The following is a 56,304-nucleotide window of genomic DNA, read 5'->3' on the forward strand; positions in this document are numbered from 1 at the left end:
CGAAACGGGCTGCGCGGCCGTCAAGCTGGAGGGCGGCGTGGCGATGGCGGAAACCATCAGCTTCCTAAGCCAGCGCGGCATTCCGGTGATGGCGCATATCGGCCTCACCCCCCAGGCCGTGAATGCGCTGGGCGGCTATGGCGCGCGCGGCAAGAGCCAGGAAGAGCATGCCAAGATCGTCACCGACGCCACCGCCGTCGCGCAAGCCGGCGCCTTCGCCATGGTGATCGAAGGGGTGATGGAGGATATTGCCGTCGCCGTCACCGCCAGCGTGGACATCCCCGTGATCGGCATCGGCGCCTCTGCCCAATGCGACGGGCAAGTCCTGGTGGCGGAGGACATGCTGGGCATGTTCGAGCGCGTGCCCCGCTTCGTGAAGCGCTATGAGAATATCGCCGAAACCATCAGCAAGGCCGCCGCTCAATATGCCGCCGACGTCCGCAACCGCAGCTTCCCCACGGAAGATCAGGTATATCGGCCCAAAAAGTAATTTGCGTAAGGACTTTGCGCCGCTAATGATCCCGGCTTCCGCGTGCCTGCGTAAGACGAATTTCTGGAGACACACTTGGCTCTGACGCCGCAAAACAGCGAAGCTTTCATGCGCGAGGTGGATGAGGCCGTTCGCCAGGATCAGCTGCTGACATTCTGGGAGCGCTTCGGCCGCTGGATCGTCGCGCTGGTGCTGCTGGGCCTCGCGGCCTTCGCCGGCTGGCTCTATTGGCAGCACCATAGCACGACGGCGTCGCAGGCCGTGTCCGAAGACATGGACAAGGTCCTCACCGCCTCGGCCGGTGGCGGCACGCCCGATCCGAAGCAGCTAGAAGCGCTGACCAATGCCAGCCAGCCCGGCTTCCGCGCGTCCGCGCTGCTGGTGAAGGCGGGCGACGCCGCTCGCAAGGGCGACAACGAGGCCGCGATCGCCGCCTATCGGGCCATCGCGAACGATGGCTCGCTCGATCAGCCTTATCGCGATCTGGGGTTGATCCGGCAAACGACGCTGGAATTTGAAAGCCTCAAACCCCAGCAGGTGGTCGACCGGCTGAAGCCGCTCGCGGTGGAGGGTGCGCCCTGGTTCGGCAGCGCCGGCGAACTGGTGGCGATCGCTTATATGAAGATGCGCAAGCCCGATCTTGCCGGACCGCTATTCGCGGCCATGGCGAAGGACAGCAATGTGCCGCAATCAATCCGTTCACGCGCGCGACAGATGGCCGGCCTATTGGATGTTGACGCGGTAGAAACGCCGGCCGAGCCGGCACAGCAGTAATGGGTCGCATGGGGATGCACAGCATGACGAAGTTGGCAGGCGCGCAGCGCGCCGTGACCGTGGCCCTGATGGTCGCGATGCTCGCCGGGTGCGGCATTGTGGGCGGCAAGAAGGGCGGGCCCAAGACGCCCGTCGTAGGCAAGCGCACCTCCATCCTCAGCAATGAGCAGGGCGTGGAGGTCGATCCGACGCTGGCGGACGTGCCCGTCGCGCTGCCGGAACCCTATGCCAACGATCAGTGGTCGCAGCCTGGCGGCAGCCCGGCCAAGACGATGGGCAATCTGGCGCTGAGCGGCTCGCCTTCGCAGGCCTGGTCGACGTCGATCGAAGGCAGCACACCCCGTGCCCGCCTCGCCTCCTCTCCGGTCGTCGCCAATGGCAAGCTCTATGTCATCGACGCGGGCGCCCATGTCGTCGCGTTCGACGCGGCAAGCGGCGCGAAGCTGTGGCAGACCTCGCTTCCTGCCGAGGGCAGCGGCCGCGCCCTGTTCGGCGGCGGCGTCAGCATCGTCGACGACAAACTTTATGCCAGCACCGGTATCGGCGATGTCGCGGCGCTCAACGCTGCGAATGGATCGATCATCTGGAAGAAGCGGCCCGGCGGACCGCTGCGCGGCGCCCCGACCCTCGCCAACGGCCATGTCTATGTGATGGGCCAGGACAATCAGATTTTCGCGCTGAACCAGAGCGATGGCGAGATACAGTGGACCGATAGCGGCACGCTTCAGGTCACCGGGATTTTCGGCGTCGCCGCCCCGGCCGCGGCGCAGGGTACGGTGGTCGCCGGCTACAGTTCGGGCGAACTGACCGCCTATCGTTATGAAAATGGCCGCACACTTTGGGGCGACGCCCTCTCGCGCACCAGCATCTCGACGGCAGTGGCGACGCTGACCGACATCGATGCCAATCCGGTGATCGACCGCGGCCGCGTGTTCGCCATCGGTCAGGGCGGCCGCATGGCCTCCTATGAGTTGGTGAGCGGCCAGCGCCTTTGGGAAATCAACATTGCCGGCATCTCCACCCCATGGGTGGTGGGCGAATGGGTGTTTGCCGTCACGAGCGACGCGAAGCTGCTCTGCGTCGCCCGCGCCACCGGCAAGATCCGCTGGATCAGCCAGCTACGCCGCTGGGAAAAGGAAAAGAAGAAGGACAAGGCGATCCGCTGGACCGGCCCGGTCCTGGCCGGCGGCCGCCTGGTGCTGGTCTCGACGCATGGCGACCTCAACTATGTCGATCCCACGACAGGCCAGATCCAGGCGCAGGTCGACATCGGCCGCTCCATGTCGTTGTCACCGGTGGTCGCGAACAGCACGCTCTACATCCTTGCCGATGACGGGAAGCTGACGGCGTTTCGCTGACACGACCCACGATATAAGCTAAGCGTGCTCCTGCGAAGGCCGGAGCCCAGTTCCACCCTCTGGACTGGGCTCCGGCCTTCGCAGGAGCACTGACATTTTCAGGCCCGGCCTTTGAAACGGGCGTTTTTTAAAGGAAACGGGCTGATCATGCTGCCCATAGTTGCCATTGTCGGCCGTCCCAACGTGGGCAAGTCCACCCTCTTCAACCGTCTCGTCGGCAAGAAGCTGGCGCTGGTGGACGATCAACCCGGTGTCACCCGCGACCGGCGGGAGGGGCAGGCGAACCTGCTCGGGGTCGATTTCACCGTCATCGACACCGCCGGATACGAGGATGAGGATCCGCAGACGCTCCCCGGCCGCATGCGGCTCCAGACGCAGGCAGCGGTGGAGAATGCCGACGTCGCGCTGTTCGTCGTCGACGCCCGCGCCGGCATCACCCCGCTGGACGAGGAAATCGCCCGCTGGCTGCGCGAGGGTGAGGCGCCTGTGGTCCTGATGGCGAACAAGGCTGAAGGGCGGGCCGGCGACGATGGCGTCATGGAGGCGTTCAGCCTTGGCCTCGGCGATCCCGTGCCCTTTTCCGCCGAACATGGTCAGGGGCTGGCCGACCTGTTTCAGGCGCTGCTGCCCTTTATCGACCGCGAGGCTGAGGAAGAGGAGGAGGGCGAACTGTCGGAGGAGGATCTGGAATCCGCCCCGCTGAAGCTCGCCATCGTCGGCCGTCCCAATGCGGGCAAATCGACCCTCATCAATCGGTTGCTGGGCGAAAACCGCCTGCTGACCGGTCCCGAAGCGGGCATCACGCGCGACAGCATCGCCGTGGACTGGCAATGGACCGACCCGCGCGATGAGGATGCCGAACCCCGCCCCGTCCGCCTGATCGACACTGCCGGCATGCGCAAGCGCGCCAAGGTTCAGGACAAGCTGGAAAAGCTTGCCGTTTCTGACGGCCTGAACGCCGTGAACTTCGCCGAAGTCGTCGTGCTGCTGCTCGATTCCACCCGCGGTCTGGAGGCGCAGGACCTGCGCATCGCCGACAAGGTGCTGGAGGAAGGCCGCGCCCTGGTCGTCGCACTCAACAAATGGGACACGGTGGAACACGGCTCGGCGCTCTACCAGGGGATCAAGCAGGCCCTCTCCGACGGCCTCGCCCAGATACGCGGCGTGCCGATCATGACCGTCTCGGGCGCGACTGGCAAAGGGCTGGACGACCTCATCCGCGTCGCCTTCGAAACCCGCACCGCCTGGTCGCAGCGCGTGTCGACCGGCATCCTCAACCGCTGGTTCGAGCGCGCGCTGGAAGCCAATCCCCCACCCGCCCCCGGCGGCAAGCGCATCAAGCTGCGCTACATCACCCAGAACAAGACCCGCCCCCCGACCTTCGTGCTGTTCGGGACGCGGCTGGACGAGCTGCCGGAGAGCTACCGCCGCTATCTCGTCAACGGCATTCGCAAGGAACTGGGCTTCGGCGCCGTGCCGGTTCGCCTGACGCTGCGCAGCGCCAAAAATCCCTATGCCAGCAAGTGAGCCGGTCCATATCGACGCCAGAGGCATGAAGTGCCCCTGGCCCGCACTGCGCGTGGCGCGGGCGATGCGGGCGGCCGATGCCGTGACGATCGAGGCTGACGACCCGGTCGCCCCCAGCGAACTGGCGGCGCTCGCCCGCCAGCAGGGCTGGTCCTTCGTCGCCGACGAAGGACATGTCTTCGCCTTCCGCCGCGGCTAAGATGGTCCATTCCGTAAAGGCGGCTTAACCGGCTGTTTACGCACGGCTTCTATGATGTGCCGGCAGAACAGGGAGTGTCGCCAGGTGTCATATCAAGAGGCTGAGCTGGTCAACTGGACCGACCTTGCCAAGAGCAGGGCGGAACTGGGCAGCGCCTTCCTCCGGATTCTCGGCTATTTTCGGGAAGATGGGGTGAAGGCGATCACTGCCATCGAAGATGCGATTCGCGCGAGCAACGCGATCGCTTTGGTGACGCCTGCCCACACGCTCAAGGGCGAATCGGCGCAGTTCGGCGCCTACCGCCTCAGCAGCATGGCCGAGACGATCGAGATGGTCGCGCGGCGCTGCGTCGAAACCCGCGAGGGTCCGGACGAATTGATCGAAGTGGTCGTGGCGCTGCGTCCCTGCTTCACGGAAACCTTGGCGCTTCTGGAGCGCGACTCCAACCCCTTGGTGGCACGCCGCCCGACTTCTTTCGGCCGCCGTGCCGACGCGCCGGCACAAGGATTTGGCCGAGCGGTATAATCGCACAACTTCGTATTGAAATGAAACGGGTCGTTCCCCCATATGGCGGGCATGACCCATTTTTCCGTTCTGGACCTCGTCCCCGTCGTTGAAGGCAGCACCGCGCGCGAGGCTCTCGCCCGATCAGTCGATTTCGCGGCGCATGCCGAAGCCTTGGGCTTTCACCGCTACTGGGTAGCGGAGCATCATGGCATGCCGGGGATCGCCTCCGCCGCTACCGCTGTCGTGCTCGCCCATATCGGCCAGGCAACCAGCAGCATTCGTATCGGCGCAGGCGGCATCATGCTGCCAAATCATGCGCCGCTGCTGATCGCTGAGCAGTTCGGCACGTTGGCGGCGCTGTTCCCGGGCCGCGTCGATCTGGGCCTTGGCCGTGCGCCTGGTTCCGATCAACGCGTGGCACAGGCGATGCGCCGCACGCTGGCGAGCGGGCCGGACGAATTTCCGCGCGATGTCATGGAACTTCAAGCCTATTTCGCGGGCGACGAGCGCCTCGGCTTTCAGGCGACACCGGCGGCAGGGGAAGATGTGCCGCTGTGGATTCTCGGCTCCAGCCTTTATGGCGCCCAGTTGGCGGCGGCTCTCGGCCTGCCCTATGCCTTCGCTTCCCATTTCGCGCCCGCCGCGCTGGAGGATGCGATCGCCATCTATCGCCGTGACTTTCGGCCGTCGGCACAGCTCGATCGCCCCTATGTCATGGCCGGCTTCAACGTCTTCGCGGCCGATAGCGCTGAGGAGGCCCTCCTGCTCGCGACATCGATGCAGCAGGCCTTCGTGCGCCTGCGCACGGGTCAGCCCGGCAAGCTGCGCCCACCCGTGCCCGGCTATTTCGAGAGCCTGCCGCCGCAGTTTCAGGCGATGCTGCGCGATGTGCTGAGCGCATCGAGCATCGGCACGCAGGATGATGTCGCGCGCGACCTGTCGGCCTTTATCGAGCGGACCGGCGTGGACGAGCTGATCCTCGGGGGCCAGATCTATGATTTCGAGGCCCGCAAGCGCAGCCTGGAAATCGCGATGGCGGCTGCACGCACGCTCTGAAGCGGCCTCACACCCTCGCGAGCCGCCCGCCGCTCAGTAGCCGTGCCGCACCCGGCGCCGTGCGGTTGAGCAGCGAGCCCAGCAGGACGACGGCGAACAGCACGAGCAGCGGCTGCACGAGCAGATAGGCAGGATAAAGCGGCGACCCCAGCTTTCCGAACACCGTGCCCAACAGTGGCCCGCCGAGCCAGATCAGGATAAGGTGCGAGCAGAAGAACAGAAAGGCATAGGGCTCTATGCGCAGCAACATGCCGCGCGCCGGACTGCCCGCCAAACCCCATGCCAGGCGCCAGAAGAAGAGCGCGGCGGAGACACGCACTGCCAGATCCAGCGCGGCGGCTCCTATGCTCGGCGGTCCGGGCACGGGATGCATCGAGAGGTAAAGCTGCACCGGCATGAGCAGCAGAAACGGCATCGCGGCGGCGAGCCGAGGCAGGGCGATGACCCGGTCGGCCAGCCCCTCCCGCCTTGCGATGATGCCCATGACAAAGAAGAAGAGAATCGACGCGCGCATCAGCACCGGCGGCCCCCAGCCTAGCAGGTGGGAGAGCGCCGCGCCCAGCGCGATCAGCGCCAGCGCGCGCCCCGGCAGCCGGACGAACAGCGGCGCCGCGACCATGCACAGGAACAGGTCGCGCAGGAACGGCATCTGGACGTTGATGTCTGGATTGCGGCTGACGATGAACAGTTCCTCGAACATCCAGTCCGTCGATTGCGGCACTGGGGCCGACAGGCCCAGCGCCCAGGCGGCGCCCGACACGAACAGGATCGCCAGCGCATTCCACAGGATCATCGGCAGCAATATGGTGCGCATCTTGCGGCCGACATGGCGCACCCAATGCTGGGTGTGGGACGAAGCCTCGACCAGCCAGCCCGAAATCAGGCCGAGCAGCGGCACGGCGCTGCGGCCGAAAACCTCCATCAGGCCCCAGCGCAGGCTGTCCTGCGGCGTGCCGCGCAGCACTTCCAGATCATGACCGTTAAGGCCGGTCCAGGCATGGACATAGACCACGCCGACGATGCAGATGACACGGGCTATAGCGATGGCATCGGATCGCCGTGCCGCATCGGCCGTCATAGTCTCTAGCAAACGAGCATCCTGAAATTGTTGATCCTCAACGGCCAAGGTCCGCAAAGGCTCCGCCGCTGATCCCTGACCACGCCGCGCGCGGAAAATCCAGCGCCGAGCGCGGGCACGATAAGCCAAATCTTTACCAGTCGGCTGATATTTCGTTCCATCGTGCCGGAAGCGGGTCCGGCCGAGGGGGACAGGAAGGCTTATGACCCATATGCACGGGGCGGATCATTTCACCGGCGCGGCGCCCGCGATCACCCACGGTGCGGCAGGCGCGATGGGCATGGTGTTCCAGATCGCGGGCTCCAGTTCCCAGCTGATCATCGATGCCAGCCGATCCGCGATCCTCGCACAGGATCCCGACCCCTGCATCGCGATGGCCGGCCAGGTCGGCAGCCAGGTCAAGATGCGCGTCGGCAATGTCTGGCTGATCGCCAGCGTGCGCGCCATGGCGCTCGATCGTCAGGATAGCGCCAGCATCATCGCCGACATCGACTTTCTGGGCGAGGGCGACGAGGAAAAGCTGACCGGCCGCATCTACCGCTTCCGCCGCGGCGTCACCCGCTATCCCTCGCCGGGCACCGAAGTCTATCCGGTTTCCAGCGCCGACATGCAGCAAATCTATTCGGCCGACGATCGCCCGCATGTGCAGATCGGTACGGTCTATCCCACCGCCGACACCCGCGCGGCGCTCTATGTCGATTCCATGCTGGGCAAGCATTTCGCGCTGCTGGGGTCCACGGGCACCGGCAAATCGACCAGCGCGGCACTGATCCTGCACCGCATCTGCGACCTGTCGCCGCAGGGGCATATCGTGATGATCGATCCGCACGGCGAATATGGCGCGGCCTTTCAACAGAATGGCGCGGTATTCGACGTCAACAATCTTGCCCTTCCCTATTGGCTGATGAATTTCGAGGAACATTGCGAGGTGTTCGTCACCTCCGAGGGTTCCGAACGCACAGTCGATAGCGACATTCTCGCCAAATGCCTGCTCGCCGCGCGGTCGAAGAACCGCCTGGCTGAAAGCTTCGGCCGGTTGACGGTGGATTCGCCCATTCCCTATCTGCTGTCCGACCTCACCAACATTCTTCAAAATGAGATGGGCAAGCTCGACAAGGGCACCGGATCGCTGCCCTATATGCGGCTCAAGACCAAGATCGACGAGATCAAGAGCGACCCGCGCTACAGCTTCATGTTCTCCGGCATGTTGGTCGCCGATTCGATGCAGGAATTTCTCGCCAAGATTTTCCGCCTGCCCTCGGGCGGCAAGCCGATCTCGATCATCGATGTGTCTTCCATGCCGTCCGACATCACCTCAGTCGTCGTGTCGGTGCTCTCGCGGCTAGTGTTCGACTATGCGCTTTGGGCGCGCGACGAACCGCAGCGGCCGATCCTGCTCGTCTGCGAGGAAGCGCATCGCTATATCCCCGCGAGCACGAGTGGCGGCGGTCAGGCGGTGCGGCGCATTCTGGAGCGGATCGCGAAGGAAGGCCGCAAATATGGCGTATCGCTGGGTCTCATCACGCAGCGGCCATCGGACCTGGCCGAAGGCGTGCTGTCACAATGCGGCACGATCATTTCGATGCGGCTCAACAACGATCGCGACCAGGCCTTCGTGAAGGCCGCGATGCCGGAAGGGGCGCGCGGCTTCCTCGACTCGATCCCCGCTCTACGCAATCGCGAGGCGATCATCTGCGGCGAAGGCGTCGCCGTGCCGATCCGCGTCGCGCTCGACAATCTGGAGGAAGCGCGTCGCCCAGCGTCGGGCGACCCGAGCTTCACCCAATTGTGGCGCGAGTCAGGCGGAGAGCATGACATACTCGACCGCACCATCACCCGCTGGCGTAATCAGGGGCGGTAAGGGGCGCGACTTTCAACCGGGCAGGCTGTGTTGGAACTGGGCGCCTGCCTCCGCAGGAGCGCCGCATCCCCCAAGGTCAGGCCAACCGCTCAAACGCCGCGTTCAACCTCTCCGCTTCGGCAGCCTTCTCGGCATGATCCTCCCGCGCCTTCGCCACGGCTTCAGGCTTGGCCTTCTCCACAAAGCTGGGGTTCGACAGCCGCCCGGATAGCGAGTCCCGCTCCTTCTCAGCCGCCGCAAGCGCCTTCGCAAGCCGCGCCTTTTCCGCCGCGATGTCGATCACGCCTTCCAGCGGCAGGATGAAGGTCGCTTCATCCACCACAATCTGCGCCGCGCCGCCCTCTACCGTGTCGCCGAAGGAGAGGCTTTCCACCCGCCCCAGCCGCGCGAGCGCCCCGCCTTGGCGATCGATGCGGCGGTGGGTTTCGTCCGCAGCATCCTGCACCACCACCGCCAGCTTCGCGCCCGGGGGCACGTTCAGCTCCGTGCGCGCGGTCCGCATCGCGCTGATCAGGCGGATCAGCCAGTCGATCTCAGCCTGCGCCTCTTGATCGACGGCATAGAGCGCCTGCGGCCAGCGGGCGACGATCAGTTCGCCCGACCGCGTGCCGGTGAGATTCCACAGCTCTTCGGTGATGAACGGCATGAAGGGATGCAGCATGACGAGGATCTGGTCGAACGCCCAGCCGGCAACCGCCTTCGTCTCCTCATCCATCTGGCCCTTGGTCAGTTCGATATACCAGTCGCAAAACTGGTCCCAAACGAAATGGTAAATCGCGTTCGCTGCCGCATCGAAGCGCAGCTCGGTCATGGCGGTGTCGATCGCCTGCACGGTCGCGACCGTCTCGGCGATGATCCAGCGGTTGACCGGCGCCTGCGCATGCGGCGCCTCATGCTGGGTCGAGGCGGTGACGCCGTTCGCTTGCAGGAAGCGCGCCGCGTTCCACAGCTTGGTCGCGAAGTTGCGATAGCCCTCGACGCGCTTCTCATCCATCTTCACGTCGCGGCCCTGGCTCTCCATCGCCGCCATGAAGAAGCGCAGCGCATCCGCGCCGAACTTGTCGATCAGGCCGAGCGGATCGACGACATTGCCCTTCGACTTGGACATTTTCTGCCCATCCGCAGCGCGCACGAGCCCATGCAGGTAGAGCTTGCGCCAGGGCACGTCGCCCATGAACTCCAGCCCCTGCATCGCCATCCGCGCATCCCAGAAGAACAGGATGTCGAAGCCGGAAATCAGCAGGTCATTGGGATAGTGGCGGTCGAGTGTCGCGCTCTGCTCCGGCCAGCCGAGCGTGCCGAAAGGCCATAGCGCGGACGAGAACCAGGTGTCGAGCACGTCGGGGTCGCGGCTCAGCTTCTTGTTACCGGCAAGGGCCTGCGCTTCCTCCTCGCTCTCCGCAACATAGGGATTGCCGTCCTCATCATACCAGGCCGGGATCTGATGCCCCCACCAGAGCTGGCGGGAGACGCACCAGGGCTGGATATTCTCCATCCAGTTGAAGAAGGTCTTTTCCCACGTCTTGGGCACGATTTCGATCCGCCCGTCGCGCACCGCCTGCATCGGTGCCACCGCCAGCTTGGCGGCATCGACATACCATTGGTCGGTGAGCCAGGGCTCGATCACCACGCCCGAACGGTCGCCGAAAGGCGTCTGGATGGTGCGCGGCTCGGCGTCGGAGAAGACCTCCTCACCCTCCTTGTTCTTGGTGACGTGCGGCACCAGCAGGCCAAGCGCCTTCATCTCGGCCACGACCAGCTCGCGCGCGCCGTCCACGCTCTCGCGGCGGAAGCGGTGCAGACCCAGAAAACGGTCGGGGATCAGCCCGTCCGACGTTTGCACCACGTTCGCGTCAGCGTCGAACATGTTGAGCATCTCGGCCGCGCGGAAGCCCGCCCGCTTGCCCACTTCAAAGTCGTTGAAGTCGTGGCCCGGCGTGATCTTGACCGCGCCCGACCCCAGTTCCGGATCGGCATAGTCGTCGCCCACGATCTTGAAGCGGCGCCCGGTGATAGGCTGGAGAATGTCCTTGCCGATCACATCCTTGTAGCGCGGGTCGTCGGGATGCACCGCGACCGCCATGTCGGCCAGCATCGTCTCGGGCCGCGTCGTCGCAACCACGATATGATCCGCCCCGCTTGCCAGGCGAACCCCGTCTGCCAGCGGATAGCGGAAGTGCCAGAAGCCGCCCTTCACTTCCTGCGTCTCGACCTCCAGGTCGGAGATGGCGGAGCGGAAACGCGGGTCCCAGTTCACCAGCCGCTTGTCGCGGTAGAGCAGCCCCCGCTGGTGCAGCTCCACGAACACCTTGATGACCGCGCGCGAAAAGCCCGGGTCCATCGTGAAGCGCTCATTGGCCCAGTCCATCGAGCAACCCAGCCGCCGCAGCTGGCGCGTGATCGCGCCGCCGCTCTCCGCCTTCCATTCCCACACCTTTTCGATGAACTGGTCGCGCGTATAGTTGGTGCGCTTGTCCTGCTGCGCCTCCATCTGCCGCTCGACCACCATCTGCGTGGCGATGCCGGCATGATCGGTGCCGACCACCCACAGCGCATCCTTGCCGCGCAGCCGCTCGTACCGGATCACGATGTCCTGGAGGGTATTGTCCAGCGCATGGCCGATGTGCAGGCTGCCCGTCACGTTCGGCGGCGGGTTCACGATCGTGAAGGGCTCGGCATCCGGCCGTTCCGGGCGGAACAGGCCGTTGCTCTCCCAATGGGCGTACCAGCGGGATTCGATTTCGGCGGGGTCGAAGGTCTTGGGCAGTTCGGTCATGGCAGGGGCCTTAATGCCCCTTCCCCCGCCATTCCAGCGCTTTTACCGCTTCGTCCACCTGTCCAGCCAGCCCAGCGCTTCATCATACCATTGCAGCGAGTTGCGCGGTTTCAAAACCCAGTGATTTTCATCCGGGAAGACCAGCAGCTTGGACGGTATCCCGCGCCGCTGAAGCGCGGTGAACGCCGCCAGCCCCTGCGTATAGGGAATGCGGAAGTCCTTTTCGCTGGTAACGACCAGCATCGGCGTCTTCCATTTCGTCACATGGCTGACCGGGTTCCACTTCTCGAACTCCTGCGCCTGTTCGAAATAAGGACCGCCATGTTCCCATTCGTCGAACCACAGTTCTTCGGTTTCATAGGCCATGGCCCGGGCGTCGAACACGCCGTCATGCTGGACCAGGCATTTGAACCCGTCGGGCCAGTTGCCGGCGATCCAGTTCATCATATAGCCGCCATAACTCGCACCCAGAGCGCAGGCGTTGCCCGCATCGACCTGCGCGTCCTTCGCCGCCGCTGCTGCAAGGCCGAGCTTCAGGTCTTCGAGCGGCTTGCCGCCCCAATCCTTGTTGATGCTGTCGGTGAAGGCCTGCCCGTAGCCGGTGGACCCGTGAAAATCGACCATGACCGCCGCATAGCCATGGGCGGCGAAAGCCTTGGGATTCCACCGATAAGACCAGCTGTCGTTGAAGCTTCCCTGCGGACCGCCATGCACCAGATAGGCGACCGGCAGTCTGCCTGCCCTGCCTCTCGGCTTGACGATCTGCCCCCAAACGGTGTCGCCATTGGCTCCCTTGAAGCTGAAGCGCTGCACCGACACATCATCGACGCCGGCAAGCTTTTCCGCATTGACGCTGGTGAGCCGCTGGGGACGCCCTTTCGAGGGCATCTTCCAGAAATCCGCCGGCGACTGGATATTGTCCAGCGCATAGACGAAGCCGCCCTTGGGCAGCGGCACGACGCCGGCGGCGTGGCCGGTCTGCGTCAGGCGAGTCACCCGGCCCGAGCGCGTATCGATCCGGAAGACGGGGTGATCCAGCACGTCATCCGCCGTGACGAGGATGCTGCCGCCGCCGGCTTCCCACGCGATCGAGCCGATCGACCGATCCCAGCTTTCCGTCAACGCGCGCGTCTCGCCCGTGGCAAGATTGCGCAGCGTCAGCACAAGACGATCGCTCTCATAGCCCGGCCGCTTCATCGCCGCATAGGCCAGCCATTTCCCGTCGGGCGAAACAGAAGGCATCGTGTCGGTCGCATCATTGGCGTCGGTCAGGTTCTGCGGCGGCGCGCTGGCATCTGCCGGAACCGCAAAGATATCAAGATTGGTGGAGAGCGATTCGATCCGGCCCGCCTCGCGCAGAGCGAAGAACAGCGTATTGCCGTCGCTGCTCCAGGCGATCTCCTCCACCCCGCCGAAGGGCTTGGAAGGACTGTCACCGACCAGCGGGCCCATAACGGAAAGGGCAGGTCCGCCACTCAGTGGCATGACGAAAATCTGCGACCGCTGGCCGTCCGCCCATCTGTCCCAGTGCCGCACGAAAAGTTGCTCATAGACGCGGCCGGTCCCGGCACTCGGAGGAGGCGCGGGTTGAACGTCATCCAGGGTCTTGGCGCCGATCGGCCGGTCGGCCCACAGCGCCACGCGCTCGCCGCTTGGGCTCAGCAGAAAACCGGAGATGCCCCCTGGCGGGCGGGTGATCTGCTCAGGGTCGCCTCCCGCCAGCGACACGCGCCAAAGCTGGTCATCGCCGCTGCGGTTCGACAGGAAGTAGAGTGAGGTCCCGTCAGCGGAAAAGGCTGGCGCGCTCTCATTCTTGTCCGGCAGCGAGGCTATCAGACGCGCCTGCTGCCCTGGCTTATCCAGCGCCAGCAGATAAAGATCCGTCCGCCCGCGGTTGCCCGCCAGATCGGTAGTGCGCATCTGATAGGCAAGCCACCGGCCGTCGGGCGACACGGCGGGCGCGGATATGCGGTTGAGGTTGACCATGTCGCTCGGCGTGAATGGCCGGGCCTCCACGGGCATCGCGGAGAGCAGAGCGTGACTGAACGCCGCCGCGCCCAGCCCGATGGACAACAGGAACTTCATGGACCTTCACCCTTAGAAAAGATCGCCCCACGGCTGAACAGCACGGGCAGCATAACGATCAGGGTGTAGGGCCTCGCGCAGCGGCGCGCAAGGATCAACCTCTCCCGCGCAATATTCTAACAAGGAATACGGGGGAGGTTGGTAGCAAGCAGGACAACTCCTGTCCGATAAGCAACAGTCGATAAACCGTCCCGGATCAGACAGGTCCCTCGATCAGCGCCCAGCGATGCGTGAGATTTCCTTCGCCACCATGTCTTCGACCAGCGCCGGCAGGCGAGCGTCGAGCCATTCCTTGAGCATGGGCTTCAGGAGCGAGCGGACAAGGCCGTCCAGCGTGTTATCTTCGCCTTCGCGGGGGGCTACGAGCATGGATGACAGAGCAGACAGAGAGTGCCGTGCAGCGACCTCGCTCTCGACTGACAGGATCGACGTGTCCTCCTCGGCCAACACAGCGCGAGGCGAACGGGATGTCTTGTGCGCGGGCATTGCTTCCTCCACTGCAACCTCGTCTGTCAGTTCCAGAACTTCCTCGGCTGGTGGCTCAGCCGCCGCGTCAGGCTCCACGGGCGTCGCGACGTCCCGTATCGTCTGCGCGACGAAGGCTTTTACGGCAGCCTCGCCACGGGCCCGGCGCGGCTGGGCGGACTGAACGGCTTCCTCGCCTTCTTCGGCGATGATCCGCTTGATGGACGAAAGGATATCTTCCATCGAAGGCTCCTTGCTCATGTCACCCATGATAACCCCAGTTCGAGTTCCCGTTAACACAATCGCCTCACCAAGGAACTCATGCCGAGGTTAACATTGCGTTAAGGCTGCGCCAATGCAGAGTTCACATTGGCATTTTGCGGAGGGGTGTCAACGGTACGCGTGGACTGAAGCTGCGGTGCCGGATCGAAATCCCAGTCGAACCATTTGCCCTTAACCCGCTCATAATTAACCATCGGGTCGTAAAGCGTTCCGTTTTCGAGGTTCAGATCGTCGGCCTCGGCATGGCCCATGGCCGCGAGCAGACTGAAGCCCGCAACATAGGCGTTGCGGCGCGCGGCGACGAGTTGAACCTTCGCGTTCACCGCTTCCTGTTCCGCGTTCAGAATATCCAGGATGGTGCGGCTGCCCACCGAATTTTCCGCGCGCACGCCCTCCAGCGACAGGTTTGCAGCCTCCACCGCGGTCTGGTTAGATTGGATCGTCTGGAGCGACGCCTGCCAGCTTGCATAGGCCGAACGCGTCTGCGCGATCACGCCGCGCTCCACTTCGATCTCCTGCTCCATCGCCTGCGATTCACGCGCCTGGCTTTGCCGCACTTGAGCGGCGGGGCGGCCGCCCTGATAAAGCGGAATTGTCAGCGTCGCGCCAGCTACAGCCTGCTTATTGCTCTGCTCATCATCCTGAACGTCGGGAAGCCCGGCCCCGGGAGAGGTACGCAAGGACCCCAGAAAATGTGTATAACTGCCCTGCGCAAATCCGGAAACCGTGGGCAGCACGCCTGCCTTCGCCACCCGCACGTCATAGCGTGCCGCTTCGCGTCGCTTCTTTGCAGACAGGATGTCGGGATTGTCGGTCAACGCCGTCTGCACTGCCAGCTCAGGGGAGGCCGGCAGGCCCGGCAATGCTGGCGGCGGCTGGAGATCATCGGGCGGCGTTCCGACCAGCGCGACATAATTTTCCCGACTGGCGATCAAGTTCGCCTCCGCCGTCTGGAGATCGGAGCGCGCCAAGGCCAGGCGCGACTGCGACTGAGCGACATCGGTTCGGGTCAGGTCGCCCACCTCGAACCTGTCGTTCGTGGCCTGGAGGTTGACCTCCAGCACATTCACATTCGCCCTGTTCAGCGACACGATCGCGCCGTCACGGATAACGTCCATGTAGGCGGCGACCACCTGCGAGAAGATGGAAGCCTCTGTGCCGCGGAGGTCAGCCCGGCTCGCTTCCGATCGCACCTTGGCGGCCTTCACGCCGTTCCGCACAGCTCCGCCTTGATAGATAGGCACGTTGATTGTCGCGGTGCCGTTGGCCTGCCGGTCCGGGGCCAGAAAAGCGCGCGTTGGCTTTACAAGCTGTTCCTGATACTGCCCCTCGACATTGGCGCTGGGCCGGCCCGCAGCCTTCTGGATCGGCACATTCTCGTCGGTTGCCCGCTGACCCGCGCGGGCGCCCGTCAGCGTGGGGTTGTGGCGATAGGCCTTCGCTAGCGCGCCCTGCAACGTTTCCGCAGAGACAGCTCCGCCAAGCGAGGACGACAGCAACAGCAGCACCGTGACGGCGGAGCGCCGAAAAACTCTGTGCCTTGCCGTCATCATCCCCCTCGATCTGCTAGAATGTGAAGCGCTGAGGCGCCGAGAATCCGGGCAGCAGGACCAGTTCCAGATCGGCGAGGCGGGACAGGCCGAGCGCTCCGCCGACCACGCGGCCGCTGCAGAGACGCGTGACGCCACCCTCGACAATACCGGTCACGACCCGTGCTCCATCAACAAGCTGCTGAACGAGCGTGGCGGGAACTTCCTCTATGGCGCCATCGACAAACAGCACGTCGTAGGGCGCCCCTTCGGGAGCACCGGCGCTCAACGGCCCACGCACCAGAGTGGCGTTGGCTCCGACGAGTTCCGGCCCGCCTTCTTCCTCGACAGCCGTGACCTGCGCGCCCATCGCGGAGAGCAGCGCCGCGGCATAGCCCGTCGCCGCGCCGATCAGCAGAACCCGGTCGCCCGGCGCGATCTGCGCTTCCTTGAGCAGGCGTCCTGTGGCGAGCGGCGGATTGAGCGAGCGGCCATTGCCCAAGGGGATGGAGCGATCGACATAGGCCATCGCGCGCCGTTCCGCAGGAACGAAATCCTCCCGCGCCACATGCGCCATCGCGCCGATCACACGACGGTCGTCCACGTCGCTCGTGCGAAGCTGGCTTTCGACCATGGCGGCCCGCATCGATGAAAAATTCTGCTCGGTCACGACAATTCCCCGAATGGCATAGCTGTGTTAAGAAGGCAATACAGCACCAAGATTACCGGACCTCTAAATCAGCCGACCTGCCACGCCAAGCGGCTTTGCGCGCGTGATCGTCAAAATCTTGGGCAGCGAGGCGCAGGCGCGCTTGACTTTGCGCCAAAAGCCGCACATTTGCGGCGTCCCACTTGTCGAGGCCCGATGGCGGAGTGGTGACGCAGAGGACTGCAAATCCTTGCACGCCGGTTCGATTCCGGCTCGGGCCTCCACCTCTCTCCCCGACCGGCGCGGTCACATGATGAGCCGCCATCCCACGACCACCAGCACGGCGGCAAGTAAGGGCTGAAGCAGGCGGTCCGACGCGCGTGTCGCCAGCAGGGAACCGATCAGGATCCCCGGCAGCGATCCCGCCAGCAGATTGGCAAGCAGCAACGGATTGACGTTTCCGATCCACAGATGCCCAAGGCCGGCGACCAGGGTCAGCGGCACGGCATGGACGATATCTGTCGCCACCAGCCGCTGCATCCGCATGCGGAAGGGATAGAGGGCGAGCAGCATGGTCGCGCCGATCGCGCCCGCGCCGATGGAGGTCAACGTCACCATGGCGCCCAGAAGCGCGCCGGCCGCGACGGTCAGGGCCGGCTGCCATCGCGTGAAGCGGCTCGCCGTCTCCACGCGCGCAGTAAGCGCCCACCGATGAAAGCGGCCGCGCAGCAGCGTGGCACCGGCCGTCAGGATCAGCACGACGCCCAAGGCCGTGGTGACGATGCCGCCCTTGATCTGGGTCATGTGCATCTGGGAAACGATCAAGAGCACGATCAGGGCTGCTGGAATGCTGCCCATCAGCAGCCGCTTGATGACCATATAGTCGGGGCCGCCATCCGCTCCGCCCTGATGATGATGCACGGCGCCGCCGACTGCCTTGGTGATGGAGGCGAACCACAGGTCGGTACCGACCGCCGTCGCCGGGGCCACGCCGAACAGCAAAATCAGGATCGGCGCCATCAAGGAACCACCCCCAACCCCGGTCATCCCGACCATCACACCGACAAACAGGCCAGCGACCGCGTGCAACCAATCCATAAACCGCCCCGTCTTCTTCTACCCTGTTAGCAGGGGGGACGTTTAGGGCGCAAAGGGGCCGCCAGCCAGCCCCTCTTTTTGGATTCGCCATTTGACCCAGCCGCACCCCGCTCTAAAGATTGGCGCATGATGAAGCTGTTCATTGGCAACAAAGCCTATTCGAGTTGGTCGCTGCGCGGCTGGCTCGCCTGCAAGCTCAGCGGCCTTCCTTTCGAGGAAGTGGTCGTGCCGCTCTATGACGAAGCGTGGGAAAAACGCCGTGAGGGGGACGAGTTCGCCCCGTCATCGGGGAAGGTGCCAATCCTGTGGGACGGCGACGACGTCGTGGTTTGGGACAGCCTCGCGATCATCGAATATCTGAACGAGAAATGCGGCGGCGACAAATTCTGGCCTGCCGACACCGCGGCGCGCGCCATGGCGCGGTCCATGGCGGCGGAAATGCATTCGAGTTTCGCTGCGCTGCGCCGCGAGCACAGCATGAACATCCGCCAGATCTACGCGCCGGTGCCGCCATCCGAAGCGGTGGCGCAGGATATCGGCCGCATCATGCAACTGTGGGCGGAGGCTCGGGCGCGCCACGGTGGCGACGGAGAATATCTGTTCGGCGAGTTCAACGCCGTCGACGTGATGTTCGCCCCGGTGGTGACGCGCTTCATCACCTATCAGCTGCCGGTCGCCCGCTTCGCCGAAGCCTATATGCATGCCGTCATCAATCATCCCTGGATGCAGGAATGGATCGGCGGTGCACAGGCGGAGGAATGGGTGATCGACCGGTTTGAGGCGCCGCCGCAGACGATTTGACTGTTGAGATAGCGCTTATGGAGCGATGGCCTGAGTGATCGATCCTTTGTGGAAAAAAGAAAAGGCCGGTGGAGCATATGCTCCCCGGCCCCTTTCCATGCTTGGCTTGCGGCAGATCAGCCGACGATTTCTTCGGGCTTGAAGAAATAGGCGATCTCGATCGCGGCATTTTCCTCGCTGTCCGAACCATGGACCGAATTGGCCTCGATCGACTCGGCATAGTCCTTGCGGATCGTGCCCTCGTCCGCATTGGCCGGGTTGGTCGCGCCCATGATGTCGCGGTTGCGCTTGACGGCGTCTTCGCCTTCCAGAACCTGCACGACGACCGGACCGGAGATCATGAAGGCGACCAGGTCGGCGAAGAAGGGGCGTTCCTTGTGAACGGCGTAGAAACCCTCCGCCTGTTCGCGGCTCATGCGGATGCGCTTCGAAGCCACGACCCGCAGGCCCGCCTCCTCCAGCTTCTTGGTCACTGCGCCGGTCAGGTTGCGACGAGTCGCATCGGGCTTGATGATCGAAAAGGTGCGGGTCACGGCCATAAGGCTCAAAAGCTCCAAATTGTTTTGGGATCAAGTGGCGCGGCCTTTAGACCGGGCTCGCCCCCGCTGCAAGGGGGCGTCCGTCGCGGCGCGCTAAGGGCCCTGCACCCATTTGCGGCCTTCCTGCCGCCAAAAGCGCGGGGTCACGCCTTCTCGTCTGGCGAGCGCCCGCCAGCTTTCCCGCGCGCCATCGATGGTGACAGCGTCGAAGAAGTAGAAGGCGCGCTCGAACGCCAGCGCTTCCTCCCGCCATAGCCCATCCGCCAAAGCGACGTGCCGTGCACCGTTGGCGGCAGCGCATTCCTTGGCGAGCAGAACAGGCTGGATCGAACCATCGCCCTCCCCCGCCCGGCCATGCGCCAGAAAACTCTCCGGCGGCCCGGCCCAAAGACCAGCGGAAATGCGGTCCAGCTGCTCGGGCTCGCCGGTCACCACCAGCAACCGCTCGCCCATGTCGAGAATGCGGCCCGCAATCGCGGGCAGCACCTGCTCAACCGGGTCGCGGCTCAACTGGTAGAAATCGACTTGCATCGGCCTGACCGTCAGCCCTCGAACCTGTCGGCGACGAACCGGTCGAGCAGACGCACGCCGTAACCGGTCGCGCCCTTGTCCCAGGTCGCGCCGGGCTTGTCCGCCCACACCATGCCCGCAATGTCGAGATGCGCCCATTTGACGCCCTCATCGACAAAGCGCTTGATGAACTGCGCGGCGGTGATCGACCCGGCAAAGCGCGGGCCGACATTCTTCATGTCGGCGATCGGGCTGTCGATCAGCTTATTATAGGCGTCGGACAGGGGGAAGCGCCACAGCTGCTCGCCAGCAGCCTTGCCCGCCGTCATCAGATCATCGGCAAGCCCGTCATCATTGGAGAAGATACCCGCATATTCGCTACCGAGCGACACGATCATCGCGCCGGTCAGTGTCGCGAGGTCAACGATAACCTCTGGCGCATAGGTCTTCTGCGCCCAGGTAATGACGTCGCACAGGACCAGCCGCCCTTCCGCATCGGTGTTCAGCACCTCGATGGTCTGGCCGGACATCGAGGTCACGATGTCGCCCGGCCGCTGTGCATTGCCGTCGGGCATATTCTCGACCAGGCCGCAGATGCCGACGACGCGCGCCTTCGCCTTGCGCCCGGCCAGCGCCTTCATCGCGCCTGCGACGGCGCCTGCGCCCCCCATGTCCCACTTCATGTCCTCCATGCCGGCGGCAGGCTTGATGGAAATGCCTCCCGTGTCGAAGGTCACGCCCTTGCCGACGAACACCACCGGCTTCTGCTGCGCGCCACCAGTACCGTCCCACTCCATGGCGAGCAGGCGCGGCTCGCGTACCGATCCTTGCGCGACGCCCAGCAGCGCGCCCATGCCAAGCTCAGCCATCGCCGCCTTGTCGAGGACGGTGATCTTGACCCCCAGCTGCTCAAGGTGCCGGCAGCGCTCGACGAAGCTTTCGGGATAGAGAATGTTCGCCGGTTCCGACACCAGCTCGCGCGTCAGGGCGACACCCGAGGCGACCGCCGACTGTGCTTCCCAGGCGGCGGCGCCATCAGCGGAGACGAGCGTAATCTTCGCCAGTGTGGGCTTCGCTTTCTCCGGCTGACGCGTACGATAGGTATCGATCCGCCAGCCACGCAGCAGCGCGCCGAGCGCGAGATGCGCCGCCTGCTCGCCCGTAGCGGGGCCGAAGAATTCGACGGCGGCATGGGTCGCGCCGCTATTCGATAGCCGCGCGGTCAGCGCCGCACCTGCCTTTTCAAAGTCCGTGTCGCTGCCGCTACCTGTCCCGATCAGGACGGCGCGTAGCACCTTGCCGCCTTCCTCGGCGAAGCTTTCGAAACTGGAACCCGCCTCACCGGCAAAGCGGGCGGCGCTCGCGCCAGCCGCCAAAGTGGGCGCGGCAGCGAGCGGCAGGGCGTCGAAGCCCCCCTTCGGCACGGCAAAGACCAAGGTGTCGGCATCGGGACGGATCGGGCTGAACGCGATTTCCATCAAGGGTCCTTCATGTCTGGCAAGACGGTAACAGTCTGGGTGAGATAGTGCGGCTTGGCCCGTCTGGCAAAGCCGTTCGACGGATTTTCGGGCAAAAGACTTGGGGCAGACGATTGCGGCGCAGGCAAAGCAATGCGATAGGCGGGAAACAAAGCGCCCCCCAAAGAGGCACGATCCTTTGCATAATTTCCCTTCGTCCCTGCGTCTGAAATCTGCCCTCGCCGCTGGTGCAGCCTGCCTGTCGCTCGCGGCGGCGTCCGGCGCCAAGGCTCAGCAACTGCAGGAGCCGCAGCCGAGCGTCAGTGCGCCCGACGCCCCGGTGCCGGCAAGCGACGATCAGATCGGCTTCGCCGCCGACGCCCTCTCCTATGACAGCAACAGCGAGGTGGTTACGGCCAGCGGCGATGTGCAGCTGCTGCGTGAGGGCAACCGGCTGCGCGCCGACAAGGTGGTGTGGAACCGCACCAGCGGGAAAGTGGAGGCGACGGGCAATGTGTCCGTCACCGACGCTGAAGGCAACGTCGCCTATGGCGACCGCTTCAACGTCACCGATTCCCTCAAGGATGGGGCGGTCGAGAATATGCTGCTCGTCCTGCAATCGGGCGGGCGTCTGGCGGCGGTGCATGGCGACCGGGTGAATGGCATCTATACGCTGCGGAAGGCCGCCTATACCGGCTGCGCTGTCGAGGACAGCGACGGCTGTCCCAAGGAGCCGAGCTGGCAGATCAAGGCGGTGAAGGTCGTCTATGACCCGGTGAAGGCCCGCGTCTACTACACCAACGCCAGCATCGAACTGTTCGGCCTGCCGCTTATCCCGCTACCCGGCTTTTCCCATCCGGTGGGTGAAGGTGGCGGCAGCGGGCTGCTGGTCCCCAATCTGCGCTATGACCGGACCAACGGGTTCGAGGTGGCGCTGCCCTATTATCTGAAGCTCGCGCCTAATCGCGACCTCACCGTCACACCGCATATCTACACTGACACGCTGCCGATGCTGGAGGCGAACTATCGCCACCTGTGGGATCGGGGCGCCTATCAGGTGACCGGTTTTGGCACCTATGGCAGCCGTGTTGCAACCGGCGGCGCCGCTTCGGCAACGCCTGCGGGTTCGGAAAAGGATTTTCGCGGCTATCTGGACGCCAGCGGCGGATTGCAGCTGACCCCGGAATGGAGCGTCAACGGATCGATCCGGGTGGCGAGCGACCGTACCTTCCTGCGCCGCTACGACATCAGCCGCGACGACCGGCTGCGCTCGACCCTTGGCGCGCAGCGGATCGGGGAGAAGAGCTATTTCTCCATCGCAGGCTGGGCGGTGCAGACGCTCCGCACCGGCGATCCGCAGGGGCAGACGCCGATCGCGCTGCCGGTCATCGACTATCGCCTGCGCCTGGCCGACCCGCTGCTGGGCGGGCGCATCCAGTTGCAGGCCAACACGCTCGCCATCACGCGCACCCATGGACAGGATACGCAGCGTGCCTTTGCCGCGTTCGAATGGAACCTGCGCAAGCTGACCGGCATGGGGCAGGAAGTCTCCTTGACCACCTATCTGCGCGGCGACGTCTATCACAGCAGCGACAATCTGCTGACGCAGGTGGCGAGCTATGCCGGCGATCCGGGCTGGAAGGCGCGCGGCATCGCGGCGGCGGCGATCGACGTGCGCTGGCCCTTCATGGGCGAGGCGTTCGGCGGGCTCCAACGTATCGCGCCGCGCGTGCAAATCGTGGCGGCACCCCGGCTCGCCAACCTGTCGGTACCCAACGAAGACGCCCGCGCGATCGATCTGGAGGACAGTAATCTCTTCGCGCTCAACCGTTTCGCGGGATACGACCGGTTCGAGGATTCGACGCGCATCACCTATGGCCTGGAATATGGCTTGTCATTGCCCAACTTCTCGCTGGAGAGCGTGATCGGCCAAAGCTACCGGCTGAACAATCGCGAGAGCATCCTGCCGGACGGCACCGGCCTTTCCGACCGCATGTCCGACATCGTCGGGCGAACGACCGTGCGGTACAGGGACTTCGTCAGCCTCACCCATCGCTTCCGGCTGGACAAGGACAATCTGGCAGTGCGCCGGAACGAGGTCGATGCCACGATCGGCACGCGCAAGACCTATGCGATGGTCGGCTATCTGCGGCTCAACCGCAATGCGGACCAGAATCTGGAGGACTTGCGCGACCGCGAGGAATTGCGGCTGGGCGGACGCGTCCAGTTCGCGCGCTACTGGTCGGTGTTCGGATCGACCGTCATCGACCTCACCGATGCGAAGGAGGACCCGGTGAGCACGGCCGATGGTTATCAGCCCGTTCGCCACCGGCTCGGCATTGCCTATGAGGATGATTGCGTGGCGCTGGGCCTGACCTGGCGGCGCGACTACCTGGTGATCGGCGACGCACGCAGCGGCAACAGCTTTCAGCTACGGCTGGCTTTTCGTAATATTGGCATATAAGGATCAGCCGGCTCGCCTGCCGCTCAGCCGCGGTTCAGGCGGGCCGGCGCATGTCGTGCCGACCCGAATTGGAGAGTTTTTCCGACGATGCAGCCTGTCGTTTTTCCCTTTTCCCGCATTGGCAGCGCGACCGTAGAGGGCCTGCGCACCCTGCTCCTGTCTTCGGCGCTGCTGGCGACGGGCGTTGCGGGAACCGCCGCCCAGACGGTTGATGACGACGGCTCCGTCGCTACCCAGCAGCTCAACCTGCCCAAGGATGTGACCGTCTTCGGCAAGAGCGACCCCAACGTCCGCAAGGCGACGGCGATCGTCAACGGCCGGATCATCACCGGCACCGACGTCGATCAACGGCTGGCGCTGATCCTGACCGCCAATGGCGGCAAGGTATCGCCGGAGGAAAAGGAACGGCTGCGCGTTCAGGTGCTGCGCAACCTGATCGATGAAACCCTGCAGATCCAGGAAGCCGCCGCCAACGACATCAAGGTCGACAGGGCCGAGATCGACCAGAGCTATGAGAGGGTCGCGGCCAATTTCCGCCAGTCCCCTGCGCAGTTCGAACAGTATCTGCGGACTCAGGGCAGCTCGTCCGCCAGCATCAAGCGCCAGATCGAAGGCGAGCTGGCGTGGAGCCGCCTGCTCCGCCGCAACATCCAGCCTTTCGTCAACGTGTCGGAGGATGAGGTCAAATCGGTCATCGACCGGATGAACGCGGCCAAGGGCAGCGAGGAATATCGCATCGGCGAGATCTACCTGTCGGCCACGCCCGAAAATCAGGCCCAGATCGTCGCCAACGCGCGCAACATCATCGAGCAGATCAAGCAGGGCGGCAGCTTCGCAGCCTATGCCCGGCAATTTTCCGAAGCGTCGACCGCTGCAGTCGGCGGCGATCTGGGCTGGGTGCGCCCGGGCCAGCTGCCCGACGAACTGGCGAAGGCGGCGACTGAAATGCAGGTCGGCCAGATCGCCGGGCCGATCCCGGTGCCGGGCGGCGTCTCGCTCCTCTATGTCATGGACAAGCGCAAGGTGCTGACCGCCGATCCGCGTGACGCGCTGCTCAGCCTCAAGCAGTTGTCGGTCAGCTTCCCGCCCAACACCACCAAGGAACAGGCCAGCGCCAGGGCGGCGGCGTTCGCTGCGCAGACGAAGACGATCAAGGGCTGCGGCGAAGCGAATGCGCTGGGCGCCAGGATCGGCGCCGATGTGGTCGACAACGACAATGTGAAGCTGCGCGACCTGCCGCCGCAGTTGCAGGATATCCTGCTCGGCCTTCAGGTCGGCCAGGCGACGCCGCCCTTCGGCTCCATTTCCGATGGCGTGCGCGTGCTGGTGGTCTGCGGCCGGGATGAGGCTGGCGCAGCCGCTGCGCCGAACCGTGAGCAGATCATGGCGCAGATGGAGGAAGAACGGGTCAACAAGCGCGCGCGTATCTATTTGCGTGACCTTCGCCGCGATGCCGTCATCGACTATAACTGATTCGGCGGAGCCTCGTGCTGCGCTCGCTCCCTTCGCGATATCGCTGGGCGACCCGGCGGGCATTGGGCCTGAAATCGTCGCCAAAAGCTGGGTGATGCGGGAGGCGCGCGGCCTGCCGCCTTTCTTCGCGGTCGGCGATGCGGCGGCGCTGCGGGCGGTATGGCTGGGGCCGATCGCGACCGTCAGCACGCCCGAGGAAGCGCTCGACGCCTTCGAGACGGCTCTGCCCTGCCTGCAGATTGCCGAGGCGGGCGAGATCGTTCCGGGCATGCCCAGCATCGATGGCGCACGCACGGCCTTTCAGGCGCTGGAGGTGGCGGTCGGCCTCGCGCGGACGGGTTCGGCGGCAGGGATCGTGACCGCGCCTGTCGGCAAGGAGCAGTTGTACGGCGTCGGCTTCACCCATCCAGGACAAACCGAATTCATTGCCGAACGCTGCGGCGTGGCTCCCCACAACGCAGTGATGATGCTGGCTGGCCCCTCGCTCAAGGTCGTGCCGATCACCATCCATATCCCGCTCGCTGAAGTGCCTTCCGCGCTGACCGTTGACCTCATTCGCGCCCGTGCGATCACCACCGCCAGGGGATTGCAGCGCAACTTCGGGATCGGCCGGCCGCGCCTGGTGGTCGCCGGGCTCAACCCGCATGCAGGAGAAGGCGGGGCGTTGGGACGGGAGGAGATTGAGATCATCCAGCCTGCCGTCGAATCGTTGCGGGCGGAAGGCTATGACATCAGCGGACCGTTGGCCGCCGACGGCCTGTTTCATGCCCGCGCCCGTGAAACCTACGACGCGGCGCTCTGCATGTATCATGATCAGGCGCTGATCCCGCTCAAGACCCTGCATTTCGATGAGGGCGTGAATATCACGCTGGGGCTGCCGATCGTGCGCACCTCCCCCGATCATGGCACCGCCTTCGGCATCGCGGGCAAGGATAGCGCCAATCCCGGCGCCATGATGGCGGCGCTCAAGATGGCCGCGGAAGCGACGCGTGCCCGCCTAACCCATGGCTGTTGAGGCGCAGCGGAAGCTTCCCCCGCTGCGCGAAGTCATTGCAGCGCACGGGCTTCAGGCGAGCAAGGCGCTCGGGCAGAATTTCCTGCTCGACGAACAACTGCTCGACCGGATCGCCGCCATACCGGGGTCGCTTTCCGGCCAGCCGGCTTTCGAGGTCGGCCCCGGCCCAGGCGGACTGACGCGAGCGATCCTGCGAGCGGGCGCAAACATTGTCGCGGTCGAACGCGACGACCGCTGCCTGCCCGCGCTCGGCGAACTGGCGGAGGCCTTCCCTGGCCAACTGCGCGTCATTTCGGGCGACGCGATGCAGGTCGATGCCCGCGCCGAGGCTGGCGAGGGCGCGCATATCATCGCCAATCTGCCCTATAATGTCGGTACGGCGCTGCTTATCGGCTGGCTCTCCGCGCCATGGACGCCGCTGCCCTGGTGGTCGACGCTGACGCTCATGTTCCAGATGGAGGTGGCCGAGCGGATTGTGGCAAAGCCAGGCGGCGATCATTATGGCCGCCTAGCCGTGCTCGCCCAATGGCGCAGCGAGCCGCGCATCGCGATGAAGGTGCATCGCAGCGCCTTCACCCCGCCGCCCAAGGTGATGTCGGCCGTCGTGCACATCACGCCGACCGAAGCGCCGGAAGGCGTCGAGCTCAAGCATCTGGAGCGCCTGACGGCGGCCGCCTTCGGTCAACGCCGCAAGATGCTGCGCCAGAGCCTCAAGGGCCTGCCCGGTGCGCTGGATGCGTTGGAGGTCGTCGGGATCGACCCGCAAAGGCGCGCGGAGACTGTCAGCGTAGAGGAATTCGTCGCCGTCGCGCGGGTGCTGGGCGGCGCGGCTCAAGCGCGCGGCTAGAATTTGGGAACTCGCCCGATGTCGGTGAAGGGTGGGGAGCAGACTGTCGGCTTTCGTGCGGACTGGTATCGATTGCTGCCGTTATCGTGCTAGCCACATTCCAAAACCCACCGCGTCTTGATAGGTTTTCGGCATGAAGCCGGGGTGGGTGGCTTCATATTCTGCCCGAAGCAGATCATAAGTTCCGTCTCTACGAAGCGAGGCATCACCCACCGAATAGGCGTCATTTCGCAGCTTTTGCGCTTTGATCCGCCATTCCTCCACCTCATTGGGATCATAGCTGTCATATAGAACCGAGAAGTCTATCGGATCGCAGTGTGGCCTTGGCCCCATACGCCTGCGGTGATCATTGTAGTGGACGATTGTGAACACCGCATCTGGCAACGGAAGAGTGAGTGCCTGCTCTAAAAGGCCAGCCTGCTCATCCTTGTAACTCTGCCTGATGCCGTCTTCCATTTCCTTCTCCGATAGAATTTGCCTGCCAGTATTCCACTGCCTGACTGACATAAGCGGAATGTCGGCTTCGAAACAGCCCGACTTCGCGTTTGGATGGCAATTTTTGGTCGATTGCCGCCCTTCCCCTTTCGTCACCCCGGACCTGATCCGGGGCCCCGCTTTCCTTCAAGACCGCGCCTTGTCCAGGATAGTGAGACTCCGGGTCAAGCCGAGGGTGATGCTTGCCCCGTGTATGTTTTTAGCCGTTTTCAGTTAATAAGCTCGCCAGTACCGTTCCAGCTGAGCCCCTCGACAGACCCAAGACCGACCTGTCGAAGCGCGCGCGCAACGACCTATTTCAAGGCCGTTCAGTCGCCGGCACAGTGGGCGCCGGCACCGGGTCCTTCGCGCTCATGACAGTGGCAGGTGGCCCCTTGGCAATGGCGGCAGCCAACTGCCCCACACCCACACAGCTCGTCTTGCACAGGCTCTGCGCCTGAGCCAGATTCTCCTTGGCCTTGGCGACGGCGCCCTTCTCGACCATCGCCTGCCCCTGTCCTACCAGCGCGGCCACATCATTGGGTTCGAGCAGCAGCGCTTCGCGATAGAGACGGATCGCCTTCCCCTGAAGCCCCTGTGCCCGTGCGACCTGCGCCAGTTCGATATAGGCGCCGCGATTGCGAGGATCGACGGCAAGCGCGCTTTCCAGCGCATCCGTCGCGGCCTGATAATTGCCCGCCTTGCGTGCAGCCTCACCCGCCTTCTGCCATTCGACCGACAGCGGCGCTATCTGCGCATCCGGCCGCTGGGTCAGTCCCACGCTGGACACGGTGGTCAGCAGGACGGCCAGGGCGATCGAAGCAGGGGTAAAACGCATGCACAACTCCAGCCATGTTTCAGGCGCTGATTCAGGCGGGCAAGTCTCGCGATTTTGCGGAGGCTTGTCCATGCCCTCTTTCACGCGGGGCGCCGCAGCCGCGCGAAATAGAAGCCGTCGGTGCCATCATGAGCAGGGGTCAGCAGCCGTCCCTGCCCATGAACCCGGCCGCTTTCCTGCTGGATGGGCTCGGCCTGCCAGCCATCATGCCGTTCCAGAAACGCCTGCATCTGATCGCGGCCCTCCTTGTCGGTCAGCGCGCAGGTAGCATAAACCAGGAGGCCGCGCGGCGCCACCAACGGCGCTGCGAAATCCAATATCCTCGCCTGTTCCGCGACCAGCCGGTCGAGCCGCGCCGGGGTCAGCCGCCAGCGCGCCTCGGGATTGCGGCGCCAGGTGCCCGTCCCCGAACAAGGGGCATCGACCAGCACCACGTCGGCGCGATCGTGCAGGCTCTGCAGCGCGCGCGCCTCATGCCCCTGATCCAGCAGCAGCGTTTCGATGAAAGTCGCCCCTGCTCTTTCAGCGCGTGGAGCAAGCCGGCCGAGCCGGGAGCGGATGGTGTCGGCGGCGATCAGCCTCCCCTCACCCCCCATCGCCGCAGCCAGCGCCAGCGTCTTGCCGCCCGCGCCCGCGCAAAGGTCGATGACGGTCATGCCGGGCTGCACGGCGCAAGCTGTGGAGATGAACTGGCTGCCCGCATCCTGAACCTCGGCAAGCCCCTGCTTCCAGGCCTCGCTCTGCTCCACCGGAAATCCCTCGGCCAAGCGCAGAGCGTCGGGCAGCCCGAAGATCGGCACCGCCTCGGGGAAAAGCGGCGCCACCTGCACAGGGTCGGCCTTCAGGCGGTTGACCCGCAAATCGACCGGCGCCCGGCCCAGCAGCGCCTCGCGCTCAACCGGCACCGCCAGCAACGGCTCCAGCCACGCGGGGACAGCGCCGGCAGCAGCACCGCGCTCATCCTGCGCGATCGGTGCAGGTCCGTGCGCCGAACCGTCGAACAGCGCGCCAAGGTCCGGCCGCTCGCGGGCAAGACCCACCATGGCCTCGCGGCCATCAGCAGGCCGCTCCGCCACGCGCCGGATCGCGTCATAAACATGGTCGCGCACCGCGCGCCGGTCGCGGGATCCGGCATAGCGGCGCTCCTTGAAATAGCGGGCGATCAGCGTGTCCGCCGCCGGGCCGCCATCGCGCGCGGATGCGATGATGGCGTCCAGCAGCTCGATCGCGGCCTGGACCCGCGCGGCCGGCGTCATGCCGCGCCGTCCTCAGCGCGTCGGATAGTTCGGCGCTTCGCGGGTGATGGTGACGTCGTGGACATGGCTTTCGGACAGGCCAGCATTGGTGATCTGCACGAAGCGGGCGCGCTCCTGAAGGTCCTTGATCGTGCGGCTGCCGGTATAGCCCATTGCCGCCTTCACGCCGCCGACCAGCTGATGGATGACATCCTTGGCCGGTCCCTTGAACGGCACCTGGCCTTCGATGCCTTCGGGCACCAGCTTCATCTGGTCCTTGATGTCCGCCTGGAAATAGCGGTCGGCCGAGCCGCGCGCCATTGCACCGACGCTGCCCATGCCGCGATAGCTCTTATAGGCGCGGCCCTGATAGAGGAAGGTTTCGCCGGGCGCCTCGGCCGTGCCCGCGAGCAGCGAGCCGACCATCACGCAGCCGGCGCCCGCCGCGAGCGCCTTCGCCACATCGCCGGACGTGCGCAGACCGCCGTCCGCAATCACCGGGATGCCTTGCTTTGCGGCCTCGGCGGCAGCGTCCATCACGGCCGTGAGCTGCGGCACGCCAACGCCCGCGACCACCCGCGTGGTGCAGATCGAGCCGGGGCCGATGCCGACCTTCACACAATCCGCGCCCGCGTCGATCAGGGCCTTGGTCGCTTCGGCGGTGGCGACGTTGCCGGCCACGACCTGGACATGGTTGGACCGCTTCTTCACCGCCTCGACCGCGACGGCGACCTGCTTGCTGTGGCCGTGCGCGGTGTCGATCACGATTAGGTCGCATTCCGCATCGATCAGCGCCTCGCTGCGCTCCAGACCCTTGTCGCCGACCGTGGTGGCAGCGGCGACGCGCAGGCGACCGGAAGCATCCTTCGTCGCCTGCGGATAGGTCACCGCCTTTTCGATATCCTTGACGGTGATGAGGCCGACGCAATGATAGTCGCCATCCACCACCAGCAGCTTTTCGATCCGGCGCTGGTGCAGCAGCCGCATCGCCTCGTCCTGCCCGACGCCCGCCTTCACCGTGGCCAGATTGTCGCGCGTCATCAGTTCGCTCACCGGCTGGGCAGGATTTTCCGCAAAACGCACATCGCGATGCGTCAGGATGCCGACCAGTTTACCCGAGGCTTCCACCACCGGAATTCCGCTGATCTTGTGCCGCGCCATCAGCATTTGGGCGTCGGCGAGGGTCGCATTGGGCGTGATCGTGATCGGGTTTACCACCATGCCGCTCTCGAAGCGCTTGACGGCACGGACTGCGTCGGCCTGCTCCTCTACCGACAGGTTGCGGTGCAGGACGCCGATGCCGCCCAACTGCGCCATGACGATCGCCATGTCGGCTTCGGTCACCGTATCCATGGCGGAGGAAAGGATCGGGATATTGAGCTTGATCGCCTTGGTCACATGGGTGCTGGTGTCGGCCTGGCTGGGCAGCACATCGGATTCGGCGGGCTGCAACAGCACGTCGTCAAAGGTGAGGCCGAGGCGGATATCCATGTGAAAGCCACTTTCTGCTGCGCGGCCCGGGGCAAGACCGCTGGGGATTCGTGGCGGCCCATGTAACCATTAACCAGCGAAACGACCAGTCCTTGCAGCGGATTTTGTTGCCCCCTTTGCTACGCACAAAAAAGGGGAGCGATAACGCTCCCCCTCGGAAGGCTGTACGGAAGACCGATCAGATGCCGGCGGGCGAAGGCTCTCCGAACGGCCCCTTGCGCTTGCGCGTCTTAGGGATGGAGGAGCCAGCGGCCGGGATCACCGACGGCTTGATCGTGGTGCCGTCGTCGCGGGTGATCTCACCCTTGTCGAGCAGCGTCTTGATCTCCTCGCCGGTCAGCGTCTCATATTCCAGCAGCGCATTGGCGAGCAGGTGAAGCTGGCTTTCATGGCCGGTCAGCACATTCTTCGCCCGGTCATAGCCGCCCTCGACGATCGAGCGGATTTCATGATCGATGGCCTGAGCCGTTTCGTTCGACATATGGACGCGCTGGCTCTGCGAATAGCCAAGGAAGGTTTCGCCCTGCTGCTCCTCATATTGGAGCGGGCCGAGCTTGTCCGACATGCCCCACTGGGTGACCATGTCGCGCGCCAGCTTGGTCGCATATTGGATATCGCCCGAAGCGCCCGACGACACCTTGTCATGCCCGAAGATGATCTCTTCGGCCACGCGCCCGCCCATGGCGACGGCCAGGTTGGCATGCATCTTGTCGCGGTGATAGCTGTAGCTGTCACGCTCCGGCAGGCGCATCACCATGCCCAGCGCACGGCCGCGCGGGATGATCGTCGCCTTGTGGATGGGGTCGGATGCCGGCTCATGGACCGCGACGATGGCATGGCCCGCCTCATGATAGGCGGTCATCTTCTTCTCATCGTCCGTCATGACCATGGAGCGGCGCTCGCTGCCCATCATGACCTTGTCCTTGGCCGCCTCGAACTCATCCATGGCGACCAGCCGCTTGCCGCGCCGGGCAGCCATCAGCGCCGCTTCGTTCACGAGGTTCGCCAGATCAGCGCCCGAGAAACCCGGCGTGCCGCGTGCAATGGTGCGCGGGTTGACGTCGGGCGCCAGCGGCACCTTCTTCATGTGCACGGCCAGAATCTTCTCGCGGCCCTCGATATCGGGGCGCGGCACCACGACCTGCCGGTCGAACCGGCCCGGACGCAGCAGCGCAGGATCGAGCACGTCGGGACGGTTGGTCGCCGCGACGATGATGATGCCCTCATTCGCCTCGAAACCGTCCATCTCGACCAGCAGCTGGTTCAGCGTCTGCTCGCGCTCGTCATTGCCATTGCCAAGGCCTGCGCCACGATGACGGCCGACCGCGTCAATTTCGTCGATGAAAACGATACAGGGCGCGTTCTTCTTGGCCTGCTCGAACATGTCGCGCACGCGGCTCGCGCCGACGCCGACGAACATCTCGACGAAGTCCGACCCCGAAATGGTGAAGAAGGGCACGCCCGCCTCACCCGCGATGGCGCGGGCCAGCAGCGTCTTGCCAGTGCCGGGCGAACCGACCAGCAGCGCGCCCTTGGGAATCTTGCCGCCCAGCCGCGCGAACTTGCTCGGGTCCTTCAGAAATTCGACGATTTCCTGCAATTCCTCGCGCGCTTCATCGATGCCAGCGACGTCATCGAACGTGACCTTGCCATGCTTTTCGGTAAGCAGCTTCGCCTTGGACTTGCCGAAGCCCATGGCGCCACCCGCGCCGCCGCCCTTCTGCATCTGGCGCAGCACGAAGAAGGCGATGCCCAGGATCAGTAGGAATGGCAGCGACTGATAGACCAGGATCAGCCAGAAGCTCGGCTGCTCCTCGGCTTGCCCCGAATATTTGACGTTATAATCGTCCAGCAGGCCGGTCAGGCCCGGATCGTTTACCGGCACCGTGCTGAAGCGCTGGCCGCTCGTGAGCGTACCGGAAATCCGGTCCGTGGCGATCGCGACGTCCTTCACCTGCCCTTCCTGCACCTTGGCGCGGAATTCGGAATAGGCGATGCCGCTCCCGGCGGTGGACGCCGTGCGGCTGTCGAACATCGACACGAACAGCAGCAGGGCGACAATCACCCCCGCCCAAATCATGGCGCTCTTGATCCAGGGATTGCCCTGCGGGTCCTTATCGTCGTTCATTCACCACTCTCTTTCACCGGGCAAGATAGGATGCCCCAGCAAAATCGCAAGCGGGACCGACGGCGTGCTTGGGCCCGGTCCCGGACAGGTCAGCCGCCGATGAACTGCGACAGGGCGATATAGCCCAGGATCACGGCGACACCGGCCGACACGCCGCACAGCAGGTAGCCAGTATAGAAGAGCAGCGGCGGATGAGGGCGTGCCAGCTTGTGGTTCCGCCGTGCCGCTGAAAGAATGACACTAGCTAGCAGGCCATAGGTCAGTGCCGCAAATTCCACCATGAATCACCAAATTCCCACGCTCGAACTCGCGGCCCATTAACCACATGAGGCGTTAATGAAAGATCGCCGGAGTCGGATTTATCGACGGAACGTGAGACTCCCAAGCCGGGTCGTGGAACTTTTCCGTAACGATATCACTGCCATCTTCGTCGGGGCGCAAGGAGGACCGTCCACTCCGCGCCTCCTTTGAGCAGGCAATGCCCTACGCTCACCTTCTCCCCCCGCTGAGCCGCCGCGATGGCGCGATCAAGTGCCTCGCCGCGCGGCGGAATTCCCTGCGGGTCCGCACGTTTAAAGAGACGGAGCAGCAATCGCCGCAGCAGTTCGCGCGGAAAGTCGGTCCGGTCCAGGAGCCAGGCCGCTCCCTCGGCCCGCACATGCCGCGTCTCGAACATATCGACCGTCCAGTCCAGCGCCTCTTCTGCCTCGCCTAATGCGGCGGCACTGCGTCCGGCGGCTTCCACCACGATCCACTCCGCGTCTGCCAATGCGCGGCGTAGCACGGCGCGATCGAACCGGGGATCGTGATTGGAGGGATCATCGGCATAGGGCAGCGAGCGATCGGCAGCATAGGCGATCAGCGCAGGCTTGCGCATGCCGAGCAGCGGCCGGAGCACATGGCCCTGCCGCGCCCGCACGCCCGCGAGCCCGTTGACGCCCGCGCCGCGATTGAGCCGCATCAGCAGCGTCTCCAGCTGGTCGTCGGCATGATGCGCCGTGAGCAGCCAGTCGATCCGACGCTCCGCCCGCCACGCCTCCAACAGATGATAACGTTGCCTCCTCGCCCATTGCTGAAGATTCCCGCGCACCGGGTCATCGGGGTGCAGCGTGACATGCGGGACGCTTCTTTCCCGACACCAGTCCGCGACCATGGCGGCTTCCGCAGCGGAGCCCTCTCGCAAGCCATGATCGACGGTCGCCGCTTCAACGCGATCCGGGAAGGCGCGCAACGCCAGGTCGAGCAGCGCCATGCTGTCGGGACCGCCCGACACGGCGACACCGAAGCGGGCATGGCTGGCATCGCCGATTAGTACCGCGATCGATGCGCCAAGCTCCACCAGCAGATCGGCCGCGGCCATATCAAGTCAGGCGCTGCATTTGGCCTTGGCGCGGCCCGCATTCACCAGCCCGCGCAGGCTGCCGGACAGGTTGGCGCCGTAAACCTGCTCGAGTTCCGCATATACCTTGCAGGCGTCCGCCGGCTTCTTGAGCTGGATAAGCGCTTCGCCGAGCCAGGCCAGGCTGTCGGCTGCGCGGTCGCCGCGCGGACGCTTCTGATAATTTTCGTAGAAAGCCACGGATGCCAGCGCCGGCTTGCCATCGTCCAGATAGGCGCGGCCGAGCAGGTTCTGCGCGCGGCTCGCGACCGGGGCGGTACCGAATTTGTCGACGGTCGCCTTCAACTGCGCCTGCGCTTCGGGATAAAATTTGGCGTCCCACAGGCGAAAGCCATAGCTATAGGCATCCTCCGCCTCATTGCCGGTCGCCGGCCGCTCGACCCCGGCCACGGCCAGCTTGCGTGCCTCGCTGGCACCCCCGTTGGTGCCGGCGGGCCGGGTCGCGCCTGGGCCGGGTTCCGTCGGAGCGGTCGGTTTTACAGCAGGCGGCGCAATCACCGGCCCGGCGGCGCGGCTCTCCGCCTCGGCCTTATACTTGTTGAAGGCTTCTTCCAGCTGCTTGAGCTTGAAGCTGTTTTCCTCGACCTGACCGGTGATGGACGCCAGCTGCGATTCCAGTGCCCCCACGCGCGCGGTCAGATCAGCGACCGGCGTGGAGGCGGGCGTGCCGGGTGTCACCGCCGGGGTAGCCGGCCGCGTGATTTCCGCCTCCAGCGGCGTGCCGGCCGGAAACACCTTGCGCTGCACGGCGCGCATTTCCTTTTCCAGCCGGTCGACACGGATGTCGACGCTGACCTTCTCTGCCGCCGCTGCGGGCGCAAGCGCAAGCAGGGCTGGCGCTCCAAGCGCCAGGGCGGTTGTCGCGAAAAAAGCGTTACGCATGATGGTCCCCGACTAAATCTCTGGCCCTATCCATAAGGCGATATTTGGCGTGGTAAAGCGCGACGTTAACCAGTCGCGGCCCCGCGCCTCAGTTGCCACCCACGGGCGCCGGCGTGGGAACCGCCGGGGGCGGTGCAGGTGTCGCCACGCCGGGATTGCCGGCCGGCGCGGCTGCTGCCCCCGCAGGAGCCGCCGGCGCGGCTCGGGCAAGCAGCGCCTCGGCATTGACCGGCACGTCCGAGATGGTGCGGTCCGGCGGTCCGAGCGGCGCAACCGCCTTGCCGCCCACGGTGACCGTCAGAGCCTGCGGCCGGCCGGTCAGAATCATGGGATTGCGGGCATTGGGCGGCAGCGTGAAGCTCTCGCCCTTCTTCATCAGCCCGTCCTTCAGCCGGTCCCCGGCCTCGTCATAGATGCGCAGCCAGACATCGTCATTGGCGGTGAAGACGACCGTCTGAACCACGGGCGCGGGCCGCCGCGCGCCGGCGGCGGGGCGTGTAGCTGCGACAGGAGCGGCCTGCTGCTGCTGCGCGATTTCCTCACCGGTCGGAGGAGTCAGCAATTGCGTACGCCAGACGGCGAACGCCGCGATCAGGATCACGACGATGGCTGCGGCCGTCCAAGCCAGCGCGCGAGATGGCACGCGCGCCGGATCGGCAGGCTCGAACGCTTCGTAGCGGTTGGCGCCGATTTCCGAATTATGCACGGCGTTGCGGACGTCGGCGGCGATCGCAACCTCATCGACGTCGATGGCGCGGGCATAGGCGCGCGCGAAGCCGACCGCATAGGGGATGCCAGGTAAGGCAGCATAATCGTCACGCTCGATCGCCTCCAGCTGGCGCTGAGCGATGCGGGTTCGGGTCGCCACATCCTGTATAGACAGTCCCTGCGCCTCCCGCGCGGCGCGCAGGCGCGCGCCGGGGGTGCCCTGCTGCCGTTCCGACGTGCTGACGCCGGGTTCCAGTTCGGGTTCGTCTGCCATGCTGCTCCGCGATCTTAGAAGCCGGCCTTGTCTCATTCCGGGACGTGGATTGTCAACGCCGCGTCAGCCCTAACGGCCCGGAAACGACGCCTCAATCCCCTTAATTCAATTCGATACCGCGCTCGGCCGCCCAAGTGCTGAGCGCAGAACGAATATCCGTGACGCCGCTGTCCAGCCATGCGCGCATCGTCGCACGCAGTTCGGCCGCATCGGTGGAGCGGATCATCGCCTTGACCGGCCCTACCGAGGCCGGCGTGATCGACAGGCGCCGCACGCCGAGGCCGACCAGGGCCATCGCCTCCATCGTTCGTCCCCCCATCTCGCCGCAAACCCCGACCGGCACTTCATAAGCCTCACAGCCGCGGATCACCCGATCCAGGAAGCGCAATATGGCGATGCTGAGCCAGTCATAGCGCTCCGCCAGCCGGGGATGAGCGCGGTCCGCTGCAAACAGGAATTGCGTCAGGTCATTGGTGCCGATCGACAGGAAGTCGACCCGGGGCAGCAGCAGGTCGAGCACTTCGGCGAGCGCCGGCACCTCCAGCATCGCGCCGTAGCGGATGGCGACCGGCAGCTTCTTCTTCTGCGCCACCAGCCATTCGCGCTGATGCTCGACCAGCGCACGGGCCTGCTCATATTCCCACGGCTCCGAAACCATCGGGAACATGACATGCAGCACCTTCCCCGCCGCAGCCTCCAGCAGCGCACGGGCCTGCGCCTTCATCAGCCCGTCGCGGTCCAGTGCAAGACGCAAGGCCCGCCAGCCCATCGCCGGATTGTCCTCCAGCTCCTCATCCTCGTCGCGCTGCATATAGGGAAGCGCCTTGTCGCCGCCGATATCGACCGTGCGGAAGATGACGGGCCGGTCGCCGGCCGCGTCCAATATGTCGCGGTAAAGACGCTGCTGCTTCTCCCGCTGCGGCAGGGTTGCGGAGACGAGAAACTGGAATTCGGTGCGGAACAGGCCGATGCCGTCGGCGCCCACCAGGTCGAGCGCCTGCGCGTCCTCGCGAAGGCCTGCGTTCACCATCAGCTCGATCCGCTGCCCATCGGTGGTGACGGAGGGCAGATCGCGCATCGCGGCGAACTCCGCCCGGCGCTTCTGCGTGACATGCAGCTTGTTCTCGAACGCCTCGTCCATGTCAGGCGTCGGCCGGATGATCAGCGAATTGTCGGCGACGTCCATCAGGATCAGGTCGCCCTCATTCACCTGATGGCGGATGTCGCGCACGCGCCCCATGACCGGCACGCCCATGGCCCGGGCGACGATCGTAACATGCGCGGTCAGCGATCCTTCCTCCAGGATCACGCCCTTCAGGCGGCGGCGATCATATTCCAGCAGTTCCGCCGGCCCCAGATTGCGCGCGATCAATATCGCGTCCTGCCGCAGGCCAAGCTGCGCCGCGGTGCCCAGCTGCCCCGACACGATGCGCAGCAGGCGGTTCGCCATATCCTCCAGATCGTGCATGCGATCCTGGAGCAGCGGGTCGTCGATCTGGCGCATGCGCATGCGGGTGCGCTGCTGCACGCGCTCGATCGCGGCCTCGGCGGTGAGGCCGCTGTCGATCGCCTCGTTGATCCGCCGGATCCAGCCCTCGTCATAGGCGAACATCTTGTAGGTTTCGAGCACCTCCTGATGCTCGCCCTCGGTGCCGAACTCGGCCGCGCCGGTCATGCGGTCGATCTGTTCGCGCATCTTGGTGAAGGCGGATATGACACGCTGCCGCTCCGCCTCCGTGTCTTCCGCCACGGTATGCTCGATATGGACGCGCGGCTGGTGCAGCACGACATGGCCGCGCGCCATGCCCATAACCAGCTGAAGGCCGTGCAGCACGGAGGGGCCCGTGTCCTGCACCCGCGAGTCCAGCGGGCCGTCATCGGCCAGCTCGGCATGGGCGATCAGCTCGGCCAGCACCATCGCCACGGTCTGCAGCGCTTCGATTTCGACCTCTTCATAGCGACGGGGCTCCACATGCTGCACGCACAGGACGCCGATCGCCCGTTCCCGCCGTACGATCGGCACGCCGGCAAAGCTGTGGAATAGCTCCTCGCCGGTTTCGGGCCGATAGCTATAGTCCGGATGCGCCGCCGCCTCGTCGAGGTTCAGCGTCTCGACATTGGTGGCGATCATGCCGACCAGCCCCTCGCCCATCGCCATGCGGGTGACGTGGACAGCCTCCTGCTTCAGGCCGCGCGTGGCGAAGAGTTCGAGCACGCCCTCCCGCACCAGATAGATGGAACACACTTCGCTCGACAGGGATTCGCCGATAATCTCGACCACCTTGTTGAGCTTCGCCTGCGCGCTGGTGCGCGCGGCCATGACCTCCTGCAGGCTGATGAGGATCTGGCGGGCGGCGGCGGCGGGCGTGCTGGGCATGTCCCAAGCGCTAACAGATCGGGCGCCCGCTTTCCAAGGCGTATTCGCGCGCGAGCGCGCTTTCTTGCCGACCGAACCGCGCCCATCGTATCATGATCTAACAAAGCGGGCGCCCGCCGAATTTTTTACCAAAAATCGGGCCGACACATTGCGGAAACAGGCGGCCCCTTCGTCTCGAACCTTGGAACACTCGCAGTAGGTGAAGCAACAAGGGGAATGACGACATGACCATGATGTTGGAAAAGGACGCCCGCGAAGACCTGATGGAGCGGGGATATTCCCGCCGCACGATCGGCAAGATTTCAGCGCTGATGGCCGCCGGGACCGCAGCCAATTCCCTGCTCATCCACCCGGCCTTCGCGCAGCAGCAGGCGGCTCGCGGCGTTGCTGGAGCGGTGCGCATCGGCTCCAACGAATGCTGGACCGGCCCGTTCGAGCCGGGTGTGCAGGCTGCTGCGAAGGCAGCGGCGCTCGGCAACTGGTATGATCCGGACAATTACAGGGGCGACCTGATCGCGACGGTGGCGAAGGTCGAAGGCATCCCTGAATCGCACGTCATGCTCTGGCCCGGTTCGGGCGGCCCGCTGGTCAGCACCGTCGCGGCCTTCTGCTCGCCGACAAAGGGGCTGGTCAGCGCCGATCCGACCTTCGAAAGCGCGTGGCGCACCGCCGATTATCTGAAGGCGCCGATCGCCAAGGCGCCGCAAGCGCCCGGCAAGGGGCATGATGTAAAGGCGATGCTCGCGGCGAACCCCAACGCCGGACTTTACTATATTTGCACGCCCAACAACCCGACCGGCACGATCACCCCGCTCGCCGACATCGAATGGCTGCTCGCCAACAAGCCCAAGGATTCGGTCCTGCTGGTGGATGAGGCCTATATTCACTTTTCCGAAGCGCCGAGTGCGGCAAAGCTGATCGCGGGCCGCAAGGACCTGATCGTCATGCGGACCTTCTCGAAGCTGTTCGGCATGGCCGGCGTCCGGCTGGGCCTGACCTTCGCCGATCCGGAGGTGCAGAAGCGCATCAGCCTGTTCGGGCCTACCGCCGGCGGTCTGTCCATCACCGCCATGGCGTGCGGCAACGCGGTCTATCCCGAAGCGGCTCTCATCAAGGCGCGGCGCGAGGAGATGATCGCCAACCGAGAGGAAACCATCGCCTGGCTCACGAAGAAGGGCATCCCGGTCCAGTCGGGCAGTCAGGCGAACATGTTCATGATGGATTGGAAAAAACCCGCCAAGGAAATGCAGACCGCCCTGCTAGCCACGCCGGAGAAGGTGCAGATCGGCCGCAACTGGCCGATCTGGCCCACCGTCTCGCGCGTCACCGTGGGCTCGGCAGAGGATATGGCGAAGTTCCGCTCGGCGGTGGAGAAGGTGTATAAAGCGTAACTCCGTCGAATTCCCGCGGTGGAGGTGAACACCCTCCACCGCACTTACCGCCATTTCCGCAGGCGCGGGAACGACGATGTTTCGCAGGTCATTGCTATGCCGTCGCGGCCGACGTCTCGCACAATGTTTTGAATTGCTCCGCCATCTGGTCCCAACCGGGGTGGAAGCCCATTTCCTTATGCTTCTCCAGCGTTTGCGCGTCCCAATGGCGGGCAGTGGCAGTGAAGCGCGTGCCCTCACCTTCGTCGACAAAGCTCCAGATCGCGGTCATGAAGGGCGTCTGCGGAATCCATCCCGCTGCATAAGCATCCGTCGTCACGACCCGCTCCTTGGGCACCACCTCCAATATCACGCCCTCCATCGGGCCGGTGTCCTCGCCGTCGGGGCCGAACATACGCACCGCGCTGCGGCCACCGGGGCGCAGATCCTCCTCGATCACCTCGGCGCGCCAGGGCTTGGGACAGAACCATTCCTGCTTGAGGTCGGTCCACACCTTCCAGACGATCTCCCGCGGCGCGGCGATATGGCAGCTGACCGACAGCTCGAATTCCGCCGCGCTCATGCCGGCTCTCCATCAAATGCCGCTTTCATCCTGCCCGTATCCAGCTTCTGCATAGTCATCATCGCCGCCATCATCCGCTCGATGCCAGGGGCGTTGCCGGTCTTGTAGAGGTCCATGATCTCCTGCGTCACCAGCTGCCATGACAGGCCATATTTGTCCTTCAGCCAGCCGCACGGACCCGCCGATCCGCCGTCAGCGGTCAAGGCGTCGAAATAGCGGTCGATTTCCGCCTGATCCCTGCAGGCGACGGAGAGGGAGACGGCCTCTGTGAACGGAAATTGAGGCCCGCCGTTCAAAGCCTGGTAGCTTTCGCCGAACAGGGTGAACTCCACCAGCAGCACGTCGCCGCCCTTGAACGGGCTGGGGCTGAGATTCTCCTCGGGATAGCGGCTGATGAAATCCACAGATCCCCCGAAGATCGAAACATAGAAGCGCGCAGCTTCCTCGGCCTGCCCATCATACCACAGGCAGGGTGAGATTTTGGACATCGTTCCTCTCCTTTCAGGCGGCGGGGGAGCGCATTCCGACCAGCGCGAACATCGCGCCCTGCGGATCGAGCGCCTGGATGATCCATGCGCCGCCGGGCACTTCCATCGGGCCATTCAGCACCGTACCACCCTTGGCCCTAACCTTCTCCGTCGCGGCATCGATGTCGGGCACGGCGAAGTAGAAGAGCCAGAGCGGAGCCGGCATTTCCTTGGGCAACGCCATCATGCCGCCGCTCATCGTTTCGAAGCTTGTGCTGCCGGACTGGGAAAAGAGCTGGTAACTGCCCATCTCGCCCATATCCATCGCCTCGCCCTGTCCCCAGCCGAACTGCGACGTGTAGAAGGCAAGGTCGGCGTCGAAATCGCCGCTGTAAAGCTCATGCCAGCCGACATGACCGTCCGCCATCGGCGGGGCAGCCTCCATGCCTTCCGGGCTGGAGCCCTTGAGCAGCATGAAAACCGCATTACCCGGGCTGCTCATCACGGCGAAGCGGCCGACGCCCGGAATATCCTCCGGCGCGCGCTTCACGCTGCCGCCCGCCGCGCTCAGCCGCTCCGCATCGGCATCCACATCGGCCGAGCCGATATAGCCGCCCCACCATGGGCTCATGCCGCAATCCTTCGCCTCCGCCGGGATGGCCATGATCCCGCCGAGCGGCCCCGCGCTGCCTGAAACGACATGATAGGGCTCTCCGCTCAGGTCATCGCCGAAAGACGCGGTCGTCCAGCCGACGACATCGCGGTAAAAGGCGATCGCCGCCTCCGGATCGCTGGTCATCAGCTCGTACCAGAAGAATTTTCCATTGAGATCGGTCATGATCCGCCTCCCCGTTCAAGCCTTGGCGTCGAGCAGCACTTCAAAGCCGCCATAGATCAGCCGCGCCCCGGAAAAGGGCATATCCTCGCCTTCCTGGGGCTGCATGCGAGGATCGTTCATCACCTTTTCCGCGCCGGCGTCACGCGTCGCCTTGTCAGGCCACTCGATCCAGGAAAAGACGACCTCCTCGCCCTCCTCCGCAATCACGGCGGTGCGGAAATCATTGACCTTGCCGGCCTTCACATCGTTCGCCCAGCATTCGACAACCCGCAGCGCGCCATGTTCGATGAAGATCGGCGCGGCATAGGCCGCCACTTCCTTGTAGCGGTCCTTGTTGCCCTTCGGCACCGGGATCACGAAACCGTCCATATAGGCCATCGTCTCTCTCCTAAGCTGTCTTCGGCTAGCTTTATGCCGCGGCCTCCTTGTTGGCCGCCAAAGCCGCCTCCACGTCCATCCTCGTCACTTCCCAAATATGGCCGTCAGGATCGGCGAAGCTGCGGCCATACATGAAGCCATAATCCTGACGGGGATTGGGTTCCGTACCGCCCGCCGCCAATGCCTTCTGAGTGACGCTGTCCACATCCGCCCGACTTGCTTCGCTGAGGGCGAGAAGGACCTGCGCAGTCTGCTGCGCGTCGGGAATCTTGCGCGGCGTAAAGCTCGTAAAGCGGTCATGCGTCAGCAGCATGACGTGGATCGTGTCGGAAAAGCTCAGCATTTGGGCGCTGTCATCGGCAAAGTCATTGTTCCGCACAGCGCCGACCGCCTCATAGAAGCCTATCGAGGCCGGCAGGTCCCTCACCGGCAAGTTCACGAAGATCATTTTTGGAGCCGAGGCATTGGACATCGCACATCTCCTCCGAATCTCGCCGACGTCTGCGCAGCGAGCGACTCATCGACTTGAACTTTATGGACCAGAAGTTTATCTTTCACAACTTCAAAGTTAGAAAAGATAACTAGAAGGTCAGGTTGTGAAAAAACGGGCTTATCAGGATGGCTGCGCGGTCGCCCATGCGCTGGATTTGATCGGCGACCGCTGGGCCATGCCGATCATGCGGGAATTGATGCTGGGACCCAAGCGGTTCACCGATCTGCGCGCCAGCCTGCCCGGAATCAGCGCCAATGTGCTGACCCAGCGGTTGGAAGAATTGGAGGCGGCGAGCGTGCTGATCCGCCGCCGCCTGCCCCCGCCCGCCGCCAGCCAGATCTATGAGCTGACCGACTGGGGCCGCGAGTCGGAAATCCTGTTTCAGGTGCTCGGCCGCTGGGCCTGCCGATCGCCCACGATGCAACCCGGCATGCCGATGAGCAACGTGTCGGTGATCCTGTCGATGCGCACGATGATCGATCGCGGCCGGATCGGCGAACTGGATGCGACGATCGGCCTGCGCTTCGGCGAGGAGGAGTTCCGCCTGATCCTGAAGGACGGTGACTTCAGCGCCGATCGCGGGGCGGCCGAGGGAGCGGAGGTCATCCTTTCGGGCGATCAGAATGCCCTCGCGGCGGTGATCTATGGTGGCGCGAGCTTCGATGAAATGGCAGAAAATTTGAAGGTCGAGGGCGACAGGGCGCTGGCTGAACGCTTCACGCGTCTATTCCCCCTGCCGCCGAAGGCTGAAGCCACCTACAATCCCTGAACTGCTCCTGTGAAGGGAGGAGCCCCGTCCTGACTGCCTGGGGACAAAGAGGCTGAGCGGGGGTCCTGCCCGCGCAGGAACAGGGATTACTTCGCGGGCCTGGTAATCGGGAATGTCGGCACGATGACCTGCGGCGGCGGCGCCAGCGGCTGGCCGCTCTCCTCTCGCAGCCTTGGCAGCGTGCTCGGCGGCGGCACGAAGCCAGAGCCGATCTCCTTCGGCGGCAATGGCGGCGGCGGCAGCGGCGTAGGCGACACCACCACGGTCACGGTGCCGCCAAAGCGGGACTGCCACTCCGCCAATCGCCGCAGATAATCGGCATAGGCGGCGTAAAAATCCTGGAACGGCTTTTCCAGCTGCGTCAGCGCTTCGGGTGCGTAGGCCAGCAGCTGTCCCGACGGCATGGCCAAGATCTTCGCGCCCACCTCGATCGCCACCGGGCAGAAGCTTTTCGTGACAGGCGGGAGCGCGAAGAAATTATAGACGACGGTATTCAGAAGCTCCCGCGCCTTGAGGCCGCCCGAGCCGTAGGCCGCCGTATAGTTGCGATCGACCGCCGCATTGGCCTCCCGGAGCGCCGCCTCATGCACATGCAACATCCGATTATATTGGATGCGCGCCGGCTCATTGACGCCATGGCAGGAGAGCGCCGCGACGTTGAGCGCCATACGCACATGCCAGAGCGCGGTGTTCGCCGTCACACCCCGGTTCGGGGTCAGATATTTGCCGTCCTCCGCGACTTCGGGGATGCTCATTTCCTCGACCGCGCCCATGGGCGGCAGCGGCTTGATGGTCGGCACGACAGGAGGCGGGGGCGTCGGCGGCGCCTTCTTCGGCGTGGAACAGCCCGCGATCAGCGCGAGAGCCGCGATGGGTGCAAGACTGCAAAAGCGACGAACAGCGGCACGCAATGGCACCCTTCACCCTCTTCGATCATGATCCGGACAGTCACAACTCATGGCAAAGCCATGCGTTCCTGACGATGGGCGGCAGCGCGCTTCGTCGGACAGTGGATTCGCTTGGCCGCGTTTCAGGCGGCGCGGCGTTCCAGAGCGGCGGCTGCCTCTTCCATCAACTGCGCGATGATCTCGGCGACCGGCTCTTCCTTCGACACCATGCCGACCGACTGCCCGGCCATCAGCGAGCCACCTTCGACATCGCCGTCGATCACCGCGCGGCGCAGCGCCCCCGCCCAATAATGTTCGATCTGAAGCTGCGCCTCGCCCATGTCGACCGCGCCGCTGTCAAGCAGATTGGCGACCTCTCGCTGCTTGACGGTAAAAGCTTCGGTGCCGGCATTCTTGAGCGCGCGGACCGGAATGACGGGAAGGCGCGCGTCGATCTGCACGCTGGCGATGGCATCGCGGGCCGACGCGCGGAAGAAGGCCTTTTTGAAATTGGGATGCGCGATGCTCTCGGTGGCGCAGGCAAAGCGGGTGCCAAGCTGCACGCCGGCCGCGCCCATCTCCAGATAGCCGGCGATCAACTCGCCCCGGCCGATACCGCCCGCCACGAAGACGGGCAGCTGCGACGCCATGTCAGGCAATATCTCCTGCGCGAGGACGCTGGTGGACACCGGCCCGATATGGCCGCCCGCCTCCATCCCCTCGATCACCAGCGCGTCGACACCCGAACGGGCGAGCTTCTTGGCGAGCGCCAGCGCAGGGGCGAAGCAGATGAGCTTTGCGCCCTTCTGCTTGATCGCCTCGATGCTACCCTTGGGCGGCAGACCGCCGGCGAGGACAACATGACCCACCTCATGCCGGGCGCAGACTTCGATCAGATCAAACAGCTGCGGGTGCATGGTGATGAGGTTGACGCCGAACGGCTTTCCCGTCAGCGCCTTGGTCGCGGCGATTTCCGTGTCAAGCAACTCGGGGGTCATCGCCCCGCAGGCGATCACGCCAAAGCCGCCCGCGTTTGAGATGGCGGCGACGAGGTTGCGCTCCGACACCCAACTCATCGCCCCGCACAGGATCGCAACGTCGCAGCCGAGAAACTCGGTGCCGCGGGCCATCAGGGAGGTGAGTTTGGCGTTTGTCATCGATTATATTCCCGTCATCCCCGCGAAGGCGGGGACCATCTCCACCCCATCCCCAGGCGAGAGGCCCGGAGATCAATTCCCGCCTTTGCGGCAATGACGACTGACTAAAAGGTCAAGCGACCGGCGCGTCCAGCCCATAGGCCGTATGCAGCACGCGCACCGCCAGTTCCGTCTCATCCTCGTCGATCAGGACGCTGACCTTGATCTCGCTGGTCGAGATGGCGAGGATGTTGATGCCGCGATCGGCCAGGCTCTTGAACATGGTCGACGCAACGCCCGCATGGCTCTTCATGCCCACGCCGACGACGCTGATCTTCGCGACCTTGGTGTCGGGGATCACGCGGTTGAAGCCGATCGCTTCCTTCTGGCTTTCGAGCACGTCCAGCGCCCGCGCCAGATCCGCGCCCGGCACGGTGAAGGTCACGTCCGTCTCACCCTTGTCGCGGCCGACATTCTGGATGATCATGTCGACGTTGATCGCATTGTCCGCCAAGGGCCCGAAGATGTGCGCCACGGCGCCCGGGCGATCCGGCACGCGGGTCAGGGTGATCTTCGCCTCATTCTTGTCATGGGCGATGCCGGTGATGAGTTGACGTTCCATCTTGTCTTCCTTGAGCTTGGCTTCCAGTTCCTCTTCGCTGACGATCAGCGTGCCGGGGAGGTCCTGCTGGGTGGGATCATCGAAGGAGGAAAGCACCTGCACGACCACGCCTTCCTTCATTGCGAGGCCGACCGAGCGGGTCTGGAGCACCTTGGCCCCGACAGAGGCCAGTTCCAGCATTTCCTCATAGGTGACGAGGTCGAGCTTGCGCGCGCGCGCCACGATGCGCGGGTCGGTAGTATAAACGCCATCCACATCGGTATAGATGTCGCAACGATCCGCCTTCAGTGCCGCCGCGACCGCAACCGCCGAGGTGTCCGAGCCACCTCGGCCCAGAGTGGAGATGCGGCCATCCTCCATCATGCCCTGGAAACCGGGGATCACCGCCACGGTGCCCGAGCGCATCGAGGCGAGCAGATCGATCGTGTCGATCTCGCCGATCCGCGCCTTGGCATGGGCTTCGTTGGTGCGGATCGGCAGCTGCCAGCCGAGCCAGCTGCGCGCGTCGACGCCCATCGCCTTCAAGGTCATGGCGAGCAGACCGCTCGTGACCTGCTCGCCGGACGCGACGACCACGTCATATTCGGCCGGGTCGTAAAGCGGCGAGGCTTCCTTGCAGAAGCCGACCAGCCGGTCCGTCTCGCCCGCCATGGCGGAGACGACGACGGCGACCTCATGCCCCTGCTCGACAACATGTTTGACACGCGCGGCCACGTTGCGAATTCGCTCCATCCCCGCCATGGAGGTGCCGCCGAATTTCATCACGATGCGCGCCATTTGCCTGTCGAGCCTTGTTAGATGTGAGAAAAGAACCTTCCGAACCGTCTGGCCGGAAGCGGCGCTATTAGCATCCGCGGCGAATATGGCAAGCAACGCGAAAGAGTGGCATGCGCGGGCGGAACCGCACGGCCCGCCGCTCATTCCATCCCATGGGGCGAGGAATGGAGGATGCCATGGAAGGCGGCTTATACGCGCTGGTGACGATAGGCGGTCCGATCCTGCTGGCGATCGTGCTGGCCTTCGTCATGCTCAGCAACCGGAGGCATCGGACGCCCGAAGAGATGCGCCGAACCGAGGAAGCGACGCACGATCTCTATGACCGGCTCGATGCGGAGGACAAGGCGCAGGAATATGCGCCGCCGCCAAGCCGCACGAAAGGGCCGTGAAAACAAGCATAGCCTCAGCCGTGGCACGCTGGTAGCAGGGGCGGATGGCTAACCCCGCTTCGAGCACGATCGACCCGCGCGAGGCAGCGCATTTCGGCAGCATGGCCGCCGACTGGTGGAACCCCAACGGGTCCAGCGCGATGCTGCACAAGCTCAATCCGGTGCGGCTGCGTTATATCCGCGATGCCATCGACCAGCATTGGCCGGGTCAGAGCCGCAGTTTCCACCCCTTGAGCGGCAAACATGCGCTGGATGTCGGTTGCGGCGCGGGCCTGCTGGCAGAGCCGCTCTGCCGCATGGGTGCGGCCGTGACCGCGCTGGACGCTGCCGAGGAGAATATCGCTGCAGCCAGAGCCCATGCCGAGCCGCAGGGCCTTGAGATCGATTATCGGGCGACCCCGGTGGAAGAACTGGCGGCGCATGGCTTCGACCTGGTCACGTCGATGGAGGTGATCGAGCATGTGGCCGATCCTGCGGCCTTCGTCCGCGCCCTGGCAGACAGGCTCTCGCCTGATGGGCTGCTCATCATGTCGACGCCCAACCGGACGCCGCTGTCCCGCGTCGCGATGATCAGCATCGGCGAGAGTATCGGCGGCATTCCCAAGGGAACGCATGACTGGGAAAGGTTCCTCACGCCGGAGGAACTGACCGCTCTGATCGAAAGCGCCGGCCTGGAGGTCATGGACGTGACCGGCCTCAGCTTCTCACCCGGAAAAGGCTTTGTCCTTTCGTCCAGCAAGTCCATCAATTATCTGCTGACCGCCCGTCACCGGCATCGCTGAGGCGGACGAGGCATCAGGCGGCGCCGCGCTCCCCAACCGCGCGGCCTGCCTCTACCCCCTTTTGTGCGATACTCACCCGATCGGCTTGGCAACAGCGACGACCGCAGGCTGAGCCTCGGGGATCGCATCCTTCGGAGCCTCGACTGAGGCCGCGGCCTGTGTCTTCAGGCTGGCCGCAGCATTCTGCAACGCGGCTGCCGCAGCCTCCAGAGCCGCCGCTGCCGACTGGGGCGTCGTGGCCGCAGCAAGAGCAGGCGTCTCCACGACAGCCGCCGGAACGGTTGCAGCAGCGACCTCGGTCGGCTGATCGGCCGGTGCTTCGGCTATAGCGGCAGCCTCCGCCGCTGGAGCCGCCGCGACGGTCGCTTCACAGACATTGCCCACGCCCATCGGCCATTCGGAGAAATTGCGCGCCAGCACGGGAAGTTCCGTCTCGTCCGCATTCCCCGCCAATGTCAGTAGCGTGTCGCTCATGTCGCAGAAGCCAGACGACTGAACCGTCGCGGAATGGCCGTTCGCCATCTTCGTCATGAAGTCATCATAGGCATGCTGCCCGTCGGCAATGCCGCTTTGACGCATGAAACGCAGCTTCAATATATTGGTCGAGCCGTTGAGATGAGCCGATCTCTTCTCGGAAAAGAGCCTGTATTTCTCGGCTATCGCAGGGTTCACGGATCGGCACTTCAACGCACCGAGCATCAGGGTCACCTGCAAATCCCTGACCCGGGCGGCCTCAACCTCGTGGGGTTGCCAGCATGCTTCCTCCCCCGCGGCGGCCGCTCCCCCGGAAAAGAGCGCAAGCAAGCAACCGGCGGCACCCGCCGCCAATCGAACATTTTTCGACATGATGGACCTCGCAGAATCGAGCGACCCCGCATGAGCAAATTCTATCATTTTGCCTCAAAAATGCCATCATTTTTAGTTTGACAGTGACCCATTTGCCGCACTGCGGCAACCTTCTGGAAAGAAATGTTTTACAGCCGTACAGTCTTGGGCCGACAAAGTATGTTACACATAAACAACGAGAATTTCTTTCGGTCGGGCTATTCGCCGACTGCTTCGGCACGGGCGATCAGGGCTTTGGCTTCTGCGACATGCATGCTCTCGATCATCCGCCCTTCAAACCGTTCAGCGCCGCCGCGAGCCGCCTCTACCAGCCGCCGTGCGTCCGCCACTGCTTGCGGATCGGGACCAAAGACCTGGTTGGCGACAGGCACCTGACTGGGGTGGATCAGCGTCTTGCCATCAAAGCCCAGCACATGTCCGGCCGCACATTCGCCTTCAAAGCCGGCCTCGTCGTCCAGCCGGTTGAACACGCCATCGAACACCGCGATACGCGCGGCCCGGGCCGCCAGTATCGCCGTTTGCATCGCCAGCAGCAGACCCTCGCGGCCGGCAGAGGGCGGAATGCCAAGATCCTGCCGCAGGTCGTTATTGCCCATGAAGAGGCCCGCACAGCCTTCCCCCGCCGCGATCTCCCGCGCGGCCAGCACGCCGACCGCGCTTTCGATCATGGCGATGACCGGCTTCTGGCAGACGCTGAACACGTCCTTCACCTGTCTGGCGCTTTCCACCTTGGGCAGGACGACATAGTCGGCGGCAGACGCCTTCAGCGCGACCATCTCACGCCCATGCCACGGCGTTCCCTCGACATTGATCCGGATGGCGCACAGCCTGCCGCCGAACCCCTCCGCCGCCGCATCGACGGCGCCTCGGAGCGCCTCTTCCTTGCGGTCGGCGGGCACGGCATCCTCAAGGTCCAGTATCACCATGTCGCAACCCAGGGTCCGGGCCTTCGCGATGGCGCGCGGATTGGACGCCGGCAGGAAAAGCAAAGATCGGGCGTGGCGCAACAACATGATGAAACTCCTCTCGGTTTGCCTTTTCGCGTTAATGATTTCGCGTCATAGTCCAAGCGGATTTGGGGGGAGACGATGATGCTGACGACATTCGCGCTGACGGTCACATTTCTGGTGCTGTTCTATCTTGCGGTGAGCGTCAAGGTGGTCCGGCAAGGCTATCAATATACGATCGAGCGTTTCGGCCGCTTCACGGAGGTGGCCCGGCCCGGGCTCAATTTCTACCCCGCCTTCTTCTATGCGGTGGGTCGCAAGATCAACATGATGGAGCAGGTCGTCGATATTCCGGGGCAGGAGATCATCACCAAGGATAACGCCATGGTGTCGGTCGACGGCGTCGTCTTCTTCCAGGTTCTGGACGCGGCCAAGGCGGCCTATGAAGTCAGCGAACTCTATGTCGCGATCATGCAGCTGGCGACCACCAACCTGCGTACCGTGATGGGGTCTATGGACCTGGATGAAACGCTGTCGAAGCGCGATGAGATCAACGCGCGGCTGCTGTCGGTGGTCGATCACGCGACCAACGCCTGGGGCATCAAGATCACCCGCGTGGAACTCAAGGACATCCGCCCGCCCGCCGACATCGTCAACGCGATGGGCCGCCAGATGAAGGCAGAGCGGGAGAAGCGCGCCCTCATCCTCGAATCCGAAGGACTGCGCGCCTCGGAAATCCTGAAGGCGGAGGGGCAGAAGCAGAGCCAGATCCTGGAGGCCGAAGGCCGGCGCGAAGCCGCGTTCCGCGACGCCGAAGCGCGCGAGCGTGAGGCGGAGGCCGAGGCGAAGGCAACCCAGATGGTGTCGGAGGCGATTGCGTCCGGTAACGCGCAGGCGATCAACTATTTCGTCGCCCAGAAATATGTCGAGGCGGTGAGCCAGTTCGCCACCTCGCCAAATGCCAAGACCATCCTCTTCCCGGTGGAGGCGACGCAGCTGATCGGGACGCTCGGCGGCATCGGCGCGCTGGCGAAGGAAGCGTTGGGGAGCGACGCCGCCACCCCGCCGCCTCCGGCACCCCCGCGCCGCGGTCCCTTCGGGCAGGCACCGGCATGATGGACTGGCTCGCTTTGCTGGACGACCATTGGGGCTGGCTCGTCTTCGCCGCCTTGCTCGGCGTGGGCGAGGTCATCCTGCCCGGCGTGTTCCTGATCTGGGTCGCGCTGGCCGCAGCGGTCACGGGACTTCTCGCGCTCGCCCTTCCCATTGCGCTGCCGGCTCAGTTGCTCATCTTCGCAGGACTGTGCCTGCTCTCCGTCTGGGGCGGGCGCCGCTGGTACAAGGCCAATCCCGTGGACTCGCAGGACCCGATGCTCAACGATCGCACGGCGCGGCTGATCGGCGAGATCGTCACTGTCGTGGAAGCGATCGACGGCGGGCGCGGACGGGTGAAGGTGGGCGACAGCGTCTGGTCCTGTCGCGGCCCCGACGCGCCCGCCGGCAGCCGCGTGCGGATCACCGGCGCGGACGCTTCGGTGCTGAAAGTGGAATTAGCTTGAACGCGAGATCGGGAACAATTTCTCCTTTACCGTCACCCCGGGTTCAAGTCCGGGGTGACGAAAAATAATCGTCTATTCCCAAAGCAAAGGGGCCGGCGTTTCCGCCAGCCCTCTCTCATCTTCCATATGGCCAGCGTCAGCCGACAAAGGCGCGCTCGATCACATAGGCGCCGGGCGCCGCGTTGGAGCCTTCGGGGAAGCCGTTTGCCTCGAAGAAGGCGCCGAACTGCTTGATCATCTCCATGCTGCCGCACATCATGACGCGGTCCGTTTCCGGATTGAACTTCGCCTCGCCCGGAATGCCGGCGAACAGTTCGCCGCTCTCGACCAGCTTGTCGATGCGGACATTGTTGCGGAACGGCTCGCGCGTCACGGTCGGCACATAGTGGAACTGGGCCGCAGCCTGCTCCGACACCAGCGGATCGTCGGCGAGCTTGCCCGACAGTTCGTCATGGAACGCCAGATCGCTCACCCGGCGCACCGAATGGACCACGACGACCTGCTCGTAAAAATCGTAAACGTCCGGATCGCGCGCCAGGCTGAGGAACGGCGCAAGCCCTGTTCCGGTCGACAGCATGAACAACCGCTTGCCCGGCAGCAGCGCGTCGGTCACCAGCGTGCCGGTCGGCTTGCGGCCGAGATAGATTTGGTCACCCGGCTGGATCAGCTGCAATTTGGAGGTCAGCGGACCGTCCTGCACCTTGATCGAAAGGAACTCCAGTTCCTCGTCCCAAGACGGGCTCGCCACCGAATAAGCACGCAGCAGCGGCTTGCCATTGTCCCCAGCCAGGCCGATCATCACAAACTCGCCCGAACGGAAGCGGAAGCTCGCCGGACGGCTGATGCGGAAGCTGAAAAGATGCTCGTTCCAGTGGCGGACCGACAGCACGGTTTCCACGGACAGGGCGCCTGTTGGTTCCAGCGCCGGCTTTTCAATCGTCACGTCGTTCACAACCTTCTCCTGCCAAGGCAAAGCGCAACGCACGAATGTTGTTGTTGCGCGGGCCTCGCAATAAGCTGGCAGGCGAATGCGCTCTGAGCGCCCCGATAGCAAGGCGAAAAAATCTTGGGCGCCCGATAGATCGCCGTCAGTCAAAGACGCGAACGCCAGCCGGCATGGTGATCAGCCGAACAGACCCTTTGCCAGCCCGCCCAGTTCATTGAGCGGATTGCCATCGCCGTCGCGGTCGAAAAATCCGCCGATCTTGCCAAGGATCGCCTCCGGTCCTCCGACGCGCGCGAACAGCTCCTGGAGAGCGTCGGCCGAAACGCCATGTTCCGCCGCCGTCGTCGCCAGCGCCGCGACATCGGTTTCGCCCGCGCCGATCTTGGCGCCGATCTCGGCCATCAGCGCCTGCATCTGCTCAGGCTCCAGCCCGAGTTTGGCCGCGATAGCTTCCAGCCCGCCGAGATTGTTCAGGATGTCGCTGAAATTCGCCATGAGGTGGTTTCCCGTCAGTTTCGTGCAGAATAGCATTCCGCACGGCGAACAAAAAGAAAAAGAGCCGGGAGAAGCCCCCGGCCCTCTATTCTTCAAGCTGAGCGGAGGCTCAAGCGGCGGTCAGCGCAGCCCCGCGCACCGATTCATCGACATGGTCCGCAAACTGCGCGAAGTTGTCGACGAACTGCTTGACCAGCTTGCCCGCGGTTTCGTCATAGGCGGCCTTGTCGCCCCAAGTCGCGCGCGGGTCGAGGATGGTCGCATCGACGCCCGGCACCGCCACCGGCACCTGGAAGCCGAAGTTCGGATCGGTGCGGAACTCGACATTGTTGAGGCTGCCGTCGAGCGCGGCGTTCAGCAGCGCGCGGGTGACCTTGATCGGCATCCGCTTGCCAACGCCGTACTTGCCGCCGGTCCAGCCGGTGTTGACCAGCCAGCAGGTGACGCCGCCCTTGTTGATCCGCTCCTTCAGCAGATTGCCGTAAACGGAGGGGTGACGCGGCATGAACGGCGCACCGAAGCAGGTCGAGAAGGTCGCCGAAGGCTCCGTCACACCGATCTCGGTGCCCGCGACGCGGGCGGTGTAGCCGGACAGGAAGTGATACATCGCCTGATCCGGGGTCAGCCGCGCGATCGGCGGCAGCACGCCATAGGCGTCGGCGGTGAGGAAGATGATGTTCTTCGGCACCGGGCCGAGATTCTTTTCCGACGTGTTCGGGATGAAGTCGATCGGATAGGAACCACGGCTGTTTTCAGCCAGGCTGTTGTCGTCCAGGTCGATCTCGCGGGTTTCTTCGTCGATCACGACATTTTCCAGGACCGTGCCGAAGCGCTTGGTGGTGGCGAAGATCTCCGGCTCGGCCTCGGCCGACAGGTTGATCATCTTGGCATAGCAGCCGCCCTCGAAATTGAAGACGGCGGTATCCGACCAGCCATGCTCATCATCGCCAATCAGCGTGCGGCTGGCGTCGGCCGAAAGCGTGGTCTTGCCGGTGCCCGACAGGCCGAAGAAAACAGCGGTGTCGCCGTTCGAGCCGATATTGGCCGAGCAGTGCATCGGCATCACGCCCTTGGTCGGCAGCAGATAATTGAGGATGCCGAAGACCGACTTCTTCATCTCGCCGGCATATTTGGTGCCGCCGATCAGGATCAGCTTTTCGGTGAAGTTGACCGCGATCACCGTCTCGCTGCGGCTGCCGTGCCGCGCCGGGTCCGCCTTGAAGGTCGGCAGATCGATGATCGTATATTCGGGCGCGAAGCCGGCCAGTTCCTCAGCCTTCGGACGAACCAGCAGGGTGCGGATGAAGAGGTTGTGCCAGGCCAGCTCGTTGATCACGCGCACATTGACGCGGAACTCGGGCTGCGAACCGCCGTACAGATCGGCGACATACAGCTTGTCCTTTTCGCCGAGCGCCTTGAAGAAATCCTCCTTCAGCGCCGCGAAATGCTCCGGCGTCATGGGAACGTTGGTCTTGCCCCACCAGACGGTGGATTCGGTTTCCGCGTCCTTGACGATGAACTTGTCGTTCGCCGAACGGCCGGTATGCTTGCCTGTCTTGACGACCAGAGGACCGTCCTTCGCCAGAATGCCTTCGCGATTCGCCAGCGCGGCTTCGACCAGCGGCGCGGTGCCCAGATTCCAGAACTGCACCGCATTCGTTTTAATACCCTGCTGATCCAGGGTGACCGAAGATTTGGCCTGCACGCCTTGACTCCTAATATATCATCTCGGTTGGCAGCCTATGCTGTTACCCACCGGTCCTCCTGCGACGCCGACGCTCATCCGCTCGACGCCGTCTGCAGCGGACCTCAGCGGCCATAAGCTTTTGCGGCAGATGCGTCAAACACCCCGGCCATCGCCCTTATCCCGAAATATCAGTGCCTCACCGCATAAGCCGCCTGTCCGCCTTCCTTGCGAGCGGCGCGGCCATGGTCTAACGCTTGAAGAGTTACCCCTCCTTCCCCATCCCGAACGCGTGGGACACAGCATGACGGCAACCATCGCCCTGGTTGATGACGACAAGAATATTCTCGCCTCGGTATCGATCGCCCTGCAGGCGGAGGGGTTCATGACGCGCCTCTATTCGGACCCCGAGGCCGCGCTGAAGGCGCTGGGCGAGAACCCGGCCGACCTTGGCGTGTTCGACATCAAGATGCCGCGGATCGATGGCTTGGAACTGCTGCGCCGCCTGCGGGAAAAGACGCAGATGCCGGTCATCTTCCTGACCTCCAAGGCCGACGAACTGGATGAGGCGCTGGGCCTTGCCATGGGCGCCGACGATTATATCTCCAAGCCCTTTTCCCAGCGGCTGCTGATCGCGCGCATCCGGGCCATCCTTCGCCGGGCGGAGGCGAGCCGGGTCAACCCGCCGTCGGACGAACCGGTGGCGGAACCGATCACGCGCGGGCGGCTGGAGATGGACCCCGCGCGTCATCGGGTGAAGTGGAAGGAACGGGACGTGACGCTGACCGTCACCGAATTCCTGATCCTGGAGACGCTGGCCGCTCGCCCCGGCGTCGTCAAGAACCGCAATCAGCTGATGGACGCAGCCTATCAGGACGATGTCTATGTCGATGACCGAACCATCGACAGCCATATCAAGCGGCTTCGTCGCAAATTCCGTGAGGTCGATCCTGAATTCAACGCAATCGATACGCTCTATGGCGCTGGCTACCGTTTTTCGGAGGAGTGAGCACGGCGACATCGCCTCGCGCTGGTCCGGCCGTATCAGCCTGACGCCGCGCATATTGGCGGTTAACGTCTTCGCGCTCGCGCTGCTGGCCGGCGGCTTCTTCTATCTGGACAGCTATCGCACCCGCATTGTCGATACGCGGCTGGAACAGTCGGCGCGCGAGTTGAAGCTGCTCGCCATCGCGCTCGAGAACGCGCCGCAAGACCGGCAGGATGCGCTCATCGCCGCCTATGCCCGGCAGACGCAGGACCGGGTCCGCCGGTACGCGCCGGACGGTCACCTTGTCGCGGACAGCTTCACCATGAACGCGCCGCGCTACCGCCTTCGCCTGCCAGAAGAGGAAGATTGGCAGCGCCACGCCGCGCGCTTTCTCGACAAGGTGGTGGATCGCGTGGTCGATGCCGACCGGCCGCCTGATTTTGAGGAGCCGCGCCTTGATCGCGCGGATGCCTGGCCGGAACTGGTCCTCGCCCGCAAGACGGGAACGATGCAATCCATGAACCGCTACGCGCCCGACCGCACGTTCGTGGTTTCGGCGGCGGTTCCCATGACGGACGGCACCAGCCTGCTTGCCACCGAAAACGCCCGCGACATTACGCGCACCGTGCGGGCCGAGCGATTCAGGCTCGGACTCGTGCTGGGTGCGGCGGTGCTCGCTTCGGTGCTGCTCTCGCTGTTCCT

Annotated in this window: 54 protein-coding genes and 1 tRNA gene (2 of these 55 running past the window's edge); 22 read left to right on the forward strand and 33 right to left on the reverse strand. The window is 64.5% G+C overall.

The window, feature by feature from the left end; genetic code table 11:
• The 7 genes from panB to L858_RS0101510 form a co-directional block, all read left to right on the forward strand.
• Positions 1–490, forward strand: the 3' portion of a protein-coding gene (panB, locus tag L858_RS0101480) for a 3-methyl-2-oxobutanoate hydroxymethyltransferase (protein WP_022681373.1). Its footprint begins 383 nt before the window's first position; 490 of the gene's 873 nt are visible here — the last part of the coding sequence; its start codon lies beyond the left edge, outside the window; it ends in the stop codon at positions 488–490.
• A 75-nt stretch (positions 491–565) separates the two neighbouring features.
• Positions 566–1,264, forward strand: coding sequence for a tetratricopeptide repeat protein (locus tag L858_RS0101485; protein ID WP_022681374.1), 699 nt, complete (start codon positions 566–568; stop codon positions 1,262–1,264).
• An 8-nt stretch (positions 1,265–1,272) separates the two neighbouring features.
• Entirely contained in the window at positions 1,273–2,622 is a 1,350-nt protein-coding gene (locus L858_RS0101490; RefSeq protein WP_022681375.1) for an outer membrane protein assembly factor BamB family protein, read from the forward strand.
• A gap of 147 nt (positions 2,623–2,769) precedes the next feature.
• Complete coding sequence (gene der / locus L858_RS0101495) at positions 2,770–4,149, forward strand: ribosome biogenesis GTPase Der (RefSeq protein ID WP_022681376.1); 1,380 nt, start codon at positions 2,770–2,772, stop codon at positions 4,147–4,149.
• The gene (locus L858_RS0101500) at positions 4,136–4,348 is read left to right on the forward strand and encodes a sulfurtransferase TusA family protein (protein WP_022681377.1); all 213 of its coding nucleotides are present in this window, start codon (positions 4,136–4,138) and stop codon (positions 4,346–4,348) included. Before der ends, L858_RS0101500 begins: the two co-directional genes overlap by 14 nt.
• Before the next feature lie 84 nt (positions 4,349–4,432).
• Positions 4,433–4,873, forward strand: a complete 441-nt coding sequence (locus L858_RS0101505) for an Hpt domain-containing protein (RefSeq protein ID WP_022681378.1) — start codon at positions 4,433–4,435, stop codon at positions 4,871–4,873.
• A 51-nt stretch (positions 4,874–4,924) separates the two neighbouring features.
• Entirely contained in the window at positions 4,925–5,911 is a 987-nt protein-coding gene (locus L858_RS0101510; RefSeq protein WP_028055677.1) for an LLM class flavin-dependent oxidoreductase, read from the forward strand.
• Positions 5,912–5,918: 7 nt separating this feature from the next.
• On the opposite strand, the gene L858_RS0101515 is transcribed toward L858_RS0101510, so the two are convergent.
• Positions 5,919–7,001, reverse strand: coding sequence for an acyltransferase family protein (locus L858_RS0101515; RefSeq protein WP_028055678.1), 1,083 nt, complete (start codon positions 6,999–7,001; stop codon positions 5,919–5,921).
• A gap of 190 nt (positions 7,002–7,191) precedes the next feature.
• Between L858_RS0101515 and L858_RS0101520 the strand changes: the two genes are divergently transcribed.
• Positions 7,192–8,850 carry an ATP-binding protein gene (locus L858_RS0101520; RefSeq protein WP_022681381.1) on the forward strand — a complete coding sequence of 553 codons (1,659 nt, stop codon included), beginning with the start codon at positions 7,192–7,194 and terminating at the stop codon, positions 8,848–8,850.
• A gap of 76 nt (positions 8,851–8,926) precedes the next feature.
• On the opposite strand, the gene L858_RS0101525 is transcribed toward L858_RS0101520, so the two are convergent.
• The 5 genes from L858_RS0101525 to L858_RS0101545 form a co-directional block, all read right to left on the reverse strand.
• Positions 8,927–11,626 (reverse strand): valine--tRNA ligase, encoded by a 2,700-nt coding sequence (locus L858_RS0101525; RefSeq protein WP_022681382.1) that lies wholly within the window; start codon positions 11,624–11,626, stop codon positions 8,927–8,929.
• 42 nt (positions 11,627–11,668) lie between these two features.
• Positions 11,669–13,711 carry a S9 family peptidase gene (locus tag L858_RS0101530; RefSeq protein WP_022681383.1) on the reverse strand — a complete coding sequence of 681 codons (2,043 nt, stop codon included), beginning with the start codon at positions 13,709–13,711 and terminating at the stop codon, positions 11,669–11,671.
• A gap of 213 nt (positions 13,712–13,924) precedes the next feature.
• Positions 13,925–14,446, reverse strand: a complete 522-nt coding sequence (locus tag L858_RS0101535; protein WP_022681384.1) for a DUF2497 domain-containing protein — start codon at positions 14,444–14,446, stop codon at positions 13,925–13,927.
• A 71-nt stretch (positions 14,447–14,517) separates the two neighbouring features.
• Complete coding sequence (locus L858_RS0101540; RefSeq protein ID WP_028055679.1) at positions 14,518–16,008, reverse strand: TolC family outer membrane protein; 1,491 nt, start codon at positions 16,006–16,008, stop codon at positions 14,518–14,520.
• A 16-nt stretch (positions 16,009–16,024) separates the two neighbouring features.
• Complete coding sequence (locus L858_RS0101545) at positions 16,025–16,657, reverse strand: protein-L-isoaspartate O-methyltransferase family protein (protein WP_022681386.1); 633 nt, start codon at positions 16,655–16,657, stop codon at positions 16,025–16,027.
• A 189-nt stretch (positions 16,658–16,846) separates the two neighbouring features.
• Here L858_RS0101545 and L858_RS0101555 point away from each other — a divergent pair.
• Positions 16,847–16,920 (forward strand) — tRNA-Cys (locus tag L858_RS0101555).
• A 22-nt stretch (positions 16,921–16,942) separates the two neighbouring features.
• Here L858_RS0101555 and L858_RS0101560 read toward each other — a convergent pair.
• Entirely contained in the window at positions 16,943–17,734 is a 792-nt protein-coding gene (locus tag L858_RS0101560; protein WP_022681388.1) for a sulfite exporter TauE/SafE family protein, read from the reverse strand.
• A 126-nt stretch (positions 17,735–17,860) separates the two neighbouring features.
• Here L858_RS0101560 and L858_RS0101565 point away from each other — a divergent pair, with 126 nt between their 5' ends.
• On the forward strand, positions 17,861–18,535 hold the full coding sequence (locus L858_RS0101565; RefSeq protein WP_022681389.1) for a glutathione S-transferase family protein: 675 nt from the start codon (positions 17,861–17,863) through the stop codon (positions 18,533–18,535).
• Between the two features lie 116 nt (positions 18,536–18,651).
• Here the strand turns inward: L858_RS0101565 and ndk are convergent, their stop codons facing one another.
• The 3 genes from ndk to L858_RS0101580 form a co-directional block, all read right to left on the reverse strand.
• On the reverse strand, positions 18,652–19,074 hold the full coding sequence (ndk, locus tag L858_RS0101570; RefSeq protein WP_009820765.1) for a nucleoside-diphosphate kinase: 423 nt from the start codon (positions 19,072–19,074) through the stop codon (positions 18,652–18,654).
• A gap of 93 nt (positions 19,075–19,167) precedes the next feature.
• On the reverse strand, positions 19,168–19,605 hold the full coding sequence (locus tag L858_RS0101575) for a DNA polymerase III subunit chi (protein ID WP_022681390.1): 438 nt from the start codon (positions 19,603–19,605) through the stop codon (positions 19,168–19,170).
• Between the two features lie 11 nt (positions 19,606–19,616).
• Complete coding sequence (locus L858_RS0101580) at positions 19,617–21,062, reverse strand: leucyl aminopeptidase (protein WP_022681391.1); 1,446 nt, start codon at positions 21,060–21,062, stop codon at positions 19,617–19,619.
• 205 nt (positions 21,063–21,267) lie between these two features.
• Here L858_RS0101580 and L858_RS0101585 point away from each other — a divergent pair, with 205 nt between their 5' ends.
• From L858_RS0101585 to rsmA, 4 genes are all read left to right on the forward strand, one after another.
• Positions 21,268–23,505 carry an LPS-assembly protein LptD gene (locus tag L858_RS0101585; protein WP_028055680.1) on the forward strand — a complete coding sequence of 746 codons (2,238 nt, stop codon included), beginning with the start codon at positions 21,268–21,270 and terminating at the stop codon, positions 23,503–23,505.
• Positions 23,506–23,592: 87 nt separating this feature from the next.
• Positions 23,593–24,978: a peptidylprolyl isomerase gene (locus L858_RS0101590; RefSeq protein WP_022681393.1), complete on the forward strand. Its 1,386-nt coding sequence runs from the start codon at positions 23,593–23,595 to the stop codon at positions 24,976–24,978.
• A complete protein-coding gene (gene pdxA, locus L858_RS0101595) occupies positions 24,956–25,993 on the forward strand; it encodes a 4-hydroxythreonine-4-phosphate dehydrogenase PdxA (RefSeq protein WP_028055681.1) in 1,038 nt (345 codons plus the stop codon). The genes L858_RS0101590 and pdxA overlap by 23 nt, the downstream gene beginning before the upstream one ends.
• Complete coding sequence (gene rsmA, locus L858_RS0101600) at positions 25,983–26,840, forward strand: 16S rRNA (adenine(1518)-N(6)/adenine(1519)-N(6))-dimethyltransferase RsmA (protein WP_022681395.1); 858 nt, start codon at positions 25,983–25,985, stop codon at positions 26,838–26,840. Before pdxA ends, rsmA begins: the two co-directional genes overlap by 11 nt.
• Positions 26,841–26,921: 81 nt before the next feature.
• On the opposite strand, the gene L858_RS0101605 is transcribed toward rsmA, so the two are convergent.
• From L858_RS0101605 to ptsP, 10 genes are all read right to left on the reverse strand, one after another.
• On the reverse strand, positions 26,922–27,296 hold the full coding sequence (locus L858_RS0101605; RefSeq protein WP_022681396.1) for a hypothetical protein: 375 nt from the start codon (positions 27,294–27,296) through the stop codon (positions 26,922–26,924).
• A 337-nt stretch (positions 27,297–27,633) separates the two neighbouring features.
• Positions 27,634–28,152, reverse strand: coding sequence for a tetratricopeptide repeat protein (locus tag L858_RS0101610; protein ID WP_028055683.1), 519 nt, complete (start codon positions 28,150–28,152; stop codon positions 27,634–27,636).
• Positions 28,153–28,232: 80 nt separating this feature from the next.
• Entirely contained in the window at positions 28,233–29,408 is a 1,176-nt protein-coding gene (locus L858_RS0101615; protein ID WP_022681399.1) for an RsmB/NOP family class I SAM-dependent RNA methyltransferase, read from the reverse strand.
• A 12-nt stretch (positions 29,409–29,420) separates the two neighbouring features.
• Positions 29,421–30,878 carry an IMP dehydrogenase gene (gene guaB, locus L858_RS0101620; RefSeq protein WP_022681400.1) on the reverse strand — a complete coding sequence of 486 codons (1,458 nt, stop codon included), beginning with the start codon at positions 30,876–30,878 and terminating at the stop codon, positions 29,421–29,423.
• Between the two features lie 178 nt (positions 30,879–31,056).
• Positions 31,057–33,006, reverse strand: coding sequence for an ATP-dependent zinc metalloprotease FtsH (gene ftsH / locus L858_RS0101625; protein ID WP_022681401.1), 1,950 nt, complete (start codon positions 33,004–33,006; stop codon positions 31,057–31,059).
• An 89-nt stretch (positions 33,007–33,095) separates the two neighbouring features.
• The gene (locus L858_RS0101630) at positions 33,096–33,287 is read right to left on the reverse strand and encodes a hypothetical protein (RefSeq protein WP_022681402.1); all 192 of its coding nucleotides are present in this window, start codon (positions 33,285–33,287) and stop codon (positions 33,096–33,098) included.
• A gap of 134 nt (positions 33,288–33,421) precedes the next feature.
• The gene (gene tilS, locus L858_RS0101635) at positions 33,422–34,366 is read right to left on the reverse strand and encodes a tRNA lysidine(34) synthetase TilS (protein ID WP_022681403.1); all 945 of its coding nucleotides are present in this window, start codon (positions 34,364–34,366) and stop codon (positions 33,422–33,424) included.
• A 6-nt stretch (positions 34,367–34,372) separates the two neighbouring features.
• A complete protein-coding gene (locus L858_RS0101640; protein WP_022681404.1) occupies positions 34,373–35,287 on the reverse strand; it encodes a tol-pal system YbgF family protein in 915 nt (304 codons plus the stop codon).
• Positions 35,288–35,375: 88 nt separating this feature from the next.
• Positions 35,376–36,269, reverse strand: a complete 894-nt coding sequence (locus tag L858_RS0101645; RefSeq protein WP_022681405.1) for a helix-turn-helix domain-containing protein — start codon at positions 36,267–36,269, stop codon at positions 35,376–35,378.
• A 100-nt stretch (positions 36,270–36,369) separates the two neighbouring features.
• Positions 36,370–38,646, reverse strand: coding sequence for a phosphoenolpyruvate--protein phosphotransferase (ptsP, locus tag L858_RS0101650; RefSeq protein WP_022681406.1), 2,277 nt, complete (start codon positions 38,644–38,646; stop codon positions 36,370–36,372).
• Positions 38,647–38,870: 224 nt separating this feature from the next.
• Here ptsP and L858_RS0101655 point away from each other — a divergent pair, with 224 nt between their 5' ends.
• Positions 38,871–40,037 carry a pyridoxal phosphate-dependent aminotransferase gene (locus tag L858_RS0101655; protein WP_022681407.1) on the forward strand — a complete coding sequence of 389 codons (1,167 nt, stop codon included), beginning with the start codon at positions 38,871–38,873 and terminating at the stop codon, positions 40,035–40,037.
• A 94-nt stretch (positions 40,038–40,131) separates the two neighbouring features.
• Here the strand turns inward: L858_RS0101655 and L858_RS0101660 are convergent, their stop codons facing one another.
• Genes L858_RS0101660 through L858_RS0101680 form a run of 5 tightly spaced genes read right to left on the reverse strand, consistent with a single transcriptional unit; the run spans position 40,132 to position 42,754 of the window.
• Complete coding sequence (locus L858_RS0101660; RefSeq protein WP_022681408.1) at positions 40,132–40,599, reverse strand: SRPBCC domain-containing protein; 468 nt, start codon at positions 40,597–40,599, stop codon at positions 40,132–40,134.
• On the reverse strand, positions 40,596–41,087 hold the full coding sequence (locus L858_RS0101665; RefSeq protein WP_022681409.1) for a VOC family protein: 492 nt from the start codon (positions 41,085–41,087) through the stop codon (positions 40,596–40,598). The genes L858_RS0101660 and L858_RS0101665 overlap by 4 nt, the downstream gene beginning before the upstream one ends.
• A gap of 13 nt (positions 41,088–41,100) precedes the next feature.
• Positions 41,101–41,904, reverse strand: coding sequence for a VOC family protein (locus L858_RS0101670; protein ID WP_022681410.1), 804 nt, complete (start codon positions 41,902–41,904; stop codon positions 41,101–41,103).
• Between the two features lie 15 nt (positions 41,905–41,919).
• Positions 41,920–42,282 carry a DUF1428 domain-containing protein gene (locus tag L858_RS0101675; RefSeq protein WP_022681411.1) on the reverse strand — a complete coding sequence of 121 codons (363 nt, stop codon included), beginning with the start codon at positions 42,280–42,282 and terminating at the stop codon, positions 41,920–41,922.
• A gap of 31 nt (positions 42,283–42,313) precedes the next feature.
• Complete coding sequence (locus L858_RS0101680; protein ID WP_022681412.1) at positions 42,314–42,754, reverse strand: VOC family protein; 441 nt, start codon at positions 42,752–42,754, stop codon at positions 42,314–42,316.
• A 124-nt stretch (positions 42,755–42,878) separates the two neighbouring features.
• Between L858_RS0101680 and L858_RS0101685 the strand changes: the two genes are divergently transcribed.
• Positions 42,879–43,544, forward strand: coding sequence for a winged helix-turn-helix transcriptional regulator (locus L858_RS0101685; RefSeq protein WP_022681413.1), 666 nt, complete (start codon positions 42,879–42,881; stop codon positions 43,542–43,544).
• Positions 43,545–43,630: 86 nt separating this feature from the next.
• Here L858_RS0101685 and L858_RS19360 read toward each other — a convergent pair whose 3' ends face one another.
• The 3 genes from L858_RS19360 to L858_RS0101700 form a co-directional block, all read right to left on the reverse strand.
• Positions 43,631–44,461: a hypothetical protein gene (locus L858_RS19360; protein WP_022681414.1), complete on the reverse strand. Its 831-nt coding sequence runs from the start codon at positions 44,459–44,461 to the stop codon at positions 43,631–43,633.
• 113 nt (positions 44,462–44,574) lie between these two features.
• Entirely contained in the window at positions 44,575–45,588 is a 1,014-nt protein-coding gene (locus tag L858_RS0101695) for an NAD(P)H-dependent flavin oxidoreductase (RefSeq protein WP_022681415.1), read from the reverse strand.
• Between the two features lie 112 nt (positions 45,589–45,700).
• Entirely contained in the window at positions 45,701–46,966 is a 1,266-nt protein-coding gene (locus L858_RS0101700; protein ID WP_022681416.1) for an aspartate kinase, read from the reverse strand.
• A 176-nt stretch (positions 46,967–47,142) separates the two neighbouring features.
• On the opposite strand from L858_RS0101700, the gene L858_RS0101705 reads away from it, so the two are divergent.
• Entirely contained in the window at positions 47,143–47,355 is a 213-nt protein-coding gene (locus tag L858_RS0101705) for a hypothetical protein (RefSeq protein ID WP_238564893.1), read from the forward strand.
• A 44-nt stretch (positions 47,356–47,399) separates the two neighbouring features.
• Positions 47,400–48,137 carry a bifunctional 2-polyprenyl-6-hydroxyphenol methylase/3-demethylubiquinol 3-O-methyltransferase UbiG gene (gene ubiG / locus L858_RS0101710; protein WP_022681418.1) on the forward strand — a complete coding sequence of 246 codons (738 nt, stop codon included), beginning with the start codon at positions 47,400–47,402 and terminating at the stop codon, positions 48,135–48,137.
• 72 nt (positions 48,138–48,209) lie between these two features.
• On the opposite strand, the gene L858_RS0101715 is transcribed toward ubiG, so the two are convergent.
• Together L858_RS0101715 and L858_RS0101720 are read right to left on the reverse strand one after the other, a co-directional pair.
• Entirely contained in the window at positions 48,210–48,836 is a 627-nt protein-coding gene (locus L858_RS0101715) for a hypothetical protein (RefSeq protein ID WP_037504246.1), read from the reverse strand.
• Between the two features lie 344 nt (positions 48,837–49,180).
• Positions 49,181–49,996: an HpcH/HpaI aldolase/citrate lyase family protein gene (locus tag L858_RS0101720; protein WP_022681420.1), complete on the reverse strand. Its 816-nt coding sequence runs from the start codon at positions 49,994–49,996 to the stop codon at positions 49,181–49,183.
• 78 nt (positions 49,997–50,074) lie between these two features.
• Between L858_RS0101720 and L858_RS0101725 the strand changes: the two genes are divergently transcribed.
• Positions 50,075–51,046, forward strand: a complete 972-nt coding sequence (locus L858_RS0101725; RefSeq protein ID WP_028055685.1) for an SPFH domain-containing protein — start codon at positions 50,075–50,077, stop codon at positions 51,044–51,046.
• Entirely contained in the window at positions 51,043–51,489 is a 447-nt protein-coding gene (locus L858_RS0101730; RefSeq protein ID WP_028055686.1) for an NfeD family protein, read from the forward strand. The genes L858_RS0101725 and L858_RS0101730 overlap by 4 nt, the downstream gene beginning before the upstream one ends.
• Positions 51,490–51,625: 136 nt before the next feature.
• Here the strand turns inward: L858_RS0101730 and L858_RS0101735 are convergent, their stop codons facing one another.
• The 3 genes from L858_RS0101735 to L858_RS0101745 all read right to left on the reverse strand — a co-directional run bounded on the left by L858_RS0101735 (position 51,626) and on the right by L858_RS0101745 (position 54,635).
• Complete coding sequence (locus L858_RS0101735; RefSeq protein ID WP_022681423.1) at positions 51,626–52,441, reverse strand: ferredoxin--NADP reductase; 816 nt, start codon at positions 52,439–52,441, stop codon at positions 51,626–51,628.
• Positions 52,442–52,612: 171 nt separating this feature from the next.
• Positions 52,613–52,930, reverse strand: coding sequence for a hypothetical protein (locus L858_RS0101740; RefSeq protein WP_022681424.1), 318 nt, complete (start codon positions 52,928–52,930; stop codon positions 52,613–52,615).
• 109 nt (positions 52,931–53,039) lie between these two features.
• A complete protein-coding gene (locus L858_RS0101745; RefSeq protein ID WP_022681425.1) occupies positions 53,040–54,635 on the reverse strand; it encodes a phosphoenolpyruvate carboxykinase in 1,596 nt (531 codons plus the stop codon).
• 283 nt (positions 54,636–54,918) lie between these two features.
• Between L858_RS0101745 and L858_RS0101750 the strand changes: the two genes are divergently transcribed.
• Together L858_RS0101750 and L858_RS0101755 are read left to right on the forward strand one after the other, a co-directional pair.
• Positions 54,919–55,623 carry a response regulator transcription factor gene (locus tag L858_RS0101750; protein WP_028055687.1) on the forward strand — a complete coding sequence of 235 codons (705 nt, stop codon included), beginning with the start codon at positions 54,919–54,921 and terminating at the stop codon, positions 55,621–55,623.
• Positions 55,592–56,304, forward strand: the beginning of a protein-coding gene (locus L858_RS0101755; protein ID WP_022681427.1) for a sensor histidine kinase. The gene runs 883 nt beyond the window's last position; the window shows 713 of its 1,596 coding nt (coding positions 1–713); the start codon lies at positions 55,592–55,594; its stop codon lies beyond the right edge, outside the window. Before L858_RS0101750 ends, L858_RS0101755 begins: the two co-directional genes overlap by 32 nt.

Origin of the sequence: Sphingobium bisphenolivorans (assembly GCF_000412635.1) — a bacterium.
GTDB classification, from domain to species: domain Bacteria; phylum Pseudomonadota; class Alphaproteobacteria; order Sphingomonadales; family Sphingomonadaceae; genus Sphingobium; species Sphingobium bisphenolivorans.

What these genes read in the sequence shown, in the direction of transcription:
- L858_RS0101490 (WP_022681375.1), top strand. Translation starts at nt 1,273, where the DNA reads ATGGGGATGCACAGCATGACGAAGTTGGCAGGCGCGCAGCGCGCCGTG.
- der (WP_022681376.1), top strand. Translation starts at nt 2,770, where the DNA reads ATGCTGCCCATAGTTGCCATTGTCGGCCGTCCCAACGTGGGCAAGTCC.
- L858_RS0101500 (WP_022681377.1), top strand. Translation starts at nt 4,136, where the DNA reads ATGCCAGCAAGTGAGCCGGTCCATATCGACGCCAGAGGCATGAAGTGC.
- L858_RS0101510 (WP_028055677.1), top strand. Translation starts at nt 4,925, where the DNA reads ATGACCCATTTTTCCGTTCTGGACCTCGTCCCCGTCGTTGAAGGCAGC.
- L858_RS0101520 (WP_022681381.1), top strand. Translation starts at nt 7,192, where the DNA reads ATGACCCATATGCACGGGGCGGATCATTTCACCGGCGCGGCGCCCGCG.
- L858_RS0101525 (WP_022681382.1), bottom strand. Translation starts at nt 11,626, where the DNA reads ATGACCGAACTGCCCAAGACCTTCGACCCCGCCGAAATCGAATCCCGC.
- L858_RS0101530 (WP_022681383.1), bottom strand. Translation starts at nt 13,711, where the DNA reads ATGAAGTTCCTGTTGTCCATCGGGCTGGGCGCGGCGGCGTTCAGTCAC.
- L858_RS0101535 (WP_022681384.1), bottom strand. Translation starts at nt 14,446, where the DNA reads ATGGGTGACATGAGCAAGGAGCCTTCGATGGAAGATATCCTTTCGTCC.
- L858_RS0101540 (WP_028055679.1), bottom strand. Translation starts at nt 16,008, where the DNA reads ATGACGGCAAGGCACAGAGTTTTTCGGCGCTCCGCCGTCACGGTGCTG.
- L858_RS0101560 (WP_022681388.1), bottom strand. Translation starts at nt 17,734, where the DNA reads ATGGATTGGTTGCACGCGGTCGCTGGCCTGTTTGTCGGTGTGATGGTC.
- L858_RS0101565 (WP_022681389.1), top strand. Translation starts at nt 17,861, where the DNA reads ATGATGAAGCTGTTCATTGGCAACAAAGCCTATTCGAGTTGGTCGCTG.
- ndk (WP_009820765.1), bottom strand. Translation starts at nt 19,074, where the DNA reads ATGGCCGTGACCCGCACCTTTTCGATCATCAAGCCCGATGCGACTCGT.
- L858_RS0101575 (WP_022681390.1), bottom strand. Translation starts at nt 19,605, where the DNA reads ATGCAAGTCGATTTCTACCAGTTGAGCCGCGACCCGGTTGAGCAGGTG.
- L858_RS0101580 (WP_022681391.1), bottom strand. Translation starts at nt 21,062, where the DNA reads ATGGAAATCGCGTTCAGCCCGATCCGTCCCGATGCCGACACCTTGGTC.
- L858_RS0101590 (WP_022681393.1), top strand. Translation starts at nt 23,593, where the DNA reads ATGCAGCCTGTCGTTTTTCCCTTTTCCCGCATTGGCAGCGCGACCGTA.
- pdxA (WP_028055681.1), top strand. Translation starts at nt 24,956, where the DNA reads ATGCCGTCATCGACTATAACTGATTCGGCGGAGCCTCGTGCTGCGCTC.
- rsmA (WP_022681395.1), top strand. Translation starts at nt 25,983, where the DNA reads ATGGCTGTTGAGGCGCAGCGGAAGCTTCCCCCGCTGCGCGAAGTCATT.
- L858_RS0101605 (WP_022681396.1), bottom strand. Translation starts at nt 27,296, where the DNA reads ATGGAAGACGGCATCAGGCAGAGTTACAAGGATGAGCAGGCTGGCCTT.
- L858_RS0101610 (WP_028055683.1), bottom strand. Translation starts at nt 28,152, where the DNA reads ATGCGTTTTACCCCTGCTTCGATCGCCCTGGCCGTCCTGCTGACCACC.
- L858_RS0101615 (WP_022681399.1), bottom strand. Translation starts at nt 29,408, where the DNA reads ATGACGCCGGCCGCGCGGGTCCAGGCCGCGATCGAGCTGCTGGACGCC.
- guaB (WP_022681400.1), bottom strand. Translation starts at nt 30,878, where the DNA reads ATGGATATCCGCCTCGGCCTCACCTTTGACGACGTGCTGTTGCAGCCC.
- ftsH (WP_022681401.1), bottom strand. Translation starts at nt 33,006, where the DNA reads ATGAACGACGATAAGGACCCGCAGGGCAATCCCTGGATCAAGAGCGCC.
- L858_RS0101630 (WP_022681402.1), bottom strand. Translation starts at nt 33,287, where the DNA reads ATGGTGGAATTTGCGGCACTGACCTATGGCCTGCTAGCTAGTGTCATT.
- tilS (WP_022681403.1), bottom strand. Translation starts at nt 34,366, where the DNA reads ATGGCCGCGGCCGATCTGCTGGTGGAGCTTGGCGCATCGATCGCGGTA.
- L858_RS0101640 (WP_022681404.1), bottom strand. Translation starts at nt 35,287, where the DNA reads ATGCGTAACGCTTTTTTCGCGACAACCGCCCTGGCGCTTGGAGCGCCA.
- L858_RS0101645 (WP_022681405.1), bottom strand. Translation starts at nt 36,269, where the DNA reads ATGGCAGACGAACCCGAACTGGAACCCGGCGTCAGCACGTCGGAACGG.
- ptsP (WP_022681406.1), bottom strand. Translation starts at nt 38,646, where the DNA reads ATGCCCAGCACGCCCGCCGCCGCCGCCCGCCAGATCCTCATCAGCCTG.
- L858_RS0101655 (WP_022681407.1), top strand. Translation starts at nt 38,871, where the DNA reads ATGACCATGATGTTGGAAAAGGACGCCCGCGAAGACCTGATGGAGCGG.
- L858_RS0101660 (WP_022681408.1), bottom strand. Translation starts at nt 40,599, where the DNA reads ATGAGCGCGGCGGAATTCGAGCTGTCGGTCAGCTGCCATATCGCCGCG.
- L858_RS0101665 (WP_022681409.1), bottom strand. Translation starts at nt 41,087, where the DNA reads ATGTCCAAAATCTCACCCTGCCTGTGGTATGATGGGCAGGCCGAGGAA.
- L858_RS0101670 (WP_022681410.1), bottom strand. Translation starts at nt 41,904, where the DNA reads ATGACCGATCTCAATGGAAAATTCTTCTGGTACGAGCTGATGACCAGC.
- L858_RS0101675 (WP_022681411.1), bottom strand. Translation starts at nt 42,282, where the DNA reads ATGGCCTATATGGACGGTTTCGTGATCCCGGTGCCGAAGGGCAACAAG.
- L858_RS0101680 (WP_022681412.1), bottom strand. Translation starts at nt 42,754, where the DNA reads ATGTCCAATGCCTCGGCTCCAAAAATGATCTTCGTGAACTTGCCGGTG.
- L858_RS0101695 (WP_022681415.1), bottom strand. Translation starts at nt 45,588, where the DNA reads ATGACAAACGCCAAACTCACCTCCCTGATGGCCCGCGGCACCGAGTTT.
- L858_RS0101700 (WP_022681416.1), bottom strand. Translation starts at nt 46,966, where the DNA reads ATGGCGCGCATCGTGATGAAATTCGGCGGCACCTCCATGGCGGGGATG.
- L858_RS0101705 (WP_238564893.1), top strand. Translation starts at nt 47,143, where the DNA reads ATGGAAGGCGGCTTATACGCGCTGGTGACGATAGGCGGTCCGATCCTG.
- ubiG (WP_022681418.1), top strand. Translation starts at nt 47,400, where the DNA reads ATGGCTAACCCCGCTTCGAGCACGATCGACCCGCGCGAGGCAGCGCAT.
- L858_RS0101715 (WP_037504246.1), bottom strand. Translation starts at nt 48,836, where the DNA reads ATGCTCGGTGCGTTGAAGTGCCGATCCGTGAACCCTGCGATAGCCGAG.
- L858_RS0101720 (WP_022681420.1), bottom strand. Translation starts at nt 49,996, where the DNA reads ATGTTGTTGCGCCACGCCCGATCTTTGCTTTTCCTGCCGGCGTCCAAT.
- L858_RS0101725 (WP_028055685.1), top strand. Translation starts at nt 50,075, where the DNA reads ATGCTGACGACATTCGCGCTGACGGTCACATTTCTGGTGCTGTTCTAT.
- L858_RS0101730 (WP_028055686.1), top strand. Translation starts at nt 51,043, where the DNA reads ATGATGGACTGGCTCGCTTTGCTGGACGACCATTGGGGCTGGCTCGTC.
- L858_RS0101740 (WP_022681424.1), bottom strand. Translation starts at nt 52,930, where the DNA reads ATGGCGAATTTCAGCGACATCCTGAACAATCTCGGCGGGCTGGAAGCT.
- L858_RS0101750 (WP_028055687.1), top strand. Translation starts at nt 54,919, where the DNA reads ATGACGGCAACCATCGCCCTGGTTGATGACGACAAGAATATTCTCGCC.